The organism is Rhizobium sp. M10, assembly GCF_002531955.1.
Taxonomy (GTDB): Bacteria; Pseudomonadota; Alphaproteobacteria; order Rhizobiales; family Rhizobiaceae; genus Rhizobium; species Rhizobium etli_C.
Genome location: NZ_NWTA01000002.1, coordinates 620,854 through 677,807 on the forward strand (window position 1 = coordinate 620,854; position 56,954 = coordinate 677,807).

A 56,954-nucleotide genomic window follows, 5' to 3' on the forward strand; every position below is an offset into this window, starting at 1 on the left:
CGGCGGCATCACGACGCTCGCTCCTTATTTTCCGCGCATCGCCAAGGCCTATCTGATCGGCGAGGCGGCGGCGGAATTCGCCGCGACCCTCGGCGAGGCCGTGCCCTACGAAATTTCGGGCACGCTGGAGCGTGCAGTCGCGCATGCGGCAGCCGACGCGGATCGCGACGAGGCGGCTGCTTCGGCCGTGATGTTATCCCCGGCTTGCGCAAGCTTCGACCAGTATAAGAACTTCGAAGTCAGGGGCGATGCCTTCGTCGGCCACGTGGCCGCGCTTGACGGAATGACGATGCTGATCGGTCCTGTAGCAGGAGAGAAATGACATGGTAAGCCGCGCGGAACGTGGGCCTCTGGCCGATTGGTTCTGGACCATCGACCGTTTCTTCCTGGCGATGTTCATCTTCCTGATGGGCATCGGCTTCATGCTGTCCTTCGCCGCTTCTCCCGCGGTTGCCGAGCGCATCGGGCTCGAACCCTTCCACTTCGTCAAGCGCCACGCGGCCTTCATGATCCCGTCGATCGCCGTCATGCTCGGGCTGTCGTTCCTGACACCGCGCCAGGTGCGGCGAACCGCGATCCTGCTCTTGATCATCTCGCTGGCGATGATGGTGCTGGTTCTTTTCATCGGTCAGGAGGTCAAGGGCGGCAGGCGCTGGATCTGGATCGCCGGCCTTTCGATCCAGCCTTCGGAATTCATGAAGCCTGCCTTCGTCGTGGTCTGCGCCTGGCTGTTTGCCGAACATGCGCGCCAGCCGGAAATTCCCGGCAATCTCTTCGCCATCATCCTGTTCGGCATCGTCGCGGCCCTGCTCGTCGCACAGCCTGACCTTGGCCAGACCATCCTGACGACGGCGGTCTGGGGCGGGATGTTCTTTATGGCCGGCATGCCCTGGATCTGGATCGTGCTGCTCGGCATCGGCGGCGCCGGCGGCCTGCTCAGCGCCTATTATGTCTTTCCGCACGTCGCCGGCCGAATAGACAAGTTCATGACCGGCGAGGGAGACACGTTCCAGATCGATACGGCGCGCGAGGCGATCATCCGCGGCAGCTGGTTCGGCCAGGGACCGGGCGAGGGCATCGTCAAGCGCATCATTCCCGACGCCCATACCGACTTTATTTTTTCGGTCGCGGCTGAGGAATTCGGCATCGTCTTTTGCATGGCGCTCGTCGCGTTGTTTACCGTGCTGGTGCTGCGCGGCCTGTCGCATGCCTATCGCGAGCGCAATGACTTCAATCGCTTTGCTGTCGCTGGCCTGGTGCTGCAGCTTGGCATCCAGTCGATCATCAACATCGGCGTCAATCTCGAACTGCTGCCGGCCAAGGGCATGACGCTGCCGCTGATTTCCTACGGCGGCTCGTCCATGGTGGCGATCTGCGTCACCGCCGGCTTCATTCTGGCGCTGACGCGCCATCGGCCGGAAAAGCGCGCGCAGGACCGGAGCCTCTTCCGCGTCCCGCACGGCATGCCGGCGGAGTAAAAGATCATGAGCAAAGGCATCGTGCTGCTTGCCGCCGGGGGGACCGGCGGCCACGTGTTCCCGGCGGAGGCGCTGGCCTTCAAGCTGAAGGAGCGTGGCTACGCGGTGCATCTCGTCACCGACAGCCGGGCCGAGCGCTATGCCGGCAAGTTCCCGGCCGAGGAAATTCACGTTGTGCCGTCGGCGACGATCGGTTCGAAGAACCCGGTTGCCGTCGCGCGCTCGCTGTGGACGCTGTGGAGCGGCATGCGGGCGGCCAAGAAGCTGATCCAGCGGCTGAAGCCCGTCATCGTCGTCGGTTTCGGCGGCTATCCCACGGTGCCGCCGCTCCTGGCCGCCACGCGGCTCGGTGTCGCCTCGATGCTGCATGAGCAGAACGCCGTCATGGGGCGCGCCAACAAGGCGTTGGCGCCGCGCGTCAAGGCGATTGCCGGCGGCTTTCTGCCGGAAAGCGGCGATGCTTTTTCCGATAAGACGGTTGCGACCGGCAATCCCGTGCGCCCGGCTATCCTTGCCGCGGCCGAACAGCCCTATCACCCCTCGCATCCCGGCGAACCATTCCATCTCGTCGTCTTCGGCGGCAGCCAGGGTGCGCAGTATTTCTCCAAGGCCATGCCGACGGCAATCAGCCTGCTCGACGACGAGCTGCGGGCGCGGCTCAGGGTGACGCAGCAGGTTCGCCCTGAGGACATGGAGATGGTGCGCGGCTGCGTGGCGCAGCTGCAGATGGGTGCCGATATCGCGCCGTTTTTCAATGATATGGCCGAGCGTCTTGCCAAAGCGCATCTGGTGATCTGCCGCTCCGGCGCGTCCACGGTTTCGGAAATCTCCGTCATCGGACGCCCGGCCATCCTGGTGCCTTATCCGCATGCGCTCGACCACGATCAGGCGGCGAACGCCGCCGCACTGGCTGCGACCGGCGGGGCGAAGGTGATTGCTCAATCCGAGCTTTCGCCTGAACGCATCGCCTCTATACTGAGCCATGTGATGAACGATCCGGAAAAGCTGTCGCACATGGCGGCGGCGGCGAAGCTTGCCGGGAAACCGGATGCGGCAAACTTGCTTGCCGACATGGTTGAGGCTATTGCCGCCGGTAAGACAGTCTCAGAATTCAAGAGGACACGCGCATGAAACTGCCGAAGGCGATCGGTCTCGTCCATTTCATCGGCATTGGCGGCATCGGCATGAGCGGCATCGCCGAGGTGCTGCACAATCTCGGCCACAAGGTGCAAGGGTCCGACCAGGCCGACAGCGCCAATGTCCAGCGCCTGCGTGACAAGGGCATCGAGGTCTCCGTCGGCCACCGGGCGGAAAACCTGGGCGATGCCGAAGTCGTCGTCGTCTCGACGGCGATCAAGAAGAGCAATCCGGAACTTATCGCGGCGCGTGAAAAGCTGCTGCCGGTGGTGCGCCGCGCCGAAATGCTTGCCGAACTGATGCGCTTCCGCAATGCGATTGCCATCGGCGGCACCCACGGCAAAACGACGACCACCTCGCTGGTGGCGACCCTGCTTGAGGCCGGCGGGCTCGACCCGACCGTCATCAACGGCGGCATCATCAATGCCTACGGCACCAATGCCCGGATGGGCGAGGGCGAGTGGATGGTGGTCGAGGCCGACGAATCCGACGGCACCTTCCTGAAGCTTCCGGCCGATGTCGCCGTCATCACCAATATCGATCCGGAGCATCTCGACCACTACGGCAGTTTCGATGCGGTGCGCGCCGCCTTCCGGCAGTTCGTCGAGAACGTGCCGTTTTACGGTTTCGGCGTCATGTGCCTCGACCACCCCGAAGTGCAGTCGCTGGTCGGCCGCATCGAGGACCGCAAGATCATCACCTATGGCGAGAACCCGCAGGCCGACGTGCGCTTCAAGAATGTGCGCATCGACGGCACGCGCTCGATCTTCGATGTCGAGATCCGCCGCCGCCGCACCGGCCAGGTGACCGAGCTCAAGGGGCTGGTCATGCCGATGCCCGGGCGGCACAATATTTCCAACGCGACGGCGGCGATCGCTGTCGCCAACCGGCTCGGCATATCGAGCGCCGATATCGCCAAGGGGCTTGCCTCCTTCGGCGGCGTCAAGCGCCGCTTCACCTTGACGGGCGAATGGAACGGGGTGCAGATCTTCGACGATTACGGCCACCATCCGGTCGAGATCAAGGCGGTGCTGCGCGCTGCCCGCGAAGCCTGCAAGGGCCGCATCATCGCCGTCCACCAGCCGCACCGGTACAGCCGTCTCGCAAGCCTGTTCGAGGAATTCGCGGCCTGCTTCAACGATGCCGACAGCATTTTTCTGGCGCCCGTCTATGCGGCAGGCGAGGATGCGATCGAAGGCGCCGACTCCACGTCGCTCGTCTCGCGCATCAAATCCGGCGGCCATCGCGACGCCCGCTTCCTGTCTTCGGCCGAGCTTCTGCCGCAGATGGTTGCAGAGGTTGCAAAGCCTGGCGATTTCGTGGTTTTGTTGGGGGCTGGGAGCATCACATCCTGGGCAGCCGCACTGCCCAGACAACTGGAAGGCCTATCGGGAAAGTCCGCATGAAACAGGTGAATGGGGAAAAGCTTCTCGCGTCTCTCGGAGACGGTGTAAAGGATATCCGCGGCCGCATCACGCCGGATGCCCCCATGGACCGCGTCACCTGGTTCCGGGCCGGCGGGCTCGCCGAGCTGATGTTCCAGCCGCATGATGTCGACGATCTCATCGCCTTCCTGAAGATCCTGCCGGAAGAGGTGCCGCTGACGGTGATCGGCGTCGGCTCCAACATCCTGGTGCGCGACGGCGGCATTCCCGGCGTCGTGCTGCGCCTGTCGGCCAAGGGCTTCGGCTTCGTCGAGCTGGCCGGTGAAAACCGCATCCTTGCCGGGGCCATCTGCCCGGACAAGCATGTGGCGGCGATGGCGATGGACAACGGCATCGGCGGCTTTCATTTCTACTACGGCATTCCCGGCGCCATCGGCGGCGCGGCGCGGATGAATGCCGGCGCCAACGGGGTGGAGACGCGCGAGCGGCTGATCGAGGTCAACGCGGTCGACCGCAAGGGCAACAAGCATGTGCTCTCCAATGCCGAGATGGGCTATTCCTACAGGCATTCCGCAGCGTCGGCCGACCTGATCTTCACCTCGGTGCTGTTCGAGGGCTATCCGGAGGATCGCGCCCAGATCCGCGCCGAGATGGACGCCGTGCGCAATCACCGCGAGACGGTGCAGCCGGTGCGCGAGAAGACCGGCGGCTCGACCTTCAAGAACCCGCCGGGCCATTCTGCCTGGAAGCTGATCGACGAGGCGGGCTGCCGCGGCCTCGTGATCGGCGGCGCCCAGATGTCGTCGCTTCACTGCAACTTCATGATCAATATGGGGCAGGCGACCGGCTACGATCTCGAATATCTCGGTGAGCAGGTGCGCCGCGAGGTCTTCGAGAAAGAAGGCATCAAGCTCGAATGGGAAATCAAGCGTCTCGGCGTCTTCATGCCCGGCCGCGAAGTGCGCCCGTTCCAGGGTGTCACCAGCGAATAACGGCTACTTCACTGCCAGTTTCAGGCCTTGGCGCGACGTGACGACGGGCGTCCAGCCGAGAACCTTGCGTGCCTGGGATATGTCGACCTGCAGCGAACCGCAAAGGCGTTGATAGACGGCCTCCTTCCCGACAGCCTTCGCCGCCATGTGCAGCAATGCGGAGGGGAAGGGAACCAGCATCGGCTTGACGCCGAGCCCCGCGGCAATTCCCCGGATGAGCTCCGGGGTCGACAGGTCCTCACCATCTCCGGCAAGGAAAATCTCACCGCCGGCGGCGGGATGCGCCGCGCAGGTGATGATCAGATCGACGAGATTTTGCACCGCCACCAATGTGCGGCGGTTCTTCAGCGAAGCGAAAGGGAGCGGTATCCGCTTGCGGACGAGCCCGACGAGAAGAGCGAAGTTGCCTCTGGCGCCGGGGCCATAGACCAGGGGTGGGCGGATGATGACGATTTCCATGCCGGTGCGGGCGGCGATTTCACGCAGGCCGATTTCGCTTTCCAGTTTCGAAATGCCGTAGGGATCGATCGGCTGCGGCGTGTCGTCATGCCGGAACGGCCGATCGTTCTCTTCGCCATTGACCTTGATGGTGCTGACGAAGACGAATCTCTTCACGCCGGCGCGGGCCGCCTGTTCCGCGAGGTTGAGCGTGGCGGCGGTGTTGGTCCGGCGAAATTCCGCCAGCGGATCGGCTGCGCGATCGTTCATGATGTGAACGCGGGCGGCAAGATGGATGATGACGTCGACGCCTGCAAGTGCCGCCGCCCAGTCGGTCCTGTCGGTTATGTCAATCGGAAAATGCCTGACGTCATCAGGAAAGGCAGAGATTGCCGATCTGGTGGTGACCACAAGATCGCAAATCTTCTCTGCGTGCAGCCGCTCGACAAGTGGACTACCGACGAAGCCGGCAGCGCCGGTGACGAGGCATCGCATGATCTTCTCCCTGCTCATCCATGCGCCTTCGCTAGCCGGAAGTCAGATCCGCATCAATAAAAAAGCAGGGCGGACCGAGCGTTGCCGCTCTCCGCATTAATCAATCAAGCCGCCGGCCGCTGTTGAGGGATGACATCTCACTCTTTTGACTGAGGCCGTCGTGCTTCAGCGCGACACGATATCCTTTTGAAAATATATGATCTTTTTCCTCTGCTCGCGTTCATCCCCAGACGGCGGCGGAATGATGGCGAAATGAGCAAAAGGTAAAAGATCGCGAATTTCCGGGGCAGGAGTTAACGAAAGTAAACACTTCATTAACCATAATGATGCTCTAATGCATGCAGATCGGACAAAGGCCCGGAACGGCGCAGACAGCTTCGCGCAAGCGTCGTTTTCAAAAGTGGAAGTTATTTTTGGGGGTGTTGATGAGTCGCAAGCATGTCGCTGTCCTGATGGGCGGATTTTCCTCGGAACGGCCGGTCAGCCTTTCCTCGGGAAAGGCTTGCGCAGCAGCCCTCGAAGCCGAAGGCTTCCAGGTGACGTGCATCGATGTGGCGCGCGACGTTTCCGAAAGGCTCGCGGCGCTGAAGCCTGACGTCGTCTTCAATGCCCTTCATGGGCCCTTCGGCGAGGACGGCACGATCCAGGGCATCCTCGAATATCTCGAAATCCCTTATACGCATTCGGGCGTGCTCGCCTCGGCGCTGGCGATGGACAAGGACAAGGCGAAGCTTGTCGCCGCCGCCGCCGGCATTCCGGTTGCCGAATCGCAGGTTATCAACCGTTTCGCCTTTCCCTCGACGCATCCGATGAAGCCGCCCTATGTGGTGAAGCCGGTTCGCGAGGGCTCGAGCTTCGGCGTCGTCATCGTCACCGAAGATCAGGCGCATCCGCCGCAAATCGTCAGCTCGCCCGAGTGGCGTTATGGCGAGGAAGTGCTCGTCGAGCGCTACGTCTATGGCCGCGAGCTCACCTGCGGCGTCATGGGCGAGACGGCGCTTGGTGTCACCGAGGTGGTGCCGCAGGGACACAATTTCTATGATTACGATTCCAAGTATGCTGCGGGCGGTTCAAAACACGTCATCCCGGCGAAAATTTCACCGAATATTTACCAAAAAATACAAACATTGGCCGTAAGGGCGCATCAGGCAATCGGTTGTCGCGGCGTCAGTCGGTCCGACTTTCGTTACGACGATCGTTTCTCCGAAGACGGCGAAATCATCTGGCTGGAGGTCAATACCCAGCCTGGCATGACTCCAACCTCGCTCGTGCCCGAAATGGCCGGCCATGCCGGCTATTCCTTTGGTGAGTTTCTCCGGTGGATGGTGGAGGACGCGTCTTGTTTGCGTTGACGGTCAAGAAGATAGGGCGCCCCAGCCATCATGCCGTGCTTCCGACCGTGGAAGCCGAAGAGCGATTCGTCCTGCCGCGTCCGCTGCGCCGCGTCACTCGTTTCCTGATCAGCCTCGGCAGCGGCCGCATCTATATCCCGGCCCATACGGGCACGGTTTCGGCGCTGGCTTTCTTGGGCGCGACAGGGCTTTACGGCATGTCGCTCGGCGGTCACACGGAAGCCGTCGCCCAGGCGACGACGACGGCGGCGGGCTTTGCGATCGAGGACGTGAAAGTCTCCGGCAATTCCGAAACCTCCGAAATCGAAATCCTGCAGCTGATCGGCCTCGATGGCACGACCTCGCTGGTCGCGCTCGACGTCGATGCCGCTCGCCGGAAGATCGCCCATCTTCCCTGGGTCGAGAATGTCGAGGTCCGCAAGATCTACCCGAAGACGATCGAGGTGAAGCTCAAGGAGCGCCAAGCCTATGCGATCTGGCAGCACGGGCAGGAGCTTTCGCTGATCGAAAAGAACGGCAGCGTCATTGCGCCGCTGCGCGACAACAAGTTCTCGGCACTGCCGCTCGTCGTCGGCCGCGATGCGGAAACGGCGGCGGCTTCGCTCGACGAGGCCTTCTCGAAGTGGCCCGACGTGAAGGCCCGCGTGAAGGCCTATGTCTGGATATCCGGCCGTCGCTGGGACCTGCACATGGACAATGGCGTCGTCGTCAAGCTGCCGGAAGACGGCATCGACCAGGCGCTGGCCACACTGTCGAAATTCGACAAGCAGCATCAGCTGCTGGAGCGCGACATTGCCGCGGTCGATCTGAGATTGCCGGACAGAACCGCGATCCAGCTGACGCCGGAAGCGGCGGTTCGCCGGCAGGCGGCAGTCACGGAGCGTACCAAAGAATTGAAGAAGGCGGGGCAGAATATATGAGCTTGTTCGGTTCATCCCATTTCGGATTGCCGCGCCTGAAGCCGCTTTCGTCGAAGCGGTCGCATATCGTTTCGGTGCTCGACATCGGCTCGACCAAGGTCGTCTGCATGATCGGCCGGCTGACGCCGCGCGAGGAAAGCCAGATCCTGCCCGGCCGCACGCACAATATCGAGATCATCGGCATCGGCCACCAGCGCTCCCGCGGCATCAAGACCGGCGTCATTGCCGATCTCGACGCGCTGGAAGGCGTCATCCGGCTCGCCGTCGATGCGGCCGAGCGCATGGCCGGGCTGACCGTCGAGAGCCTGATCGTCAACCTGACGGCCGGCCGCCTCGGCAGCGACATTTACACGGCGACCATCGATCTCGGCGGCCAGGAAGTCGAGCTCAACGATCTGAAGAAGGTGCTCTCGGCCGCCTGCCAGCAATCGCTGCGCCAGGACCGTTCAGTGCTGCATTCGCTGGCGACCGGCTTCTCGCTCGACGGCGAGCGCGGCATCCGCGATCCGCTGGCGATGTATGGCGATGCGCTCGGCGTCGACATGCATGTCGTCACCGCGGAGCGCTCGGCGCTGAAGAACCTCGAGCTGAGTGTCAATCGCGCGCATCTGTCGGTCGAGGGCATCGTTGCGACGCCCTATGCATCGGGTCTTGCCGCTCTCGTCGACGACGAGGTCGAGCTCGGCTGCGCGGCGATCGACATGGGCGGCGGCACGACGACGATCTCGGTCTTTGCCGAGGGCAAGCTTGTTCACACCGACGCCGTCGGCCTCGGCGGCCATCACGTCACCACCGACCTGGCGCGCGGCCTTTCGACCCGCATCGAGGATGCGGAACGGCTGAAGGTCGTGCATGCCTCGGCACTTTCGAATTCCTCCGACGAGCGCGAGCTGATCTCGATCCCGCCGATCGGCGAGGATGATCGCGACCAGCCGTCGCAGGTGCCGCGGGCGCTGGTTTCGCGCATCGTTTCGGCGCGAATCGAAGAGACGATGGAACTGATCCGCGACCGCATCCAGCGCTCCGGCTTCAGCCCGATCGTCGGCAAGCGCGTCGTGCTGACGGGCGGCGCAAGTCAACTGACCGGCCTTGCCGAGGTGGCGCGGCGCATCCTTGCCCGCAACGTCCGCATCGGCCGCCCGATGGGCGTGTCGGGGCTGCCGACGGCGGCGAAAGGTCCGGCGTTTTCGACGGCTGTCGGCCTGATGATCTATCCGCAGGTCGCGGACATGGAGACACATGCGTCACAGAGCGGTCTGCTCATGTCGCTTGGGGGAAATAACAGCCGCATAGCCCGGATGGGCCAGTGGCTGAAGGAAAGCTTCTGAAATTTGAGTAATTGGCCGGCGTGGCGATGCGGCCAGAGAGAGAAGGAACAGGTACCATGACCATCAAGCTGCAAAAGCCTGACATCACAGAGCTGAAGCCGCGCATCACCGTGTTCGGCGTGGGCGGCGGCGGCGGCAATGCCGTCAACAACATGATCACCGCCGGTCTCCAGGGCGTCGACTTCGTCGTCGCCAACACGGATGCGCAGGCGCTGACGATGACGAAGGCCGAGCGCATCATCCAGCTCGGCGCCAACGTCACCGAAGGCCTCGGTGCAGGTTCGCAGCCGGAAGTCGGCCGCGCGGCCGCCGAAGAGTGCATCGACGAGATCATCGATCACCTGAACGGCACGCATATGTGCTTCGTCACCGCCGGCATGGGCGGCGGTACCGGCACGGGCGCAGCGCCCGTCGTCGCGCAGGCCGCCCGCAACAAGGGCATCCTGACGGTCGGCGTCGTCACCAAGCCGTTCCATTTCGAAGGCGGCCGCCGCATGCGTCTGGCCGAGATGGGCATCCAGGAACTGCAGAAGTCTGTCGACACGCTGATCGTCATTCCGAACCAGAACCTCTTCCGCATTGCCAACGACAAGACCACCTTCGCCGACGCCTTCGCGATGGCCGACCAGGTTCTCTATTCGGGCGTTGCCTGCATCACCGACCTGATGGTGAAGGAAGGTCTCATCAACCTCGACTTCGCCGACGTTCGCTCGGTCATGCGCGAAATGGGCCGCGCGATGATGGGTACCGGCGAGGCTTCCGGCTCCGGCCGCGCGCTGCAGGCCGCCGAGGCTGCAATCGCCAACCCGCTGCTCGACGAGACCTCGATGAAGGGCGCTCAGGGCCTGCTGATCTCGATCACCGGCGGTCGCGACCTCACGCTCTTCGAAGTCGATGAAGCCGCAACGCGCATCCGCGAGGAAGTCGATCCGGACGCCAACATCATCCTCGGCGCCACCTTCGACGAATCGCTCGAAGGCATCATCCGCGTCTCGGTCGTTGCGACCGGTATCGACCGGGCGATCAGCGAAGCCGCCGAGCGCAACTTCCAGCCGGTTGCCAAGCCTGCTATCCGTTCCTCCGCGGCTGTTGCTCCGGCAGCGGCCGCAGTTCAGCCTGCGCCGGTGATGCAGGCACCAAAGGCCATTGATCCGATCGCCCAGACCATCCGCGAAGCCGAGATGGAACGCGAGCTCGAAATCCCGGCCCCGCGTGCCGCCGCACCGCTTCAGCAGCCTGTTGCGCAGCAGGAAGTCTTCCGTCCGCAGAGCAAGATCTTCGCACCTGCTCCGGAGGCTCCGGCCATGCGTCCTCAGGTGCAGCAGCAGGCTCCGGCACCGGTGATGAGCCAGCCCATCCAGCAGCAACCGATCCAGCCGCAGCCGGTCCGGCAGGAGCCGGTCATCCGTCAGGCGGCTGAACCCGTCCGCATGCCGAAGGTGGAGGATTTCCCGCCGGTCGTTCAGGCCGAACTCGACCACCGCACGCAGGCTGCTTCCGCGCATGGCCAGGAAGAGCGCGGCCCAATGGGCCTGCTCAAGCGAATCACCAATTCGCTGGGGCGTCGCGACGACGATGCGGTTGCCGCCGACATGACCGCCGCACCGCCCGCCGCTTCGCAGCAGCGCCGTCCGCTGTCGCCGGAGGCAAGCCTCTACGCACCGCGCCGCGGCAATCTCGACGATCAGGGTCGTGCGGTTCCGCAGGCCCGTATGATGCAGGAAGACGACCAGCTGGAAATCCCGGCATTCCTGCGTCGCCAGTCGAACTGAGGCTGCGATTCGACACCGTTCATGCCCGGGATCCAGGTCCCGGGCATTTGCGTTTTTCAGCCCGGAATTGCTGAGCGATATCAATCGTGTGACTTCGTAACAAACCGAAAGAAACAGTGATTTGGATTGGAGCGCCGGCGCACGTAAGTATGGTGCAAGGAAACTGCCCTAGGAGACTCCTCAACGAGGCTCCTTCTGCAGAACGAATGAAAACCGCACCGTGGAACAGATCGCTGGAGCGGAAAAATAAAGGCAGATTTTATGGCAATTGGCTTGCTGGGTTTTCAAACGACGGTATCGCGTCCCGTGACGCTCTCGGGCATCGGGGTCCATTCGGGTGCCAATGTCTCGATCACGCTGAACCCGGCCGAATCGGACACCGGCGTCGTTTTCCAGCGCCTGCATGACAATGGCGACATCACCGAACTCAAGGCCGTCTCGTCGCAGGTCGGCAATACCGACCTCTGCACCGTGCTCGGCTTTTCGCCGGCGCATTCGGTCGCGACGATCGAACATGTCATGGCCGCCATCTATGCGCTCGGCCTCGACAATGTGGTGATCGAAGTGCAGGGCGCCGAAATGCCGATCATGGACGGCAGCTCGTTGCCTTTCGTCGAGGCGATCGAGCAGGCCGGTCTCGTCTCGCTCGGCGTCAAGCGCCGCTATATCCGGATCACCAAGCCGGTGCGAATCGAGCATGGCGGTTCCTGGAGCGAATTCCGTCCCTATGACGGCACGCGCTTCGAGGTCGAGATCGATTTCGACTGCCCGCTGATCGGCCGGCAGAAATGGGCCGGCGACATGAGCGCCGCGGTCTTCAAGACCGAGCTTTCCCGCGCCCGCACCTTCGGCTTCATGCGCGATGTCGAGCGGCTCTGGGCTTCGGGACATGCGCTCGGCTCGTCGCTCGAAAATTCCGTCGTCATTTCGGACGATAACACCGTCATCAACGTCGAAGGGCTGCGTTACGCCAAGGACGAGTTCGTCCGCCACAAGACGCTCGATGCCGTCGGCGACCTGTCGCTCGCCGGCGTCCAGTTCATCGGTTGCTACCGCTCCTACCGTGGCGGCCACAAGATGAATGCCAATGCATTGAAGGCGCTGCTCGCCGATCCCACCGCCTATGAAGTGGTCGAGACGTCGACGCCGCGCCAGCGCGTCGCTGCTCGGGAAATGATCGCCGTCAGCGCTTCGGAATTCGCTCCCTGGTCGGCATGACCTCCAGCATATTCTTAAGACCAGGCCGCCTCTTTCCCGGAGGCGGTTTTTTTATGTCGTCCCGAGTCTGCAGAGATTGGCATTTACGGCAGGTGCTTAGTTGCAACAGGTCGGAAAGAAGGTGAAAAGCCGGTCATTCCGGCCGCGGCTGCCACAAAAATGCGTTAATGCCTTATCATTGCGTTGCTCTCGATGCACATTTGTGGCTAGAAACGCCAGCGAGGCGTGGCTGCCGTGGAGCGAGCGGCGGCAGTGGGGTTCTTTCGAATGGCTTATGCAGGATCTGAAGGTATGATGAAGACAGCGCGCGCTTTGTTCGCATCGCTTCTGGTGCTCAGCGCAGGCGCCTCGATATCCGGCTGCCAGTCGGATCCCGACATCGACATCACCAAGCTCGGCCTCGAAACCGACCCGCCTGACGTGCTCTACACCCAGGGCCTTGCCAACATGAAGGCCGGCAACATGGCGGAAGCGGCGCGCAAGTTCGACGCCATCGACCGCGAGAACCCGTTCTCCGAATGGGCGCGCAAGGCGCTCGTGATGAGCACCTTCGTCAAATACCGCCAGGGCCGGCTCGACGATGCGCTGGCTTCGGGCAACCGTTACATGGCGCAATATCCGAAGTCCCAGGATGCCGCCTATGTGCAGTATCTCGTCGGTCTCACCTATTCCAAACAGATCGTCGACGTGACGCAGGACCAACGCGCCTCGGCCAAGACGATCGAAGCGATGCAGGCCGTCGTCGACAATTACCCGAACTCCGAATATGTCGACGACGCGCAGGCGAAGATCCGCTATGCGCGCGACCAACTGGCCGGCAAGGAAATGCAGATCGGCCGCTACTACATGGAGCGGAAGGAATATCTCGCCGCCATCTCGCGCTTCCGCATCGTCGTCGAGAAATATCCGAACACGAACCAGATCGAAGAGGCGCTCGCCCGTCTGGTCGAAGCCTATTACGCGATGGGCATCGTCGACGAGGCGCAGACCGCGGCAGCCGTTCTGGGTCACAATTACCCCGACAGCCAGTGGTACGCCGATTCCTACAAGCTGCTGCAGACCGGTGGCGCCGAGCCGCGTGAAAACAAGGGCTCGTGGATCGCTGCGGCAGGCAAGAAACTCCTGCTCGGTTCCTAAGTCCAATGCTGATCCAGCTTTCGATCCGCGATATCGTCCTGATCGAGCGGCTGGATCTTGCCTTCGAGACCGGCCTTTCCGTGCTGACGGGCGAGACCGGGGCGGGCAAATCCATCCTGCTCGACAGTCTTTCGCTGGCGCTCGGCGGGCGTGGCGACGGCGGCCTGGTGCGCCATGGCGAAGACAAGGGTCAGGTGACGGCGGTGTTCGACGTCGGCATGGATCATGGCGCCCGTGCACTACTGCGTGAAAACGGCATCGACGACGAGGGCGATCTGATCTTCCGCCGCCAGCAATCGGCGGACGGGCGCACCAAGGCCTATGTCAACGACCAGCCGGTCAGCGTGCAACTGATGCGCCAGGCCGGCCAGATGCTGGTCGAGATCCATGGCCAGCACGACGATCGCGCCCTGGTCGATACCAACGCCCATCGTACCCTTCTCGATGCCTTCGGCGGACTGACCGATGAAGTTGCAGAGGTCTCCCGGCTGTATCGTCTGTGGCGCGACAGCGAGCGGACGCTGAAGAAGCACCGCGAGAAGGTGGAAAGCGCGGCGCGCGAGGCCGACTATCTGCGCTCCTCCGTCGAAGAGCTCGAGAAACTCTCGCCGCAGGACGGTGAGGAGGACGAACTCGCCGAAAGCAGGCAGAAGATGATGAAGGCCGAGCGGATCGCCGGCGACATCGCCGAAGCCTCCGAGTTCCTGAACGGCAATGCCTCGCCGGTGCCCCATATCGCCTCGCTGGTACGCCGGCTGGAGCGCAAGAGCCATGAGGCGCCGGGACTGCTCGAAGACACCGTGACGTTGCTCGATGCCGCGCTCGATCAGCTTTCCAACGCCCAGATGGAAGTCGAGGCGGCGCTACGCAAGACCGAATATGATCCGCGCGAGCTGGAGCGGGTGGAGGAGCGGCTTTTCGCGCTCCGGGCCGCTTCGCGCAAATATTCCGTGCCGGTCACCGAGCTGCCGGCGCTGGCCGTCCGCATGATCGCCGATCTTGCCGATCTCGATGCGGGCGAAGAGAAGCTTGCGCGGCTGGAAGCCGAGGTCGGCCTGGCGCGGGAGAATTACGATACCGCGGCGCGCGCGCTCTCCGACAAGCGCCATCATGCCGGCACGGCGCTGGCCGCGGCCGTGATGGCCGAGCTGCCGGCACTGAAGCTCGAACGCGCCCGTTTCATGGTCGAGATCACCACCGATGAGCAGGAGGCGCTGGCCGAAGGCATCGACGTCGTCGAGTTCCACGTGCAGACCAATCCGGGCACGCGGCCAGGCTCGATCATGAAGGTCGCTTCCGGCGGTGAGCTGTCGCGTTTCCTGCTGGCGCTGAAGGTGGCGCTCGCCGATCGCGGATCGGCGCCGACGCTTGTCTTCGACGAAATCGATACCGGCGTCGGCGGTGCGGTCGCCGATGCGATCGGCCAGCGGCTGAAGCGGCTCTCCGATCGTGTCCAGGTGCTGTCGGTCACCCATGCGCCGCAGGTCGCGGCAAGGGCGGCAACGCATCTGTTGATCTCCAAGGGGCCGACGACCGACGGTTCGGAAAAGATCGCCACGCGCGTGGCGACGATGGCGCAGACGGACCGCACCGAGGAGATCGCCCGCATGCTGGCCGGCGCTTCGGTGACCGAAGAGGCGAGGGCGGCCGCCAAGCGGCTGCTTGCCGGCAACGGCTAATCGCCTAACCCGATTTAAGGCTGTGGCGTGACAAGCACCGCGCTTCGCGCTATGCGCATCTTCCCGATCCGACGTGATCCGTTGCCATGCGCCTTTTCCATTTCAGCGACGATCCTGATATCGCGGTGTTCGAGCCGCGCCCTGTTCTCATTCCCTCGGTTCGCCCGGTTGGCCGGGAATGGCTGAATGGCCCGCTCGTCTGGGCGATCGATGGCGATCATGACTTTATGTACCTCTTTCCGCGAGACTGTCCGCGTATCCTACTGTGGGGGACGCCGGATACGCCGGAGGCCGAACGGCGGCGCTGGCTCGGTGATTGGCGCGCCGTTGCCTTCGTCGAGCGTCATTGGCTGGAAAGGCTCGAGGCGGAGACGATCCACCGCTATGAAATGGCGTCCGACGGCTTCGAAGAGCTTAAGGATGCAGGCATGTGGGTGTCCAGCAGACGCGTCGTTCCCGTCAAGCGGACCGCCATGTCGCAGCTCGACCTGGAGTTTACGCCACGCAAGGTGGATCTCCGGGTGGTCGATAACCTGCGGCCGTTGAAGGACCTCTGGAACACCGGCCTGCATGTCAGCGGCATTCGCCTGCGCAATGCGCGAGACTGGGAATAGGCCGGTAAGATCCGCCGGGCCGGAGGCCATGACAAGCGTCCCAGCGGTATGAATTTGGCGCGAACGCTGACCCCAATCTCCCTCATCCCCGTGACGAGCACAGGGATGAGGGCGGAGAGGTGTGCGGCCCGGCGTGCAGCAATATCCGGCCTCTCTTTTCATCCGGAAATTTTGCTCTAAAAACAATGCAGATTTTCTGGCCAGATTCCCTGGAGTGAGGTTGTATGTCCATCGAAGGTTCCGCCGTCGACGCGTTGACGATCGAAGAGGCTGCCGCCGAGCTTGAGCGGCTGGCAAAGGAAATCGCGCATCACGATGCGCTCTATCACGGCAAGGACCGGCCGGAGATATCGGATGCCGATTACGACGCGCTGAAGCGCCGCAACGATGCGCTGGAGGCGCGGTTTCCCGAGCTGATCCGCGAGGACAGCCCGTCGCGGCATGTCGGTGCTGCGCCCTCGGTCACCTTCTCGCCGGTCGTTCATGCGCGGCCGATGCTGTCGCTCGACAACACGTTTTCGCAGGAGGACGTGCAGGATTTCGTCGCCGGCGTCTATCGCTTCCTCGGCCGCCTGCCGGACCAATCGATCGCCTTTACCGCGGAGCCGAAGATCGACGGTCTGTCGATGTCGATTCGCTATGAAAACGGCAGGCTGGTGACGGCCGCCACGCGCGGCGATGGCACGACCGGGGAGAACGTCACCGCCAATATCCGCACCATCGCCGAGATCCCCAACGAGCTGCCGAAGGGCGTTCCCGCCGTGGTGGAGATCCGCGGCGAGGTTTATATGGCCAAGAGCGACTTCCTGGCACTCAACCGGCAGATGGAGGCGGAGGGTAAGCAGACCTACGTCAATCCGCGCAATACGGCCGCCGGATCGCTGCGCCAGCTCGACGCCAAGGTGACGGCCAGCCGCAAGCTGAAGTTTTTTGCCTATGCCTGGGGCGAGATGGCGGAGATGCCCGCCGACACCCAGTTCGGCATGGTGCAGACCTTCAAGGACTGGGGCTTTCCCGTGAACCCGCTGATGAAGCGGCTGAATTCGGTCGCCGACATTCTGACCCATTATGACGAGATCGGCCTCGAGCGGCCGGACCTCGATTACGACATCGATGGCGTCGTCTATAAGGTCGACAGCCTCGAACTGCAGCAGCGCCTCGGCTTCCGCTCGCGTTCGCCGCGCTGGGCGACGGCGCACAAGTTTCCGGCCGAGCAGGCCTTCACCGAGGTCGAGAAGATCGAAATCCAGGTCGGCCGCACCGGCGCGCTGACGCCGGTGGCGCGGCTGAAGCCGATCACGGTCGGCGGTGTGGTCGTCACCAACGCGACGCTGCACAACGAGGATTACATCAAGGGCATCGGCAATAGCGGCGAGCGCATTCGGCCGGAGGAACACGACATCCGCGAGGGCGATACGGTCATCGTCCAGCGTGCCGGCGACGTCATTCCGCAGATTCTCGACGTGGTGATGGAAAAACGCGCCGCCGATGCCCGCTCATACGAGTTTCCGAAGGCCTGCCCGGTCTGCGGCTCGCATGCCGTGCGCGAGGTCAACGAGAAGACCGGCAAGATGGATTCGGTGCGCCGCTGCACCGGCGGCTTCATCTGCCGGGCGCAGGCGACGGAGCATCTGAAGCACTTCGTCTCGCGTAACGCCTTCGATATCGAGGGGCTTGGCTCCAAGCAGGTCGACTTCTTTTTTGAAAACGAGGATACGTCGCTGCAAATCCGTACGGCGCCCGAGATCTTCACGCTGGAGAAACGGCAGCAGGACTCGCTGACCAAGCTGGAGAACATCGACGGCTTCGGTAAAGTCAGTGTCGGCAAGCTCTATGCAGCGATCAACGAACGGCGCAGCATTGCGCTTCACCGCTTCATCTATGCGCTCGGCATCCGTCATGTCGGCGAGACCACGGCGAAGCTGCTGGCGCGCTCCTACGGCACCTACGAAGCCTTTGCGACGGCGATGAAGGAAGCAGCACCGCTTTCCGGCGACGCCTGGAACGATCTCAACGCCATCGAGGGTATCGGCGAGGTCGTGGCGCGCGCCATGGTCGAATTCTATAAGGAGCCGCGCAATGTCGAAGTGATCGGCCGCCTGCTCGACGAAGTGACGCCGCAGGAGGCTGAACAGCCGGTGACGGCCGGAAGCCCCGTCGCCGGCAAGACCGTGGTCTTCACCGGCTCGCTGGAGAAATTCACGCGCGACGAGGCGAAGGCGAGGGCCGAAAGCCTTGGCGCCAAGGTGGCGGGATCGGTTTCGAAGAAAACAGACATCGTTGTCGCCGGTCCCGGCGCCGGCTCCAAGCTCGACAAGGCGCGCGAACTCGGCGTGCAGACCATGGATGAGGACGAGTGGCTGGCGCTGATCAGCGGGTGAGAGGCTGACGGCGGGCCGTCAGCCTCGTTCGTTCAAGGTCTCAACCGCGCCATGGTATAGGCGTCGACATACGCTCCCGATCGAAAGCCGAAGGCCCTCAGCAGGCCTTCCCGCTCGAAGCCGAATTTCTCATAGAGGCCGATGGCGGCGTCGTTGTCGGTATAGACGGTCAGTTCCAGCCGCTTGACGTCAAGCCAGTCGTCGGCGGCCTCGACCATGGCGCCGAGCAGGATGCGTCCGAAACCGCGGCCGGTGAAATCGTCATGCACGCCCATGCCGACGCTGGCGACGTGCTGCCGGCGGCCGCCGAGGCGGTTGAGGCCGCAATTGCCGACGATCTTGCCGTTCAGCGTGACGACGAGATTGAGCGCGCCCGGCGAGGGATTTTCCATGCGCTTGCGAACCTCTTCGATCGTTTGGTACGGCGGCCTCAGCGTGCCGGCCCGGTAGCCCGGCAAATTCATGAGATCGGTTATTTCTTCCGCGTCGGAAAGGCGGACGGCGCGCACGACGACGCCATCCGGCAGGCGCGCTCGGTCGCGGGGCTCATTCTCTTCATTTTCGGACATTGGGTGCTCTCCTTGGGGTTCAGGAGGAGAGCCGGTTTCCGAAAACCCTGCTCGCCTCGGCAGGGTTTCGGGATGATCGGATCGCTGTTAACGCGCCATTGCTCCCGCATACCCTTCAAGGGTCGTGGTGTGATGGATAAGCGCTGCCATGGTCACGGAACCGATCATGGGTAGCAATTTTGGATATCTGTCGCGGAATGTCAACCAACGCGCGTGGGTAATTTGCACGGCCGCAAGCCGAGCGCTATTCCTGTCGTTGGTGAAACGATTCGGATGCGGCATTGAAGACGATCGCAATTGACTTCGAGACGGCCAACGAGCAGCGCGGCAGCGCCTGTTCCGTCGGCCTTGCCTGGATCGAGGAGGGCAGGGTGACGCGCGTCGAGGAGCGGCTGATCCGGCCGCGCGACATGCGCTTTTCCGGGATGAATATCGCGATCCACGGTATCCGGCCGGAAGATGTCGAGGACGCGCCGGAGTTTCCCGAGGTGATGGATGAGTTCCATGACGATTTCAGGGGCGCGACGATGATTGCGCATAATGCCGCCTTCGATTTCAGCGTCTGGCGGGCAAGCCTCGATCTCTACCGGCAATCCTATCCCGAATTGACCTATCTCTGCAGCCTGAAGATGGCGCAGCGGATCTGGCCGCACTTTCTTTCGCACCGGCTGAACCTGATCGCCGAGCATCTCGGCCTGCGCTTCATGCACCACAACGCCGCCGAGGATGCCGCGGTCTGCGCGGCGGCGGCGATCGAGATGGCGAAGGCGGTCAAGGCGAAAGCCGTCGAGGCGATCCCGGCCCTGATCGGCATGACGCCGGGGCGGCTGACGGCGCGCGGCTATGCCCCCTGCACCTGCCGAAAGGCCTGAGCCTTTCTTGCAAAGCATGGGTGCGCACTTATCTAGAATGCGGCAAATCAAGCGATGGAGCGCTTTTGGCACGGCCGTCGGACGCGCGGCGCTCCCAGGGAGCAGCCATGTCCAAGCCGCGTAATCTTTTCCTCGCCACCCTGTCTTTCCTCGCAGTCTCGGCGGGCGCTGCTCCGGCTGAAGTCGTCGGCAAGGTCGGGGTTGACTGGATCGGCAACGACATCATCGTCGAGGCAGTCTCCGATCCCGAGGTCAAGGGGGTTACCTGCCATGTCACCTATTTCGACCGCAGCCTGATCGACAGGTTCAAGAAAGGCAACTGGTTCGAAGATCCGTCCAACAATTCCATCGCCTGCCGGCAGACCGGACCGATCGAGGTCGGCAATATCGACCTGTCCAAAGATGGTAGCGAAGTGTTCCGCCAAGGCATGTCGCTGATCTGGAAGACGCTGGTCGTCAACCGCATCTATGACAAGGCGAACGACACGCTGATCTATCTCGCCCATTCCAGGGAGCTGACGGATGGCTCGGCGAAGATGTCGATTTCGACGATTCCGCTCTATGGGCAGAACGTGACCTGGAAGAATGGGAAGCCGCAATAAGGCGAGGGTAGCGTTCGATTTTGGGCAGGTCGTTGCCTCCTCCTCGCCCTCATTCCTGTGCCCGTCACAGGAATCCAGCGCGCCCAAGTCCTTGGGCGCAAGAGACTCTTTTATCTGCGGCAAGTGAGTCATTCACCGCGCGGACGCGCGGTGGCTGGATCTCTGTGACATCCCCGGGTCGGAGCCCAAGGACAGAGATGAGGCAGGAGAAGGTGTGCTGTGCCGCTCGCACAGATTGGCGGTAACCGGTCTTTTCAACGAAAAAGGCCCGGACGAGCCGGGCCTTCCAACGTCAGTGTGGAGAAATTTCAAGCCGCCTGATTCAGCTCGTCGGCGATGACGGTATCGAGGTTCAGGAAGCAGACCATGGTCTTCTCGAGTGCGACGATGCCGCGGCAGAAGGCGCGCTGGGCTTCCGGGATGATTTCCGGCGGCGGCTGCAGGTCTTCGCTCTTGATGGTCATCATGTCGGAAACCTGCTCGACCAGCAGACCGACCAGCTTGCCGGCGATATCGGTGACGATGATCGCCGAGCGCTCGGAAGGCTCGGTCATCTTCATGCCGAGGCGGCAGGCCATGTCGATGACCGGGATCACCGCGCCGCGCAGGTTGATGAGGCCCAGCACGTAAGGCGGAGTATGCGGCATCGGCGTCACCGGCGCCCAGCCGCGGATTTCGCGGATGGCCATGATGTCGATGCAGAATTCCTGATCACCCAGGTGGAACGAAACGATTTCGAGATAGGCGCCCGACTGCTTGATGGCGTTGTTGTTCATGGTCAGAATTCTTCCCAGTTGTCCCCGGCGGGAGAGGCGATGACTTTGGCGGCAGAGCCGCCGTTGAATGCGCCCGCGACCTTGCCGATCAGGCTGCGCGCGGGAGAAGGTCTCGAATGCGAGGCGGCGGTTGCCTCTCGCGGCGTTTGCCGGGCCGTCATGCCCTCGCCGGTCTTGAACTGCTTGATCAGTTGCGTCAGGTTTTCCGCGTCGACGGCGAGCGTGTGGCTTGCGGCGTTCGTCTCTTCCACCATGGCCGCGTTCTTCTGCGTGACCTGATCCATCTGACTGATCGATGTATTGATTTCGTTCAATCCGACCGATTGTTCGCGCGCAGAGGTTACGATTGATTTAACGTGTTCGTCGATGCGCAGAACATCTTCGCCGATCTGGCGAAGCGCTTCACCGGCGGCCGTCACCAGTTCGCCGCCGATCTTCACTTCCTCGCCGGATTTTCCGATCAAGGTCTTGATATCCTTGGCCGCACCCGCGGCACGGCCGGCGAGTTCGCGCACTTCCTGGGCAACGACGGCGAAGCCTTTGCCGGCCTCGCCGGCACGCGCCGCCTCGACGCCGGCGTTGAGCGCCAGCAGGTTCGTCTGGAAAGCGATTTCGTCGATGACGTTGATGATCTTGCCGATTTCGCGGGAGGCACCTTCTATCCGTTCCATCGCGGCCATCGCATCGCCGACGACGATGTCCGATTTCGCGGTATTCTCACGGGTATGCGAAACCATGTGGCCGACTTCCTCGGCGCGGTTGGTCGCATTGCGGACGGTGGCGGTGATCTGGTCGAGGGCGGCCGAGGTCTCTTCCAGCGAAGCGGCCTGCTGCTCGGTGCGCTTGGCGAGATCGTCGGCTGCGGCGCGCATCTGGCGGCTGTTGGCTTCGATCGAGCTGCTGTTGAGGGCAATATCGCCCATCGCCTTGCGCAGCGTCGCCGTCGTCTGGTTGAAGTCCAGGCGCAGACGCTCCAGCTCTTCGCGGAACGGCTGGTCGATCGTAACGGTCACGTCGCCGCCCGACAGGCGGGTGAGGCCGGCGCCGAGAGCGGCGACGGCGGCGTTCAAGGCCTCTGCGTCGGCAAGCTTGGCGGCTTCGCGGGCGCGGTGCTCGGCATCGCTGCGCTGCCGGTCGGTTTGGTTCTGGGCTTCAAGGTCACGCTTTTCGATGGCGGCGAGGCGGAAGCCGTCAGCGGCGCGAGCCATTTCGCCGATTTCGTCGCCGCGGGTCTTTTCCGGAACCTCGCTGGCAAGATCGCCGCTCATGATGCGCTGCATGCTTTCCCGAACGGCACCGATGCCGCGGCGGATCGAGCCGCCGTGGACATATTGCAGGATGCCCATGGTGAGGATAGCCAAGACACCGAGGCCGACCTGCAGGACGAGAGCCTCCCGCGACACGGCATTGGCGAGCTCGACATGCTGCTTGGCAAAAAGGGTTCCGTCCGCGGCGAGCTTGTCGAGCGTCTTGGTCAGCTCTTCGCCGGCGCCGTCGATCGCATCGTCGATCTTGTCGAACTCCGCGTCGGGCGCTCCCTGTTGAACCAGCGCGATCAGATCGACCTGTATTGCCTTGCCGATTGCGGCGACATCGGCGTCATAGCTCTTCAACAGGCCGTCGTCATGCATTTCATCTGCAAGAAGGCGCATTTCCTTCGAGCCGCTGGAAAGAGCGGTCAGTGAATCGCCGATCAGTTTGATGCGTGCAGGCTCGACGACCTTGCTGTCCTTGTCGACGATGATGTCCATAGCAGCCAAAACCATTGTCAGGTTTGCAAGCCGCATGTCGCCGAGATGATTGACGCTTGCCTGGATCTCTGTGGCGCGGTGCAAAGCCGTGTCGACCCGCGTGTTCTCATACCAGCCGACGCCGAGCATCGTTCCGAAACCGATGAATGCCGCGCCACCGAGCGTCCAGAGCCGCTGGCTGACCGACAGGCTCTTGCGCACTAATGAATTGGTCATGAAATACCCCTCACAAACCGCTCGGATTCGTGTTTCCCTCATTTCATGCGGAGGTCCGGGGTTTTTTCGCCGCTCGGCAGACATCATGTCAGAACGGCAGAAGAGCGCCGCACGCATTACTAAATATAGATATGACGGCTTAAGTCTTTCCTAACGATATCTATCTTGAGATTGCCGGTAGGCTGTTTCGGCAAGTTACTGGAAAGAATGATATTTTTTGTTCCGTCCTCAATGCCGATCGGTGGATCTCCCGTTGCGGACGGCCCCAGTGGGTGGGACAATTAATCACGGGTCAGAAAACATATTGTTGAATTGCGCGCGTCCGATCGAGACTATATCAGGCGGGGCAAGGGCAGGCGGACATATCCGCCTCGGATCGAGGATCGTGCCAATGAAGACATTCCGTATCGCCATCTGGATCGGCGTTCTGATGCTGGCCGGAATTCTCGGCTGGGCCACGCTCAATCTCGACAAATCGAAAGATGTGGTGGCGGAAGCTCCCTTCGGCGTGCCTTTCACGCTCGTTTCCCAAAGCGGACAGCCGATCACCGAGCAGGCGTTGCGCGGCAAGCCGACCGCGCTGTTCTTCGGCTTCACCCATTGCCCCGAAGTCTGCCCGACCACTCTGTTCGAGCTGAACGGCTGGATGGAGAAGGTCGATCCCAAGGGTGACAAACTGCAGGCCTATTTCGTCACCGTCGATCCGGAACGCGACACGCCCGAGATCATGAACGAGTATGTTTCCAACGTTTCCAAGCGGATCACTGGCATTTCGGGTCCGCCTGAAAAGATCGCCGATGTCATCAAGGGTTTCCGCGTCTACGCCAAGAAGGTGCCGGTCGACGAGAAGGATCCGAACGGCGACTATACGATGGATCACACCGCCTCGGTTTTCCTGCTCGATTCGGCCGGGCGGTTTTCCGGAACGATCGCCTATGGCGAAAACCCGGACACGGCGGTAAAGAAGCTGGAGAATCTCGTCCGCAAGGGGTGATAGGGCGCTGGCCCGACCGGTGGCGGGCAACGGAAACGGGAAAGACCGCCTATCGTGAGTGAAATCCGCCTTTACGTATCGACGACCGAGAGCAAGGCCGAACAGATTCTCGACCTTCTAAGCGAGGTCTTCGGCGAAGAAGATTTTGCCATCGGCACCACCGAGGTCGATGAGAAGAGGGATATCTGGGAAGCCTCCGTCTACATGATGGCAGAGGACGAGGCGCAGGTGCGCTCCCGTGTCGAGACGGCGCTGAAAAGCCCCTTTCCTGATGCTGAGCTGCTGCGGGAGGTCATTCCCGACGTCGATTGGGTGGTGAAGTCGCTGGAGGGGCTGAAGCCCGTCAGGGCAGGGCGCTTTCTGGTGCACGGCTCGCATGACCGCGACAAGGTGCGGCCCGGCGACATCGCCATCGAGATCGATGCCGGCCAGGCTTTCGGCACCGGCCATCACGGCACGACGGCCGGCTGCCTGGAGGTGATCGATCGCGTCGTCCGATCGCGCCGCGTCCGCAACGCACTCGACCTCGGTACCGGCAGCGGCGTGCTGGCGATCGCCGTGCGCAAGCTCAAGAACATACCGGTGCTCGCCACCGACATCGACCCGATCGCCACACGGGTCGCCGCCGAAAACGTCCGCCGTAACGGTATTGCCTCGGGCATCGCGACCAGAACCGCACCAGGCTTTCATTCGACTGCTTTTTCCGAGCATGGTCCCTTTGATCTCATCATCGCCAACATTCTCGCCCGGCCGCTGATCCGGATGGCGCCGCAGCTCGCCGCCCACCTTGCGCCCGGCGGGTCGGTGATTCTTTCGGGGATTCTCGCCGCGCAGCGATGGAAGGTGATCGCCGCCTATAGCGGTGCGAGGCTCCGGCACGTTAGGACCATCTGGCGGAACGGCTGGGTGACGATCCATTTGGATCGGCCGTGAGTTCTGCTTAGGTAAGGGGCTCGGCCTGCTGCACGCTTGCTTAGGGCGCTGGCTTTCCTCCTTCTTCCTCATTCCTGTGCCTGTCACAGGAATCCAGCCACCGCGCGTCCGCGCGGTGAATGACTCATCGTATTTTGGAGAGAGTCACCCGCGCCCAAGGACTTGGGCGCACTGGATTCCTGTGACGAGCACAGGAATGAGGGAGGGGAGAGGTTTGCGCTCGAAGCGGAGTCGCTTTTGGGCGTTCAAACAAAAAAGGCGGTGCCGTTGACACCGCCTTGGACCGGTCTATCCGGCCAATGCCCGCGAGCTCGAAGGAGGAGGAGCGCTCGAGCGGGCTCTACTGCATTCCAATAGGCCGGTCCGGGAGGGAGGAGACGGACGGGCTTTCAGGCTTAGAACGCGTAGCTGGGGGCGCCCTGGTGGCGCGTGACGCGCTGGCCGGCGCCGAGCAGCTTGAGGCTGTCTTCGCTCTGCGGGCGGCGGGCGCCGATCACGTGACGCACGGTCTGGCGTTCGCCAGCCTGCACCGGGCTGCTGTATGCGAAGCGCGAGAGAGAGGCGGTCATTTCCAAAAATCCTTTGTTTGCTGGTTCGTCCGAACCGTTCGATGGCGCCTATATAGCCATTCTGAAATGCGGAGGCAGAGGGTTTTGCTCATGGGAGCCATGCGGCCAATGCATAAAGCGTGCCAAATTAACTTTTGGCGTCACAGTTCTGTCAAAATATTGGGCGCCTGCAGCGACTTCGACTCGTTTCGACGCTTTTTCTCCCCATCGATTGAAATTTCGCTAACATGGCCGGCATCCCATTAACCGGATTCGTTTCAATCATTCGGGTTTCCAGCATGTTCCAGTCTTTCGAGGTCACCTCCACGCCGCACTTCGGCAAGGATCGGGTTTCGGCGTTGCGCGCCACTTTCGATTCGCTCGGCATCGACGCCTTCCTCGTGCCGCGCGCCGACGAATTCAACGGCGAATATGTTCCCGCCTGCTCCGAGCGCCTGGCATGGCTGACCGGCTTCACCGGTTCGGCAGGTGTTGCGCTGATTCTGCGCACGCAGGCGATCGTCTTCGTCGATGGGCGCTATGTGACGCAGCTTGCCGAACAGGTCGACGGTTCGGTGTTTTCGGGCGGCGATCTCGTCAACGAGCCGCCGCATGTCTGGCTTGCCGCAAACGGCGGCAAGGGTCTGCGGCTCGGCATCGATCCATGGCTGCATGCGGGTGCCGAAGTGCGCCGTCTGGAAAGGGCGCTTTCGGAGATCGACGGCAGCCTCGTCTTCCTGCCGCACAATCCGCTCGACAGGCTGTGGAACGACCGGCCGGCCGAGCCGCTCGGCGCCGTGACTATCCAGAATGTCGCCCAGGCCGGCGTGCTGGCGAGCGACAAGATCGCGACAATCGCTGCCAATCTTAAGAAGAAGGAGCTCGCGGCGGTGCTGATCGCCGATCCGTCGTCGGTCGCCTGGATCTTCAACATCCGCGGCGCCGACGTGCCGCACACGCCGCATCCGCTGGCACGGGCCATCATCCATGCCGACGGGCGGGCCGAACTTTTTCTCGACAAGCGCAAGACAGGCATCGAACCGGAGGCCTATCTCGGGCAGATCTGCTCCCAGCTGCCGCGTTCGGCGCTGGAAGAGCGGCTCGCCGCTGTTTCCAGGGATGGCGGCCGTGTGCTGATCGATCCCGATATCGCTTCCTATGCGCTTGCCGAGGTCATCCGCAAGGCGGGCGGAGAGGCAGTGGAGGGTATCGACCCCGCCAAGCTGCCGCGCGCAGTGAAGAACGACGTCGAAATCAACGGCTCGGCCGCCGCGCATTTGCAGGACGGCGCGGCGATGGTGGAATTCCTCTATTGGCTGTCGCAGGAAAAACCCGGCACGGTCAGCGAGATTGCCGCCGCCGAGCGGCTCGAAGCGGCGCGCGCGCGCGTCGGCCAGAGCATGCAGAACCCGCTGAAGGACATTTCCTTCGACACGATTTCGGGTGCGGGCGAACATGCGGCGATCATGCATTACCGGGTGACGACCGAGACCAACCGGATGATCGAGGCCGGCGAACTCTTCCTGATCGATTCCGGCGCGCAATATATCAACGGCACGACCGACATCACTCGCACGGTGGGGATCGGTGCGGTTTCGGAGGAGCATCGCCGCTTCTTCACACTGGTGCTGAAGGGCATGATCCAGATCAGCACGGCGCGTTTCCCGAAGGGTACGCGCGGCTGCGATCTCGATCCGCTGGCGCGTATCGCGCTGTGGCGGGCGGGGGCCGATTTCGCCCATGGCACGGGCCACGGCGTCGGCTCCTATCTTTCGGTGCATGAGGGGCCGCAGCGTATCTCGAGGCTTTCGACGCAGGAACTGCTGCCCGGCATGATCCTTTCGAACGAGCCAGGTTATTACCGGCCGGGCAGCTTCGGCATCCGCATCGAAAACCTGATCTATGTGCGCGGGGCCGAGGAAATCGAGGGCGGCGATATGGCCATGCTCGGTTTCGAGACGCTGACCTTCTGCCCGATCGACCGCAGCCTTGTCATCCCCGAGCTGCTGACCCATGACGAGCTGCACTGGTTCAATGACTATCACCGCCGCACGCGCGAGGCGCTGATGCCGCTGATCCACGATCACGACGTCAGGGCGTGGCTCGAAAACGCGACGCTGCCCCTGGAATATTAGCGTAGTGGCGCCATAGCGCCGGCGTTAAACGCCGGCGCTATGGCGCCAGATCATCACGACAATCCAGGCGGCGACCAGCATCCATGTATGGGTGAAACGCAGGCCGACGAAGAGGGCGACGGCGAGCGCCAGCTTCGAATCCCAGCCGCCGATGAAGAAGGCGGGTGCGACCAGCGTCGTCAGCACGGCCGCCGGCACGGCATTCAGCGCCGCCTCCATGCGCGGCGGAATGCTCTTCATCCGGGTGATGAGGATGTAGCCGCCGATACGGGTGGCGAAGGTGGCGGCAGCGGCGGCGAGGATGACGAGCGCCATGTGAAGATCGAATTCCATGGCTCAGACCTCGTGCACTTCGGATTGAAGGGCGTCCGCTTCAAGATCGGGCTCTTGCGGCGCCAATGGCAGCAGGGCGGCGAGCACGATGCCGGCGGCAGCGCCGAGGCTCACATGCCAGGGCGAGCCGACGTAGCGATAGGCGAGCACCGAAGCCACCGCGCTGACGAGTGCGACGGGCAGGAAATTATCGCGCTTGCGGAAGCCGAGGACGATGCCGAGGAAATAGGCCGGCAGCAGGATATCGAGGCCGATCGCCTTCGGATCGCCGATGAAGCCGCCGAGCATGCCGCCGGCGACGCTGATCAGCACCCAGGGAATATAGATGATGATGCCGAAGCCGAAATACCAGGCGAAGGTCAGCGGTTTGCCGGCCTCGCTGCGCTTCACCGCTTCGGCAAATTGCGGATCGACGAGCAGGAAGAAGGTGAAGAATTTCTGCACCGGCGTGAAATGGCCGATATAGCGCGCTAAGGCCGCCGAATAGAGCACGTGGCGAAAATTGACGGCGAGGATCGACAGCACGATCAGCCAGGCGTGGACATTGTGGCCGAAGAGTTCAATGCCGACCATCTGGCTGGCGCCGGCATAGACGGTGGCGCTCATAAAGGCGGCTTCGGAAAGCGACATGCCGTTTTCTACCGCGAGCGCTCCGAACAGCGCACCGAAGGGTGCCGACGCCAGCGCAACGGCGGAGCCGCCCCGCAAACCTTCAACAAAGTCGGCGCGATTCATCTGGGTGATCCTGTTGGAAATTCAGCTTTCCCTTATGGTCTGCGGATTGCCGCGGCAATTGAATTTCGTTGATTGATCAATCGATTTCGCTGAAGCATCAACGTGCTGATCGCAACCGGCGGAGAGGTGCCTATGAAGAAGATCGAATTTACCAAGGAGGCGAAAGCGGCGATCGTCTCGCGCATCCGCCGCTATTTCGAGACGGAACTCGACCAGCCGATCGGCGCGCTGCCAGCGGAGTTCCTACTCGACTTCTTCGCCGAGGAGATCGGCGCTCACTATTACAATCAGGGTCTTCGCGATGCACACGCCGCCCTTTCGAAGAAGATGGAGGATCTCGCCGAGGACATCTATCTGCTCGAGCGTGACGAGAAGAACAAGGCCGCGGGCGCCTGAGCGGCCCGTCTTAGAGCATTTCCTGGTTAGATTGAAGCATTCTGCCGGAGCAGGTTTTCGTCAGGGCAGAGGCGATTGGCGATGGGCATACCCCAAGGTACGTCCGAGCCGATCGCCTCTGATCCTGGCTAGAGATGCCCGGCCCACCGGCCGCACCGCTTCGCTATGGCGAAGCGATCAGCGCGTCCGGCGATTTTCAGTCTTGCAGATTTGCGAGGCAAATCTGCGGGAGGGTTGGCTGAAACGGGCCGGCTGATCGACCGGCCGGCTTGGCCGTAGAGCTGGGCTACGACGCGCGCCGGCCGGTCGACCATCCGACTCCGTTTGAGCCAACAGAATGCTTCAATCTAACCAGGAAAGGCTCTAGCCCTCGCGCTTCATCCGCTCCCGGCGCGCCAGTTCGGCCTGCGAGGGCTCCTGCATCGCGAAGCTGCCGGGTTTGACCTCGCCGGCGCGCTGATAGACGCTCATGACAACGCCCGTCGTCGATACCGAGTTGGCGGTGAGCTTCAGCGCTGCCGGTGTGGCACCCGTGCCGAACAGGCGCTTCCCGGGGCCGAGGATGAGCGGGAAGGTCAGGAGCCGGAGTTCGTCGATCAGGTCGTGCGCCAGCAGCGTTTGCAGCAGTCCGCTGCTGCCCTGCGTCAGCAGGTCGGGGCCGTCCTCCTGCTTCAGCCGGGCGATTTCGGCGACGGCATCGCCGCGCAGCGGAACGGAATTTTCCCAGGTGAGCGGCTCTTGCGATGTCGTCGCGACATATTTGGTCGCGGCATTGAAGGCCTTTCCGATGGGGTCGTCTTGCCCGACAAAGGGCCAGTGCGCGGCGAAGATCTCATAGGTCTTGCGGCCGAGCAGCAGAGCGAAGGGATCGGTAAAGATCCCGTCCATGAACTCCCCCATCGGCTCGTCCCAGTAATTGACGGTCCAGCCGCCAAGTTTGAAGCCGCCGGTCGGATCTTCCTCGGGTGCGCCGGGCGCCTGCATAACGCCGTCGAGACTCACGAAGGCCGCGGTTACAAGCTTTCTCATCTCTCAACTCCCATGTTGGGTTCGTTCAGAAGCAAGGACGGATCGATATAAGCCGAACCGACACCGGACGCCTCAGTCCGGCGAGTATATTTCACCTTAACGTCAAATTATCGGGGCGCCGCTATCGTCACGGCATTTTCGATGACCGGGTTGCTTCCGTTGGCTGTTATTATCTCTAAAATCGATGAACCTCGATCAACAACGCTCGGCAAGACGTTGATCTTTGTGGTGTGGTTTGCGCTGGCATTCGCGCTTTGCTGGTCAGAAACCGTGTGGCGCGATGAGGTTCGCGCTTTGTCGCTCGCCCTTCAGGGGGGGAGTTTCATCGATATGCTTCGCCAGATGCATGGCGAAGGTCATCCGGCACTCTGGTATATCCTGTTGCGCGCCGCTCATCTTGTCGTCGGCTCTGCCGTCGTCCTGAAAATCGTCGCGCTGACGATCGCCGCCGCCTCGGCCTACCTTCTTGTTTTCAGGCTCGAACTGCCGCGCTCGATCATGCTGCTGTCGTTGTTCAGCAGCTTTTCGGTTTTCGACTACGCCGCGATGTCGCGAAATTACGGCATCAGCATGCTTTTGGTCTTCCTTATCGTCCTGAGCTGGGAGAGGGGAATGCGCAACGGCATGGTGCTCGGCCTGTTGTTTGCCTTGCTCGCAAATACCAACGTCCACTCGGTCGTGCTCGTCGGCGGCTTTCTTGCCTATTGGTTTTTCGATCTGGTCCTGGCGCGTCCGAGACCTTCTCTGTCGGCATATCGGGCCTTTGCGACGGCCGCAGCCATCGCCGCGGTCGGCGTTGTTCTGTGCGTGATGACAGTCTATCCCACCTTCAACGATGCCGGGCAGAACGATCTCGCAGGCAAGAATTTCGCCCCGCTGGTCCTTTATGCCTTTGCCGGGGCGAGTTCCTATTTCATGGAGTTCTACCCCGACAGGATCCTTCGGCTGGTCGTGGCCGATCCATTGCTTGCTCGGGTTTTCGCCTCGCTGATGGCGGTGCTCATCTATGGCAGTCTGCTTGGGCTGGCCAATCGGCGGCCGGCGATGTTCGCGGCCGCAGCGGTTCTCCTAGGGTTTTCGCTGCTCTTTACGCTTGTCTACCCAGGTAGCTACAGACATCAGGCCCTATGGCTGGTGTTCATGATCGGCATGATTGCCTTGGTCAGCCGCTCCCGGTCCGCAGCCGCGGGCATTGCCGGTGTCGAGTCAGCCGGTGGCGTCGTCAAGATCGGGCGTCTGTGCTTCATGATTTTGCTGGCGCTGCAGGTCGCCTCCGGTATCGAAAAGGTCCATCAGTACCTCTTCACCGACATTCCGCTGAGCCGAGCCCGGGATCTCGGGTCGTTCATTCAATCGCGCCCGGATCTCAAGGATGCGATCATCATGGCGGATCCCGATTATCTCGTGGAGCCCTTGCCCTATTACATCCCCAATCGCACCTATCTTCTACGGGAGCAACGGTTCGGCGCGATCGTGCGGTATACCCGCAATGCGCGGCTTTCGCTCAGCCTTGCCGATATATTGCAGACGGCGCGGCAATTGCAGCAGAGCGAGCACGCGCCCATCGTCATTCTTCTCTCACAGCGGCTTGACCGAATTGCCGCGCCCGTCTCATTGCGCGAAAGTTACAGCTGGCTGCTGTCTCTGACGCCGGAGGAGATTTCCGCCTTCCGGAGCGAGACGACCCTCGTCAAGCGTTTCGGCCCCGTCGCCGGCAGCGATGAGACATTCGATGCCTATCTGTTGAAATAAAGATCGGCGGTTCATTCGCGCAAGGCATCCGCACTGTTGATCACGGCGATGCCGTGCGCCTGCATCTCGTCGATGGCAGCGGCGACGCCTTCAGGGGTGATGCCGCGGCTTGCGTCTTCGATGAAGCGCACGCGCACGCCCGGCATCATCTCCAGTGCGTCGAGCGCGGAGAATTTGACGCAGTAATCGGTCGCCAGGCCGCAGACGTCGAGATCGGTCACACCCTGGTCTTCGAGGAAATCGGAAAGGCCGGTCGATGCGTCTCGATCATTGTCGCGGAAGGCCGAATAGCTGTCGATCCTGGGATCCTCGCCCTTCTGCTGGATCAGGTCGATTTCTTCGGATTTGAGCTCCGGATGCAGTTCGGCATCGAGCGTGCCCTGAATGCAGTGGTCGGGCCACATCATCTGCGGTTTGCCGGACAATTCGCCCATCTCGAAGGGGGCGGCACCCGGATGGGCGGAGGCGAAGCTGCCGTGGCCGGGCGGGTGCCAGTCCTGGGAGGCGACGATCAGATCGTATTTGCCGCTGTCGATCAGCCTGTTTGCGACGGGAACAACCTTGTCGCCGTCCGGCACCGGCAGGTTTCCACCCGGACAGAAGCCGTTCTGGATATCGACGAGCAGCAGCGCTTTCATCAAGGCCAATCCCTTCGCGTTACGGCAATGCAAATGCCAAATGCACCGAATGCACCGAATGCATCAACTAGTGAATTCCCGGGGGCCCGCATGCAAGTGTTAATTCTGTCACTGATGGTGGTAATCGGCCGAAAAAGAATGCTCTAATTCAATCTATGCGGGAGTTTTCAATGGTGTGACAGCAACCGCAAAACGCCTGGCCTTGCTCAAGGGCGCGAATTCTGCCTTTCTTGCCTCAGCAGCAAGCCGGAACCCAAACCATGTCCGAGCCTCACTCCGAGGAAAAGATCGATGCGACCTTCCGTAACGGATCGCTGACGGCGACCGGCATCATTCTCGGTTTCTCCCTCAATTTCATCAGCCTCTGGGTGTCCAATCCCAATGACTGGAGCCGCGTCGATCTGCTGCCGATGGCATTCCTGACCGTCGGCATCGCCATTCAGGTGAAGGTGTTTGCCGATCTTTTGGCGCGAGACTCGTTGCTCGCCGTCAAATACGACCGGGCGCGCCGGCTGTTCCTGATCGGATTGTCGATCGTCGCCACCGGCATGGGGATCGCCCTGCTGAACGACATCCTCGGGCTCAGCAGTATGCGGATGTTCGGGTGACCGTTCCTGCGGTATCGCCGCGCGCTCAGACGCGATCGACGAAGCCGTCCAGCACCCGCTTCTGCCCCGCACGGTCGAAGTCGATCGTCAGCTTGTTGCCTTCGATGCCGGTAATGTTGCCATTGCCGAATTTCATGTGGAATACGCGATCGCCGAGGGTGAAGCGCGACGGCTCCGACGAGGTCGACTTCGCGACCAGCTCGCCGTCGATCGTGCGCCCCTTCGGGCCGCTTTCGCCATAGCCGATGCGTTCGACGGCGTGGCCGGAGCGGGTGCCCCAGTTGTCGCGCGTGGCGTCGGTCCTGTTGGCCTGGGCGCGTTTCCAGCCGGGCGTGGAATAGGAGTTGGCGAAAGGTTCTGATTTGTCGAAGCGGGACTGGCCGTAGCCGCCGCGGCCGTAACCGCCGTAGCTCTGCTCCATCTCGGCGACCTCGACATGGGTTTCCGGCAGTTCGTCGAGGAAACGCGAGGGCAGGGTCGATTGCCAGAGGCCGTGAATGCGGCGGTTGGAGACGAACCAGATGTGGCAGCGGCGCTTGGCGCGGGTGATGCCGACATAAGCCAGCCGCCGTTCTTCCTCCAGACCGGCGCGGCCGCTCTCATCCAGCGAGCGCTGGTGGGGGAAGAGGCCTTCCTCCCAGCCGGGCAGGAAGACGGTATCGAATTCCAGGCCCTTGGCCGAATGCAGCGTCATGATCGAGACGGCGTCGAGGTTCTCGTTGGTTTCTGCGTCCATGACGAGGGAGACGTGTTCGAGGAAACCGCGCATCGACTCGAAGCTGTCCATCGAGCGGATCAGTTCCTTCAGGTTTTCGAGGCGGCCCGGCGCTTCGGCGCTCTTGTCGTTCTTCCACATGTCGGTATAGCCGGACTCTTCGAGGATCTGCTCGGCAAGTTCGGTATGCGGTGTGTTTTCAAGCAGTTCCTGCCATCGGCGGAAAGATTGAATCACGTCGAAGAGGGCTTTGCGCGCCTTCGGCTTCAACTCGTCGGTCTCGATCATGTCGGCGGCTGCCGCCAGCATCGGGATGTCGCGGGCACGCGCATAGTCGTGCAGGGCGCGCACCGTCGTGTCGCCGAGGCCGCGCTTCGGCGTGTTGATGATGCGCTCGAAGGCGAGGTCGTCGGCCGGCTGTGCGACCAGGCGGAAATAGGCCATGGCATCGCGGATTTCCAGACGCTCGTAGAAGCGCGGGCCGCCGATGACGCGATAGTTGAGGCCGAGGGTGACGAAGCGGTCTTCGAACTCGCGCATCTGGAAGGAAGCGCGCACCAGGATCGCCATGTCGTTCAGCAGATGCTTGCCCCGCTGGAGCTGCTCGATCTCTTCGCCGATGGCGCGGGCTTCCTCCTCCGAATCCCAGGAGGCGTGGACCTGCACCTTGACGTCATCGGGATCGGCGCGTTCGGTGAACAGCGTCTTGCCCAGGCGGCCTTCATTATGGGCGATCAGATGGGCGGCCGCACCGAGGATATGTTCGGTCGAGCGGTAATTGCGCTCGAGCTTGATCACCTTGGCGCCGGGGAAGTCCTTCTCGAAGCGCAGGATATTGTCGACCTCGGCGCCGCGCCAGCCGTAGATCGACTGGTCGTCGTCGCCGACGCAGCAGACATTCTGCGGCTCGCCCTTGCTGCGCTGGGCCAGCAGCCTCAGCCACATATACTGGGCGGTGTTGGTGTCCTGATATTCGTCGACGAGGATATAACGGAAGCGGCCGTGATATTCCTTCAGAAGATCCGGATTCTTGCGGAAGATCGCGATCGGATGCATGAGCAGATCGCCGAAATCGCAGGCGTTGAGCGTCGACAGGCGCGCCTGATAGGCGAAATAGAGATCGCGGCCGCGGCCATTGGCGAAGGCGCGCGCGTCGCCCTCGGGAATATCGGCCGGGCCGAGGCCCTTGTTCTTCCAGGTGTCGATCATGCCGGCGAACTGCTTGGCCGGCCAGCGTTTGTCGTCGAGACCCTCGGCCTGGATCAGCTGCTTGATCAGACGGACGACGTCGTCGGTGTCGAGAATGGTGAAATCGGAGCTGAGGCCGACGAGTTCGGCATGGCGGCGCAGAAGCTTGACGCCGATCGAATGGAAGGTGCCGAGCCAGGGCATGCCTTCGACGGCGCCGCCGACGAGCAGGGCGATGCGCTCCTTCATCTCGCGGGCGGCCTTGTTGGTGAAGGTGACGGCGAGAATCTGCGAAGGGAAGGCGCGGCCGCTATTGAGGATATGGGCGATGCGCGTGGTCAGCACCCGTGTCTTGCCGGTGCCGGCGCCGGCAAGGACGAGAACCGGACCTTCCAGGGTTTCCACGGCTTCCGTCTGTTCGGGATTAAGGCCTGCGAGGTAATCCGGTCGCTTGCCGCCGTCGCGCGCCGCCATGGCGCGGGCGGCGATCCCGCCGGCCGCAGCGGGCGCCCTTCCCAAGGGGGCGTGCCCCCCCCGGGGTGCGGCCGGCGGCTGCGGCTTGCGCGCCATTTCGCCCGGCTCTTCGTCGAAGAAGGGAATATCGTCGAAACTATTGCTCATGGCGCGTAATGTAGTGATTCGGGAGGGAAAGACCAGAAAAGATGTTCTGCTTTCATTCCTGAACCACCGCTATTGCGGACCGATGCGGGCGGCAGGGCCGCCGCTGGGTGTGACTGCGATCGTCGTACGGCCGCGCAGCAAAAAAATCTGAGCCCAGCCTGTCGGAACCGATGCCGGCGAGACGTCCTCGGGGCATCGGACAGGAGTCCGGCAACCCTCGCCAACAGGAGGCTGTTCATGCCGAAGGTCGTTTCAAATCTCTGGTTCGCGGAGCAAGCGCGCGAAGCCGTCGAATTCTACGTATCGGTCATTCCGGATTCCAGGATCGGCCGCACCACCATATTGCCGGCGGAAACGCCGAGCGGGCCTCCGGGCAGCGTCGAACTGATCGAATTCACGCTCGGCGATCAAGCCTTCCTGGCGATGAAGGCCGGCCCGCTCGACAGCTTCAACCATTCTTTTTCGATTGCCATTCTGCTCGACAGCCAGGCCGAGATCGATCGGATCTGGGATGCGTTTCTCGCCAATGGCGGCACGCCTGAAGCCTGCGGCTGGCTGAAGGACCGCTGGGGCCTTTCCTGGCAGATCGTGCCGCGGGTGCTTTCCGAGATGGTCGCCGACAGCGATCGAGAGCGGGCCAAGCGCGTCACCGAGGTGATGCTCGGCATGGTCAAGATTGATCTTGCTGCGCTGGAGAGGGCGTTCAACGGCTGAGGCCGGCGGAGGCACGATTACGAATCGGGGCGCGTGATCGCCACGCGCCATTTTCCCCTGAAATTTACCGAATTTACTGGCGGCGCATCGGCATCCGCCCGATCGAGGCTGCCCTTATCGGCTGCCGATCGCTGTTTTCTCGCATTCTCGAATCACGGGCGCCATTGCACACCTTTTTGACATTCATGTCACGTCGCTAAATGTGCTGATATCGCAATAGGCCTTTTTTCAACTACAATATGAAACAGTTTCGCAGAGTAAAAAATTACCGGTGCATGCAATTTTTTGTGCATTGCTACAAACAGCCGGTGAGCGTCGAATATACCTACGAAACTATTGATTCTTAGGAACGCCGTGGCCATCTCGATGGTTATACGGCTTAGAGCCTGCGGCATAACCTTAATGGAGGTCCCATGCTGAGTGAATCCGTATTCGATGCGTTCACGCGCAGTTATGAAGCGCGCCGCGAGGCCGACATGTCGGTTTCGGAATATCTCGACCTCTGTAAGCAAGAACCGATCGCCTATGCCAATGCGACGGAGCGCCTGCTCGCTGCGATCGGCGAGCCGCAAATGGTCGACACGGCCAGGGATGCGCGCCTCGGCAGGATCTTCATGAACCGGACCATCCGGGTCTATCCAGCCTTTACCGGCTTTCACGGCATGGAAGAGACCATCGAACGCATTGTTTCCTTCTTCCGGCACGCGGCGCAGGGACTCGAGGAGCGCAAGCAAATTCTCTATCTGCTCGGCCCGGTCGGCGGCGGCAAGTCGTCGCTGGCGGAGCGGCTGAAGCAGTTGATGGAGGTTCATCCGATCTACGTGCTGAAGGCGGGCGACGAGATCAGTCCGGTGTTCGAAAGCCCGCTCAACCTCTTCGATCCTGAGACAATGGGCTCGCTCCTCCAGGAGCAGTACGGCATCCCGCTGCGGCGGCTGAACGGGCTGATGAGCCCATGGTGCCTGAAGCGGCTCGACGACTTCGGCGGCGATATTTCCCAATTCCGCGTCGTCAGGATACAACCTTCGCGGCTGCGCCAGATCGCCATTGCCAAGACCGAGCCTGGCGACGAGAACAATCAGGACATCTCGTCGCTGGTCGGCAAGGTCGACATCCGCAAGCTGGAAACCTATTCCCAGAACGATCCCGATGCTTACAGCTATTCGGGCGGGCTCAACCGCGCCAACCAGGGCATTCTCGAATTCGTCGAGATGTTCAAGGCGCCGATCAAGATGCTGCATCCGCTGCTGACGGCGACGCAGGAGGGCAACTATATCGGCTCCGAGAATATCGGCGCCATACCCTTCTCCGGCATCGTCCTTGCGCATTCGAACGAGGCGGAGTGGCAGACCTTCAAGGCCAACAAGAATAACGAGGCCTTTATCGACCGTATCTGCGTCATCAAGGTGCCCTATTGCCTGCGGGTGACGGAAGAACAGAAGATCTACGAAAAGCTGATCGAGGGGTCGGAACTGGCGGATGCACCATGCGCCCCGGCAACGCTCGAAATGCTGGCTCGTTTTTCCGTGCTTTCGCGCCTGCGCAAGCATGAGAACTCGACCTTCTTCTCGAAGATGCGCACCTATGACGGCGAAAGCCTGAAGGAAAGCGATCCGCGCGCCCGCAGCGTTCAGGAATACCGGGACGCTGCCGGCATCGACGAAGGCATGGACGGGATATCGACCCGCTTCGCCTTCAAGGTGCTCGCCTCGACCTTCAATCACGACACCACGGATATCGGCGCCGACCCCGTCCATCTGATGTATGTGCTGGAACAGGCGATCCGTCGCGAGCAATTTTCCGACGATGTCGAGAAGCGCTATCTGGAATTCATCAAGGCCGATCTTGCGCCACGCTACGCAGAGTTCATTGGCAATGAGATTCAGAAGGCCTATCTTGAATCCTATGCAGACTACGGACAGAATTTGTTCGACCGCTACGTAGATTATGCCGATGCCTGGATCGAAGATGTGGACTTCAAGGATCCCGATACCGGCCAGCTTCTCGACCGCGAGCTCCTCAATCAGGAACTGACGAAAATCGAAAAGCCGGCGGGCATTGCCAATCCGAAGGATTTCCGCAACGAAATCGTCAAGTTCTCGCTGAGATCGCGGGCAGCCAACGGCGGAAAAAATCCGTCATGGACGAGCTACGAGAAGATCCGGGAAGTCATCGAGAAACGTATGTTCTCGCAGGTGGAAGATCTTTTGCCGGTCATTTCCTTCGGGTCGAAGAAGGATTCGGAAACCGAAAAGAAACACAGCGAATTCGTCTCGCGCATGGCCGCGCGGGGTTACACCGAGAGGCAGGTTCGACGCCTTGTGGAATGGTACATGCGCGTCAAACAGGCAAGTTAATGCGGAGCCATTATGCACATTGTCGACCGGCGGCTGAATCCGCGCGGTAAAAGTCTGGAAAATCGGCAGCGGTTCCTTCGACGCATGAAGGGCGCCGTGCAGCAGGCGGTCAAACGTTCTCTGCAAAACCGTAACATTCGCGATGTGCTCGACGGCGGGGAAATCAGCCTGCCGATCGATGGGATGGCCGAGCCGAACCTGCGGAGGGGCGACGGCGGCATCCGCGATCATATTCTGCCCGGAAACAGGGCCTTCGTCGAAGGCGACATTCTTCCGCGCCCGCCGGGGAGCAGGGGCGGAAAACCCAAGGATGCGGGCGAAGGCGACGGCGAGGACGGCTTCCGTTTCGTGCTGACGCGCGAGGAATTCCTCGATGTGTTCCTGGACGATCTGGAACTGCCCGATCTCGCCAAGCGGCGTCTGGCCGAAACCGAAGAGGAAACGCCCTTCCGGGCCGGCTATTCCGTGTCAGGATCGCCGTCCAACATTGCCGTCGGTCGCACGACCAGGCTGGCGATGATGCGCCGCGTCGCGCTGGGACGCCCACGCCGCGAAGAGATCGAAGCGCTGCAGCGGCAGATCGAGGAATGCGAAGACGACGAGAGCCGTCTGGCGCTTGAGGCCAAGCTCAAATCGCTGACGGAGAAAAGCCGGCGCATTCCCTATATCGATCCGCTCGACGTTCGGTATCGCCGCTTCGAAAACGAGCCGAAGCCTGTGGCGAAAGCGGTGATGTTCTGCCTGATGGACGTCTCCGGCTCCATGTCGGAGCACATGAAGGACCTGGCGAAGCGGTTCTATCTGCTGCTCTACCTTTTCCTGTCGAAACGCTACAAGAAAGTGGAAATCGTCTTCATCCGTCATACCGACAGGGCCGAAGAGGTCGACGAGGAAACCTTCTTCTACGGTCCGGCGACGGGCGGCACGCTTGTTTCCAGCGCCCTTGCGGCGATGCGGGCGATCATCGCGGCGCGTTTCGATCCGGCCGAATGGAATATTTACGGCGCCCAGGCCTCGGACGGCGACAACGCCCATTCCGACGGCAACCTTACCGGGCAGCTGCTGCGCGATATTTTGCCGTTGTGCCAGTATTTTGCCTATATCGAGGTGGGCGAGGAAGGCGGCGATTCTTCCGTATCCCGGTCACCGCTCTGGATGCTCTATGACGGGATCCGTTCCGAAGCGCTGCCGCTTTCGATGCGCAAGGTCTGCCGGCGAGGCGAGATATTCCCCGTTTTCCACGATCTCTTCCAGAAACGTGACGCACAGTCGAGGGTGACGCCATGACCATGACGGTGAGGCCGAAAGACCGGCTTTTGTTCGAAGGTGCCGACTGGGACTTCGCAACACTGCAGCGCATTCACGACGCCTGCGAGGCGATTGCGCTCGGCGAACTCGGCCTCGATGTCTATCCGAACCAGATCGAGGTCATCACTTCGGAGCAGATGCTGGATGCTTATTCCTCAACCGGCATGCCGCTGTTTTACCGCCATTGGTCCTTCGGAAAACACTTCGCGCATCATGAAACATTCTACCGCCGCGGGATGCGCGACCTTGCCTACGAGATCGTCATCAACAGCTCCCCCTGCATTTCCTATCTGATGGAAGAGAACACGGCGACGATGCAGACGCTCGTCACCGCCCATGCGGCCTTCGGCCATAATCACTTCTTCAAGAACAATTATCTCTTCAAGCTCTGGACCGATGCGGAAGGAATTCTCGATTACCTCGATTTCGCAAAGGGTTATATCACGCGCTGCGAAGAACGGTATGGCGAGACGGCGGTTGAACGGACGCTCGATGCAGCGCATGCGCTAATGTCGCACGGGGTGCATCGATACGCGGGCAAGACTGCGACCGACCTTCGCCAGGAGGAGAAGCGGCAGCAGGAGCGCCGCGCCCACGAAGAGCAGATGTTCAACGACCTGTGGCGCACGGTTCCCGTCGGCAAGGCGAAAAAGGCGGGTGACATCGGCTTGGAAAAGCGCCGTGCCGCGCTCGGCCTGCCGCAAGACAACATCCTGTATTTTCTTGAGAAGTCTGCGCCGCGGCTGCAGCCGTGGCAGCGCGAGATTCTTCGCATCGTCCGCCATGTCGCGCAATATTTCCATCCGCAGCGGCAGACCAAGGTCATGAATGAAGGAACTGCCACCTTCGTCCATTACCAGATCATGAACCGGCTTCACGAGCGGGGGCAGATCAGCGATGGGAACTTCCTCGAATTCCTGAAGTCGCACGCCAATGTCGTCTTCCAGCCAAGCTATGACGACCGGCGGTTCTCGGGTTTCAATCCCTATGCGCTCGGCTTTGCGATGATGCAGGATATCGAGAGGATCGTCACGAAGCCGACGGAGGAGGATCGCGCATGGTTCCCCGACATCGCCGGCCGCGGCGATGCGATGGCGGTCCTGCGCGACGTCTGGGCCAATTACCGCGACGAGAGTTTCATCAGCCAGTTCCTGAGCCCGAACCTCATCCGGCAGCTGCGCCTGTTCCATCTTTATGACGATCCGGAACAGACCGAGGGTGTGCTGGTTTCGGCGATCCACAATGAGCGCGGGTACTTGCGCATCCGCCGCCAGCTCTCCCGCGAATATGATATCGGCTGGACCGATCCGGCCATCGACATCGTCGATGTCGACCTCGCCGGCGACCGCCGTCTGCTGCTGCAGCATATCGTCATGAACGGCTGCTATCTTCAGGAAAACGACACGAAACTCGTCCTGCAGCATCTTGCCGATCTCTGGGGCTACGATGTCTTGCTCCAGGAGATCGACGGTTCCAATACGGTGGCGAGGGAGCACACGGCGAGCCCGCGCAAGATCGTTCAATAATCGCCGGCACCGGTGACATGCTTGTCTGCTGCCAGTCGATGGTATATACCATGATAGCTATCGCAATGGGGAGGCTGTCATGGCAACGAAAACGGCTAAGATTTTTACGACCGGCCGCAGCCAGGCGGTGAGGCTCCCTGCGGAGTTTCGCTTTGAGGAGAGCGAAGTGTTCGTTCGTCGTGATCCGAAGACCGGTGATGTCATATTATCGCGCAAGCCGGATTCATGGGATGGCCTTTTCGAACTCCATCGGAAGGATCCGATTCCCGACGATTTCCTTGGGCCGGCCGATCGTAGCCAGCCTTCGCAAGATCGTGATCCGTTCGAAGGTTGGAAGGGATGACGGCATGGATGCTCGACACCAATATCGCCAGTCATGTCATCAAAGGCGATCGGCCGGAGATACTTAAAAGACTGGCGGCGCTTCCAATGGACGAGATCGCCATCTCATCGATCACGGAAGGGGAATTGTTCTACGGTCTTGCCAAGCGAGGCTATCCGAAGGCGCTATCCGAGCGGGTAAGGCAATTCCTTCTCAGGGTCGATGTTCTCCCCTGGAATCACGACGTCACGCGGGCCTATGGTGACCTGCGCGCCGCCTGTGAAGCCAAAGGCACGATTCTGGCGCCCCTGGACATGATGATTGCCGCTCATGCCGTTGCGACCGCGGCAACCCTCGTCACGCGTGACAAGGCTTTTGCTCGCATTTCTGAGCCTTTAAAGGTCGACGACTGGACGGGCGAAAGAAGCTGAACTGCTTACATCAGGAGTGATGGATGATCGATCGGCAATTACCGGTGGCAACAAAGGCAAAGCCTTCGTAATCTGCTGTCGTTGCGATCCCTCCGGGTCGGACAGCGCGGAGACGAAGGGCCATGGGTGAAACGCGGCGCAAGCTGACGACGATCTTCTGTGCTGACGTGCAGGACTATACGCGGCTGATGGGAGCCGACGAGGAGGGGACGCTTGCAACGCTGAAGCGCTGCCGGGAGGCGATGGGGCGGCTGATCGAAAGCCATGGCGGCCGTGTCGTCAACACCTGGGGCGATGGGCTGATCGCCGATTTCCCGAGCGTGGTCGAGGCCGTGCGTGCAGCCGTCGACACGCAGAACGAACTTGCCGGCTTCAACGCCCGCCGCCCGGACGACGGGCGCATGCTGTTCCGTATCGGCCTCAATCTCGGCGATGTGATCGTCGAGGGCGACGACATCTATGGCGACGGCGTCAACATCGCCGCGCGGCTGCAGGCCTCGGCCGCGCCGGGCGGAATTGTCATATCGAGCACCGTCTACGACCAGGTTCGCAACAAGGTGGCGGTCGGTTTCGAGTTTCTCGGGCCGCTGATGGTCAAGAATGTCGAAGAAGGCGTGCCGAGCTATGCGGTGAGGATCGGCGACGGAAGCGACGAGGCGCCGTCTGCCGAGCGACCTGCCGCTGCCCGGTCATCACCCGCACTTGCGATCACGGAGGAGGCAAGGCCGGCTCCCGGCGGACGAAGGCTGTTTGCCGTGCTCGGCGTCATTGCCGCCGTGCTGATCGGTATCAATCTTTTGTCGTGGCAGGGCGTATTCTGGGCGCGCTTTCCCGTCCTTGCGCTCGCCGTCGTTGCGGCGCTGGCCTGGAACCGTGGCCAGACCCTCTTCGATCGCAAGCTCGCGGCGCTGGCGATTGTGGCGCTCGGCATCATCGGCATCAACCTCTTCACCTGGGAAGGACGCTTCTGGGCGGTGTGGCCGGTGCTGGGGCTGGCGGCGGTGCTCGGCCTGCGGTGGTCAATGCGTCGGTAGACATTCACGGGCACCGGTTTTGCCGAGCAATCTTGCCTCGAAGCCGGCTTCGTCAAGACGTTTGCGAGCTTCGTTCAAGCAAAAGTGAGCGTCCGGGTTATTTCCATTCTTTGCTGATATTACAAATCGGTAATGCCGGGTGCTTATGCTTGCCGTTAAGCTGTAAACGCGCGATATTGTCGCATCAACAGGGGTTCTTGATCCCTGGGGGACTTCGTTCCCACAGCGCCTCTTTCGACCGACCCTGGTCCAACCTCGAGTCCCTCCGGAGACGTGAATGGCCTTTTGGAAGCAGTTTATACTTTCGCTCATCGTCATTATTGCCGGCTTTGCCGCATGGGTTTTCTTTGTGCCGGGTGCCGGCGATATGATGCGCGATGCAGGCATTCCGGAGAGCCTCGTTTCCAAGATCGCACCGAAGGCAGAAGAGACGGTCGATGCCGGGGCTCCGGCTGGGGCGCAAGGCCAGCGGCGTGGCCAGGGCGAGGGCGAGGGGCAGAACCGCCGCAATGGCGGCGGGCGCAACAGCGCGATACTCGTCGCGACCGAGGCTGTCGTCCAGGGCGTCGTCAACGATCGGCTCAACGCCATCGGCACAGGTGACGCGATCCGTTCGGTCGCCGTGACGCCGCAGGCATCCGGGACTATTCGCGAGATTCTCATCAAGTCGGGCGACAGGGTGAAGGCCGGCCAGGTGCTGGCCAAGCTCGACAGCGAGGAGCAGGTGATCGCCCGCGGCCAGGCGGATGTGGCGGTTAGGGCCGCCGTCGAAAAATCCAATCTCTATCACAACATCAAGTCCAGCGTGTCGCGCATGGACGTCTTCGATTCCGAGATCGCCGAGCAGGGCGCCCGCCTGCAGCTCCAGGCCGCCGAGCTCAACCTCGCCCGGCGCAATATCATCGCGCCGATCGACGGCATCGTCGGCATCGTGCCGGTCAATATCGGCGACAACGTCACGACGACGACGCCGATCGTCACCCTCGACGACCGTTCGGAAATCCTCGTCGATTTCTGGGTGCCGGAGCGCTTCTCCAATACGGTTGCGGTCGGCCAGCCGGTCGAGGCGATGTCGGTCGCAAAGCCGGGGCAGATGTTCTCAGGCGTGATAGAGGCCGTCGACAACCGCATCGATGCTGCAAGCCGCACGCTGCGCCTGCGCGCCCGGATCGACAACTCGTCGGACGAGTTGCGCGCCGGCATGTCCTTCAGCGTCAGCATGAAATTCCCCGGCGACAAATATCCGGCGGTCGATCCGCAGTCCGTGCAGTGGGATTCGCAAGGATCCTTCGTCTGGCAAGTGGCCGACGACAAGTCGCATAAGGTGCGGGTGAGCATCGTGCAGCGCAATCCCGATTTCATTCTCGTCAAGGCCGACCTCAAGGATGGCGACAAGATCGTGACGCAGGGCCTGCAGCGGGTGCGTGAGGGCGGGGCGGTGCGTGTTTCCGCCGATGTCGCCGCGAACGGGGAGGTCGCGACCCAATGAACGTGACCGAGATTCATCAGGGCGGATCGTCGGGCAAGCAGAGCTTCACCGCGCTTTTCGTTCGCCGGCCGATCCTGGCGCTGGTGTTCAACACGCTGATGGTCGTCGCCGGCCTTGCCGCCTATGTCGGCGTCGAGGTCCGCGAGCTGCCGGATGTCGATCGTCCCGTCGTCACCGTGCGCACCACCTTCGACGGCGCATCGCCGCAGACGATCGACCAGGAATTGACCAAGGTGATCGAGGGCGCGGTTGCCCGCGTCAGCGGCCTGAAATCGATCTCGTCCACCTCTTCCTTTGGCCAGAGCCGGGTGACGCTCGAATTTTCCGATGCGATCGATCTCGCAGTCGCCGCCAACGACGTGCGCGACGCGATCGGCCGCATCACCCAGAACCTGCCCGACGAGGCGGATGCGCCGCAGATCGTCAAGGCGGATTCGGACTCCTCGGCGATCATGCGCCTTGCCGTCACCTCCACCAACCTCAACATGGACGACCTGACGCTGCTCGTCGAGAACGAGGTGATCGATCGGCTGGCCTCCGTCGACGGCGTGGCCGATGTCGAAGAATATGGTGACCAGGAGAAGGTTTTCCGTGTCGATGTCGACCAGGGCGCGCTGGCAAGCCGCGGACTGACGATCGGCGACCTGACGAAGGCGCTCGACAATGCCGCGCTCGATGTGCCGGCCGGCTCGCTGAAGAGCACGACGCAGGATATTGTCGTGCGCGCCACCGCCAACCTGCAGACGCCGGCCGATTTTTCCAACGTCATGCTGCAGGACCGTGTCCGCCTCGGCGACGTCGCGACGGTGACGCTTGGGCCTCGCGACGGGGATACTGCGCTGCGTTCCAACGGCAAGCCCGGCATCGGCCTCGGCATCATCCGCCAGGCGCAGTCGAACACGCTGAACATCTCGACCGGCATCAAGGCCGCCGTCGAGCAATTGTCGAAAACGCTGCCCGCGGGAACGACGATCGCCATCACCAGCGACGACGCCGTCTTCATCGAGGGCGCGATCCATGAGGTGGTGCTGGCATTGGTGCTTGCCGCCGTCATCGTCACCGCCGTCATCTATCTCTTCCTGCGCGACTGGCGGGCTACGCTGATCCCGGCGGTCAGCATGCCGGTGGCGCTGATCGGGACGCTGGCGGCGATCTACATGGTCGGCTTCTCGATCAACATCCTGACGTTGCTCGCCATCGTTCTGGCGACCGGCCTCGTCGTCGACGACGCGATCGTGGTGCTCGAAAACATCGTGCGCCGGCGCGCCGAGGGCATGGGGCCGCGGGCGGCGGCCGTGCTCGGCACGCGTGAGGTGTTCTTCGCCGTCGTCGCCACGACCGCGACGCTGGCGGCGGTGTTCATTCCGCTCTCCTTCCTGCCCGGTCAGGTCGGCGGCCTGTTCCGCGAATTCGGCTTCGTGCTCGCCTTCTCGGTCGGGCTGTCGTCGATCGTGGCGCTGACGCTCTGCCCGATGCTCGCCTCGCGCATGCTGACGAAGCCGATGATCGAGGATCACGGTGTGCTCGGCCGTTTCGGGGGCGCGCTCGCCCGTCTCTATAAATGGGCGCTGCATGGCTGTCTCAACGCGCCCCTGGTCGTCATCCTGTTCTCGGTGATCTTTGCCGGTGCAGCGGTCATCGCCTTTTCCACGGTCAAGAGCGAGCTGACGCCGGAAGAAGACCGGTCGATGGTGATGATGCGGCTGACGACGCCGCAGGGATCGAGCCTCGAATATACCCGCGACAAGATGCAGCTCGTCGAGGAATATCTGCAGCCGCTGGTCGACAGCGGCGACATCCGCAACGTCTTCTCGATTTCCGGCCAGGGCGGCTCGCTGAACAGCGGTTTCATGGTGCTGACACTTGCCCCCTGGGGTGAACGCCACCGGACTCAGGCCGAGATCGTCGCCGACATCAACCAGGCGGCGGCGAAGGTGCCGGCGCTGCGCGGCAACGCGATCTCCTCCAACAGCCTGCGTATCCGCGGTGCCGGCAGCGGCGTGCAGATGGCGCTGGTCGGCAATGATCACCAGGCGCTGACGGCGGCGGCCGCCAAGCTGGTTCAGGCGCTCGAAGCCACCGGCCAATATGATACGCCGCGCCTGACCAACGAACCGAGCCAGGCGCAGGTGTCGGTGGCGATCGACCGTGAACGTGCCTCGGATCTCGGCATCGACATTACGGGGCTTTCGACGGCGATCCAGTCGCTGCTCGAAGGGCGCTCGGTGGTCGACGTCTTCGTCGACGGCGAATCCTATCCTGTGCTTCTGACTTCGACGACGCGGCCGATCGACGATCCGACCGACCTAGAAAACGTGTTCCTGAAGACCGGCGACGGCAAGATCGTGCCAATGTCGGTCATCGCCACGATGAAGGAGGGCTCGGTCGCGCCGCAGCTGAACCGCGAGCAGCAGCTCGCCTCCGTCGCGATCACCGCCGGGCTTAAGAACAACGTGTCGCTCGGCGATGCCGTCAAGCAGGTGACCGAACTCGCCGAGCCGCTGCTGCCGCCGGGCGCGCGCCTGCTGCCGCTTGCCGAAGCTGCGACGCTGGAAGAGAACTCGAACGGCATGGCGCTGACCTTCGGCTTCGCCATCGTCATCATCTTCCTGGTGCTGGCGGCGCAGTTCGAAAGCGTGCTGTCGTCGCTGATCATCATGTCGACGGTGCCGCTCGGCCTTGCCTGCGCCGTCTTCGCGCTTGTTATCACCGGCTCCAGCCTCAACATCTACAGCCAGATCGGCCTGGTGCTGCTCGTCGGCGTTATGGCGAAGAACGGCATTCTGATCGTCGAATTCGCCAACCAGCTGCGCGACCGGGGCGAGGACGTGCGCGCGTCGATCGAGAAAGCCTGCGCGCTACGCCTTCGCCCTGTCATGATGACGATGATCGCCACCATTCTTGGCGGCGTGCCACTGGTCTTTGCTCATGGCGCCGGTGCGGAAGCGCGCGTGGCGCTCGGCTGGGTGATCGTCGGCGGCCTCGGCTTCGCGACGCTGGTGACGCTGTTTATCACCCCGGTCGCCTATCTGCTGCTCGCTCGTTTTGCCAAGCCGCACGCCCACGAAGAAGCGCGCCTGCACGAGGAGATGGCGATCGCCACCCGGCCTCGCGCCGCACCAGACGAAGAGCAGCTGCAAGCCGCAGAATGAGGCTTGCATCGGACTGAATCCCCCCGCCGGATTTTCATTCGGCGGGGTTTCTTATGGTATATCAAGCCTTGCCAAATACGATAAATTTCGTCTGAAGATTAGCCGTTTGTTAAGCATAAGCGGCAATGATCGTGACCAGGAACCAACTGGTCTTCTCCGTTTCTCGAAGGCCGCAACGCGCTGGATTCAGCGACCCCGGACATGAGTGTCCGCGCGGATGGTTCATTCCTGGTTCAGTTGCGTTCTGTTGTGTTTTTGGAGTTTAGTTCCCGTGAGTATTTATCAGCGCGTCTCCATCGATGCGGCGCTCCATATGCTGCGCGATATCAACCGCAATATGACGGTCACGCAGAATCACATCACGACGGGCATGCGTGTCGCGAAAGCGGCCGACAATGCGGTTTACTGGTCGATCGCCACCACCGCACGGACCGACAACAAGGCGATTTCGGCGGTCCAGGATGCGCTCGGCATGGCGGCGGCGACGATGGGTACCGCCTATACCGGCGTCCAGAACGTCGTCGACGTCGTGTCGGAGATCAAGGCGAAGCTGGTCGCCGCGACCGAGGACGGGGTCGACAAAACGAAGATCAACGAAGAGCTCAAGCAACTGCAGGAGCAGCTGCGTAGCGTCTCTGAATCGGCGACCTTCAACAGCGATAACTGGGTCGTCCTCAACAACGACGCCACGCCGACGCAACCGCGGCAAATTCCGGCCTCCTTTATCCGCAATGCCGACGGCACGATTTCAGTCGGCATGCTGAGCTACCATATCGACAATACGCCGGTTGGCGCCACGAGCTCCAAGGATGCGCGCTATCTCATCGATGACCGGGCGACCGGCGCCGGCGAATACGGCGTACTGACCTCGGCCCATTTCGCCAGCGAGCTCGGGACCTCGCAGAATTACGTGCTGATGACCAGCAAGAACGGCACCACCACCGGTCAGGTCGTCATTTCGCTATCGGCCGCGACGACGCAGGGGCAGATCGGCGAGATGATCAGTGTCGTCGATGCGGCGCTGACGCAGCTGACGACGGTGGGCTCGGCCTTCGGCGCGCTGGAAAAACGCATCGAGCTGCAAAGCGATTTCGCCGCCAAACTGCACGACAACATCACCGCCGGCATCGGCCGGCTGGTCGATGCCGACATGGAGGAGGAGGCCAGCAAGCTCAAGGCATTACAGACGCAGCAGCAGCTCGGCTTGCAATCGCTGAACATCGCCAACGCGACCTACGATACGGTGCGGCAGCTGTTCCAGAATTTCTAAAGGTGCGATCACCCAGCCACCCGCCCTCGTGGTTCGAGACGGCCCTGCGGGCCTCCTCACCATGAGGGCTAGTTGTTGTGCCCTGCCGCGAGGCTATCGGCGGCAAGGCACTGCATTCTCCGTTGGGCAAGCGGTAACCTCTCTCCGGCCTCATCCTGAGGTGCCCCGCAGGGCCTCGAAGGACGGGGCCGGGCCACCGGCGCTCATGCGGTATCGGCACCCGCCCTCGTTGCTAAAACTGGTGATATCAGCGCATTCAAGCAACATGGCCGCTGTTTCGGCGCCTGAAATTCCCCTATCAAGGGAACATCTTCATTTTCTTGCCGTAATCCTTGCCATTTGCTCGCATCAGCTTTGAACGGAGACTGTCCTGTCCATGATCAAGAAATTCATACTTCTGGCTGTCGCAGCAAGCTATCTCAGCGCCTGCACGACGACCGATCCCTATACCGGTGAACAGAAGGTTTCCAATACGGCGGGGGGCGCGGCGCTCGGCGCGCTTGGCGGCGCTCTCGTCGGTGTCGCCGTCGGCGGCGGCGGGCACGGCAAGCGCAATGCGGCGCTGATCGGCGCCGGCATCGGCGCTCTCGCCGGCGGTGCGATCGGCAACTATATGGATCAGCAGGAAGCAGAGCTTCGCGCCCAGCTCGAAGGTACCGGCATTTCGGTGACCCGCAACGGCGACAACATCATTCTCAACATGCCTTCGAACATCACCTTCGACGTCGACCAGGATGCGGTGAAGCCGGGCTTCTATCCGACGCTGAATTCGGTCGCGATCGTGCTGCGCAAGTTCAACCGCACGCTGATCGACGTCAACGGCCACACGGATTCGACAGGCAGCCTGCAGCACAATCAGGATCTGTCGCAGCGCCGTGCGCTTTCGGTTGCCGATTATCTCGGCGGCCAGGGCATCGACCAGCGCCGCGTCTCCGCCGTCGGCTTCGGCCCGTCCCAGCCGGTCGCCTCCAATGCGTCCGAAGCGGGCCGCGCCCAGAACCGTCGCGTCGAAATTCAGATCGCGCCGATCACCCAGGGCTGAGCTCATTTGTGTCAGGAGCGGCCGGTCACGTATCCGACCGTTCATCGCCATGGTTCGAGCGCCCCCTAGGCGCTCGAACTGACTGCGGCGTTCAGACAATGAGGCTGATGATAATGGCGGCGATCGCGCTCGCCAGGATCGCACCGATGATCACGATAGAGATCTGACGCGGCGACATTTTCAGGATGGCGCCGACGATCCCTGCGATGATGATACTGCCGAGGGACGTCAGAATCTCGTTGTCGACGTTCAACAATGTAAATATGACCACCGTCGCGATGGCCGAGACGGCGATAATGACGAAGCCTTTCCAGGCTTGAGCCTTGGCATTCATCGCGCCAAGCGCCCCGCCCGCCGAACTCGCCAGGACCATTGCAACAGCCAGCTCCACTTCCGTCATCGATTCCTCCATGGCCATGGACGAACTTTTGACTGCTTCCGAAAAAGACTTCAACTCAGGATAGTTGATAAATCGATTACTCTCTTCGGTGGCGGTTCGCTGAAGAGACGTACCCGGCGTCCATCAATGCTGCATCGCCGCACCCTTGGTGATCTTGTCGACGATCTTCTTTTCGGCGCGCAGCGCGATGCCGACGACCTTGGCATCGTCGGGCGCATATTCGGAAAAGACGGCGCGATTGGCGGCGTCGTGACCGGTCGTGAACATCTCCTCGATAAACAGCGAGGCGGTGACATCCCGTTCCAGCGCGCGGCGGTGGATTGCCGACATCGTCGCCTCGTCGGCGGAAAGCACGATGATCGGCTGGATCGACAAGGGGTTGTAGATGTTGCCGGCACGGTCGCGGTAGGGCTCGCCGATGATCTCGGGATGCCCGCCGGCGACGCCGGTCATCAGGAAGGCGGTGACATTCAGCTTCTGCCAGGCAGCAAGATTGTTTCGCAGGACGACGGCGATTTTGGTATCAAACATCAGACAGTCTTTCACCTCTGCATGGAATAGGAGTATCGAGGGCATTGAGCCAGGATCTATATCCGCAGGTCTTCGAAGGTCTTGAACGTTTGTGCACCGGGCCATCCGGCAACGGCATTCTGACCGCGCCCGCCTTTCCCGGCATCGAGCGCATCGGCGCGCAATTCTCCGGCAATGCCTTCGAGCCGCACCGGCACGACACCTACGCGCTCGGCGTCACCGTGAAAGGCGTGCAGACTTTTCGCTATCGCGGCGAACGGCGCTTCAGCCTGCCGGGGCAGGTTATCGTGCTGCACCCCGACGAGGAACACGACGGCGGGGCAGGAACGGAGGACGGGCTGCAATACCGCATGCTTTATTTGGAGCCGGCGCTGCTGCTCGAATGCCTGGAGGCGGAAGGCCTTGGGCTGCCGTTCGTCGATGAACCGGTCATCGGCGATCCGGCGATGGCCGGCGTGCTGCTTGCCGCCCTCGGCGAACTCGACCGCGAACTGGATGAGCTCTTCGTCGACGATTTCGTGTCGCGGGTGACGGGCGGCTTGTCACGGCACGCGCGGTTGCCGCGCCGGCCGCTCGGGGCGATCGCCTGGCGGCAAACACGGGCGGCGCGCGATTATCTTGAAGCGCATGCCACACGGCCGGTTCATTCCGGCGAACTGGAAGCGGTTACCGGGCTCGATCGTTTCGCGCTGTCGCGGCATTTCCGGGCGGCCTTCGCCACCAGTCCGCACCGCTACCTCCTGATGCGGCGGCTGCAGCAGGCCCGGGCGATGATCGGCGCGGGTGAGGGCATTTCGGATACGGCAGCGGCGACCGGCTTTGCCGACCAGAGCCATCTCAACCGCCACTTCAAGAAGGCCTACGGCATGACGCCCGGGCAGTGGGCGGCGCTGGCGCGCAGTCCCGGCAGCTAGGCACAGGTGTATGCGTTGAGGGCGCTTCAAACGGGATTTTCCGCAAGACCGGAGCGGCGGGCGATGAAGCGGGCGAGCATCGGGCCGATCAGCAGGATGACAAGGAAGCGGCCGGTTTGCATCGCCATCACAAAGGGCACGTCGACATTGCTGGAGGCGGCGATGATGGCGACGGAATCGGCGCCGCCGGGGCTGGTGGCGAGATAGGCGGTCAGCGGATCGATGCCGGCGAAGACGTGAAGGGCGGCTGCCATGCAGCCGCAAAGCGCCATCAGCAGCACGATGCAGGCCGACACTCGCGGCAGGGCGCGCGCCACATGCGAAAGGATCGAGCGGGTGAAGCGCAGGCCGATGCTCCAGCCGACGAGCGCATAGGCGATGGCGAGCAGCCACATCGGCAGCTCGATCTTCATCAGGCCGATCCCTTGCAGGAAGGCGCCGAGAAAGAGCGGCACGATGATCATCCCGCCCTGGATGCGCAGGCGCCGCACGGTGTAGGCACAGAGGGCGGCAAAGGCCATCGTCGCTGCAAGGGCAGGCCAGTCGACTTCGGGAAAGAGGATGAGCGGCGGCGGCTCGGCGCCGTCGGCGGCCACCCACAGGCGTGAAATCACCGAGGCGCCGACGGCGACGAAGACGACACGCAGATATTGCATGAAGGCGACGAGCCGGGCATCGGCGCCATAGGCTTCCGACATGATGACCATCGCCGAGGCGCCGCCCGGCGAGGAGCCCCAGACGGCGGTCGTTCCGGGCAGCACCTGCCAGCGCGTCAGGAGCCAGCCGAGGCCGGTGGCAATAGCGATGACGGAGAAGATGAACAGCAGGAAGAGCGGCGCATCCTTCGCCATGGTGCCGAGAATGTCGGGGGTGATGGTGCGCGCCATCATCAGGCCAACGAGCACCTGGCCGAGTTGCAGCGGCCAGAGCGGGACGCGAAGCTTTCCCTTGCCGACGGTCAGCGCCAGCGCGATGGCGGCGACCATCGGTCCGATCAGCAGCGAAGCGGGCAAGGCAAAGAGTTCGAGGAAGACGGTGAAGGCGGTCGAGAGCGCCAGCAACAGCGCCCATTTCGGCAGGCCGGCATCGCGCAGCAGGCGGCTGAATGGCATGTGTCCCGTATCTTTCCTAGCCGGCGCCAAGCCCTGAGGCTGAAGGTGGGAGGAAGCTCCGGCGTGACGAAGAGAGGCCGACAGCAACGGCCGGCTGGCGCAGGCCCGGTATAGAGGCGTGCTCCGGACGCGGTCAATCGCGAAATCTGGCTTCTCGGTGCTTTGGGATGCGAGTTTGATTTAAGTGGCCGGCTTAAGTCGCTGTTTTCATAAGGCACCGTGTTCGATGCCTCAGAGCCGCACATGGCCGGCGAGAAAGTCGAGCAAGGCGCGGACCCGCGCCGGCAGTGGACCGCCCTGGCCGATATAGAGGGCGTAGAACTCCTCGAGATCGCCGGGGTTTGCGTCTTCGAGCACCGGTGCCAGGCGACCGGCCTCGATATCGGCACGCACGGTGAAGGCGGCCAGTCGGGCAAGGCCGGCGCCCGACAGAGCGAGATGCCGCATGGCTTCGCCGTCTGCGACCTGAATGCCCGGAGTGATCGGGATCGTCACCGTCTCGCCGCTCTCCCGCATCGGCCAGCCCTCGATGGCGCGGGCATAGGAAAAGCCGATGCGGCAATGACGACGGAGATCGGCGACCGTGCGCGGTTCACCGTGACGGCCGAGGTAATCAGGTGAGGCAACGATAATCTTGCCGGTGGCGCCGAGCTTGCGGGCGATCAGGCTGGAGCTCTTCAAGGGCCCGGCGCGGATCGCGACGTCGGCGCGCTCCTCCATCAGGTCGATCACCTTGTCGGTATGGGCAATATCCAGCGTCACAGCGGGATGAAGCGCCATGAAGGCCGGCACGAGCGGCGCCAGCACATGATTGCCGAAGGAGCCGCTGGTGTTGATGCGGATGCGGCCTGCCGCTTCTTCGCCTGATGAGGCCTGGCGTTCGGCCTCGGCGATATCGGCAAGGATGGCGATACTGCGCTCGTAGAAGGCACAGCCCTCCGGCGTCAGTTGCAGTCTGCGGGTGGAGCGGTTGACGAGGCGGACGCCGAGGCGCGCCTCCAACCGGGCGACGAGCTTGCTGACGGCGGACGGCGTCATGCGCCGCACCGTGGCGGCCGCGGAAAAGCCACCGCGCTCGACGACGCTGACGAAGACTTCCATCTCGCCGGAGCGGTTGATGTCCTGGCGGCCCATGATGAATTCAAATCACAAATGCTTTGCTGAAAGGCAATCTATATCACCACAGGGGCCGGGTCTATCTCAGGAGAAACACAGGAGACAGAGCCATGGAATATAGAAATCTCGGTGCGTCCGGCCTCAGGGTGCCGGTCTTGAGCTTCGGCGCCGGCACTTTCGGCGGCAGCGGGCCGCTGTTTGGCGCATGGGGCAATACTGATGCCGAGGAGGCGCGACGGCTCGTCGACATCTGTCTCGAAGCCGGCGTCAATCTTTTCGACACGGCGGACGTCTATTCGGCCGGCGCCTCCGAGGAAGTGCTCGGCCAGGCGATCCGCGGCCGGCGCGATGCCGTGCTGATCTCGACGAAGACGGCGTTGCCGACCGGCGAAGGACCGCAGGACTGGGGAACGTCGCGGGCGCGGCTGATCCGCGCGACCGAGAAGGCGTTGCGCCGGCTTGGGACCGACTATATCGACCTTCTGCAGCTTCACGCTTTCGACGCCTCGACGCCGGTCGAGGAGGTGCTGTCGACGCTCGACGGGCTCGTCGCCTCCGGCAAGATCCGCTATATCGGCGTTTCCAATTTTGCCGGCTGGGAACTGATGAAGTCGCTCGCGACTGCCGAGCGCCACGGCCATCCGCGTTATGTCGCCCATCAGGTCTATTATTCGCTGGCGGGACGGGATTACGAATGGGAGCTGATGCCGCTCGGCGCCGACCAGGGCGTCGGCGCTCTCGTCTGGAGCCCGCTCGCCTGGGGGCGGCTGACCGGCAAGATCCGCCGCGGTGAGGCGCTGCCGGCGGCAAGCCGCCTGCACGAGACGGCGCAATACGGCCCGCCTGTCGACGACGAGAAGCTCTACGACATCGTCGAGGTGCTGGACGCCGTCGCAACGGAGGCGGGCAGGACGGTGCCGCAGATCGCCATCAATTGGCTGCTCGGCCGGCCGACGGTGTCGAGCGTCATCATCGGCGCCCGCAACGAAGAGCAACTCAGGCAGAACCTCGGTGCCGTCGGCTGGAGCCTGTCGAAGGAGCAGATCGAAAGGCTCGACGCAGTCAGCGCCGAGACGGCGCCCTATCCCTATTTCCCATATCGACGGCAGGAGGGCTTCGCCCGGCTCAATCCGCCGATCGTCTGAGGTGTCGGACAAAGCGGACCGTCCTATGACAAAAGGGGAATGAAATCTTCTCCCAATCTTAACTGGACAGCCGCTTTGACTTGCCGCATACCCTGCCTGGTCCCACGAAACACGACGTGGTTTCTTGGAATGGCAGGGAGATCAAAGAGATGGCGCTGAAGGACGCAAAGGCCGGTACACGCAACGAGGCGGGCATTGCCGCTGTGCTCGGCATTCTCAAGCAGAGCTTCGGCGAGCACTTCCAGACCGGCCAATCCTTCCGTGAGCAGCATGCCCATACGACCACGTATATCCCGTCGCAGCTGCCAGACGGCGTGCTCTTTGCCGAGAGCGCCGAGGATGTGAAGATGGTGGTCAGGGTCTGCGCGATCCACAAGGTGCCGGTGATCGGCTTCGGTACCGGCTCCTCGCTCGAGGGACAGGTCAATGCCGCCAATGGCGGTATTTCGATCGATTTCAGCCGCATGAACCGCGTGCTCGAGGTCAATCCCGAGGATCTCGACTGCACGGTCGAGCCGGGGATCACTCGCGAGGCCCTGAATATCCACCTGCGCGATACCGGCCTGTTCTTCCCGATCGATCCCGGTGCCAATGCGTCGATCGGCGGCATGGCCTCGACACGGGCGTCGGGCACCAATGCCGTGCGCTACGGGACGATGAAGGACAATGTGCTCGCCGTCACCGCGGTCACCGCCAATGGCGAGGAAATCCGTACTGCCCGGCGTGCCCGCAAGTCCTCGGCCGGCTACGACCTGACGCGGCTCTTTGTCGGCGCCGAAGGCACGCTCGGAATATTGACATCGGTGACGCTGCGCCTGCAGGCGATCCCGCAGAAAATCGCCGGCGGCGTCTGCACCTTCCCGAGCATCAAGGCGGCCTGCGATGCCGTCATCATGACGATCCAGATGGGCATTCCGGTGGCGCGCATCGAGTTGCTCGATGCTGTGCAGATGCGGGCGTGCAACGCCTATTCCGGGCTTTCCTATGCCGAAAGCCCGACGCTGTTCCTCGAATTCCACGGCACCGACGAAACCGTGCCGCTGCAATCGGCAGCCTTTGCCGAGATTGCCGCTGAATGCGGTGGGGGCGAATTCCTCTGGACCGCCAATGCCGAGGAGCGGACCAAGCTCTGGAAGGCGCGCCACGATGCCTATTGGTCGGCCAGGGCGCTGGCTCCAGGGCTTGCCGCACTTTCGACCGATGTTTGTGTTCCGATATCGCGGCTTGCCGATTGCGTTTCGCAAACGCAGGCGGATATCGAGGAACACGGGCTGCTCGGCCCGATCGTCGGCCATGCCGGCGACGGGAACTTCCACGTGCTGCTGCTGTTCGATGACAAAAGCGCCGACGACAT

At 62.3% G+C, this 56,954-nt stretch carries 50 protein-coding genes (2 of these 50 only partly in view); 36 read left to right on the forward strand and 14 right to left on the reverse strand.

Translation table 11 applies throughout. The features are described 5' to 3' along the window. The 5 genes in view from murD to murB are tightly spaced (at most 6 nt apart) and all read left to right on the forward strand, a layout consistent with a single transcriptional unit that may run on beyond the window. On the forward strand, window positions 1-322 hold the final stretch of the coding sequence (gene murD, locus CO671_RS04790; protein ID WP_097604909.1) for a UDP-N-acetylmuramoyl-L-alanine--D-glutamate ligase. Its footprint begins 1,091 nt before the window's first position; the window shows 322 of its 1,413 coding nt (coding positions 1,092-1,413); its start codon lies off the left edge, out of view; the stop codon is at window positions 320-322. A 1-nt stretch (window position 323) separates the two neighbouring features. Next, complete coding sequence (ftsW, locus tag CO671_RS04795; RefSeq protein WP_064682720.1) at window positions 324-1,478, forward strand: putative lipid II flippase FtsW; 1,155 nt, start codon at window positions 324-326, stop codon at window positions 1,476-1,478. Between the two features lie 6 nt (window positions 1,479-1,484). Continuing rightward, entirely contained in the window at window positions 1,485-2,609 is a 1,125-nt protein-coding gene (murG, locus tag CO671_RS04800; protein WP_097604911.1) for an undecaprenyldiphospho-muramoylpentapeptide beta-N-acetylglucosaminyltransferase, read from the forward strand. Beyond that, window positions 2,606-4,021 carry a UDP-N-acetylmuramate--L-alanine ligase gene (gene murC / locus CO671_RS04805; RefSeq protein WP_010032662.1) on the forward strand — a complete coding sequence of 472 codons (1,416 nt, stop codon included), beginning with the start codon at window positions 2,606-2,608 and terminating at the stop codon, window positions 4,019-4,021. Before murG ends, murC begins: the two co-directional genes overlap by 4 nt. Further along, window positions 4,018-4,992 carry a UDP-N-acetylmuramate dehydrogenase gene (gene murB, locus CO671_RS04810; RefSeq protein ID WP_097578802.1) on the forward strand — a complete coding sequence of 325 codons (975 nt, stop codon included), beginning with the start codon at window positions 4,018-4,020 and terminating at the stop codon, window positions 4,990-4,992. Before murC ends, murB begins: the two co-directional genes overlap by 4 nt. Before the next feature lie 3 nt (window positions 4,993-4,995). Here the strand turns inward: murB and CO671_RS04815 are convergent, their stop codons facing one another. Next, window positions 4,996-5,925, reverse strand: coding sequence for an SDR family oxidoreductase (locus tag CO671_RS04815; protein WP_097604913.1), 930 nt, complete (start codon window positions 5,923-5,925; stop codon window positions 4,996-4,998). Between the two features lie 425 nt (window positions 5,926-6,350). Between CO671_RS04815 and CO671_RS04820 the strand changes: the two genes are divergently transcribed. The 9 genes from CO671_RS04820 (at window position 6,351) to ligA (ending at window position 18,326) form a co-directional block, all read left to right on the forward strand. After that, window positions 6,351-7,277: a D-alanine--D-alanine ligase gene (locus tag CO671_RS04820; protein WP_010032665.1), complete on the forward strand. Its 927-nt coding sequence runs from the start codon at window positions 6,351-6,353 to the stop codon at window positions 7,275-7,277. Beyond that, a complete protein-coding gene (locus tag CO671_RS04825; protein WP_097604916.1) occupies window positions 7,265-8,197 on the forward strand; it encodes a cell division protein FtsQ/DivIB in 933 nt (310 codons plus the stop codon). Before CO671_RS04820 ends, CO671_RS04825 begins: the two co-directional genes overlap by 13 nt. Beyond that, window positions 8,194-9,525, forward strand: coding sequence for a cell division protein FtsA (gene ftsA, locus CO671_RS04830; RefSeq protein ID WP_004668807.1), 1,332 nt, complete (start codon window positions 8,194-8,196; stop codon window positions 9,523-9,525). Before CO671_RS04825 ends, ftsA begins: the two co-directional genes overlap by 4 nt. Before the next feature lie 56 nt (window positions 9,526-9,581). Next, complete coding sequence (gene ftsZ / locus CO671_RS04835) at window positions 9,582-11,297, forward strand: cell division protein FtsZ (RefSeq protein WP_097604918.1); 1,716 nt, start codon at window positions 9,582-9,584, stop codon at window positions 11,295-11,297. A 261-nt stretch (window positions 11,298-11,558) separates the two neighbouring features. Further along, window positions 11,559-12,515 carry a UDP-3-O-acyl-N-acetylglucosamine deacetylase gene (gene lpxC / locus CO671_RS04840; RefSeq protein WP_010030289.1) on the forward strand — a complete coding sequence of 319 codons (957 nt, stop codon included), beginning with the start codon at window positions 11,559-11,561 and terminating at the stop codon, window positions 12,513-12,515. Between the two features lie 267 nt (window positions 12,516-12,782). Continuing rightward, entirely contained in the window at window positions 12,783-13,652 is an 870-nt protein-coding gene (locus tag CO671_RS04845) for an outer membrane protein assembly factor BamD (protein WP_170964711.1), read from the forward strand. A 5-nt stretch (window positions 13,653-13,657) separates the two neighbouring features. After that, window positions 13,658-15,331, forward strand: a complete 1,674-nt coding sequence (gene recN / locus CO671_RS04850) for a DNA repair protein RecN (RefSeq protein ID WP_097604921.1) — start codon at window positions 13,658-13,660, stop codon at window positions 15,329-15,331. 86 nt (window positions 15,332-15,417) lie between these two features. After that, on the forward strand, window positions 15,418-15,945 hold the full coding sequence (locus CO671_RS04855) for a DUF6886 family protein (protein ID WP_097604923.1): 528 nt from the start codon (window positions 15,418-15,420) through the stop codon (window positions 15,943-15,945). A 224-nt stretch (window positions 15,946-16,169) separates the two neighbouring features. Continuing rightward, window positions 16,170-18,326, forward strand: a complete 2,157-nt coding sequence (gene ligA / locus CO671_RS04860; RefSeq protein WP_097604926.1) for an NAD-dependent DNA ligase LigA — start codon at window positions 16,170-16,172, stop codon at window positions 18,324-18,326. 32 nt (window positions 18,327-18,358) lie between these two features. Here ligA and CO671_RS04865 read toward each other — a convergent pair whose 3' ends face one another. Next, window positions 18,359-18,895, reverse strand: coding sequence for a GNAT family N-acetyltransferase (locus tag CO671_RS04865; protein WP_097604929.1), 537 nt, complete (start codon window positions 18,893-18,895; stop codon window positions 18,359-18,361). Between the two features lie 281 nt (window positions 18,896-19,176). Here CO671_RS04865 and CO671_RS04870 point away from each other — a divergent pair, with 281 nt between their 5' ends. Together CO671_RS04870 and CO671_RS04875 are read left to right on the forward strand one after the other, a co-directional pair. Next, window positions 19,177-19,767: a 3'-5' exonuclease gene (locus CO671_RS04870; protein WP_097604932.1), complete on the forward strand. Its 591-nt coding sequence runs from the start codon at window positions 19,177-19,179 to the stop codon at window positions 19,765-19,767. Between the two features lie 107 nt (window positions 19,768-19,874). Continuing rightward, on the forward strand, window positions 19,875-20,369 hold the full coding sequence (locus tag CO671_RS04875) for a CreA family protein (RefSeq protein ID WP_097604935.1): 495 nt from the start codon (window positions 19,875-19,877) through the stop codon (window positions 20,367-20,369). 308 nt (window positions 20,370-20,677) lie between these two features. Here CO671_RS04875 and CO671_RS04880 read toward each other — a convergent pair whose 3' ends face one another. Both CO671_RS04880 and CO671_RS04885 read right to left on the reverse strand, forming a co-directional pair. Beyond that, on the reverse strand, window positions 20,678-21,145 hold the full coding sequence (locus CO671_RS04880) for a chemotaxis protein CheW (RefSeq protein ID WP_004668786.1): 468 nt from the start codon (window positions 21,143-21,145) through the stop codon (window positions 20,678-20,680). Window positions 21,146-21,147: 2 nt separating this feature from the next. Further along, window positions 21,148-23,112: a HAMP domain-containing methyl-accepting chemotaxis protein gene (locus CO671_RS04885; protein ID WP_097604937.1), complete on the reverse strand. Its 1,965-nt coding sequence runs from the start codon at window positions 23,110-23,112 to the stop codon at window positions 21,148-21,150. 391 nt (window positions 23,113-23,503) lie between these two features. Here CO671_RS04885 and CO671_RS04890 point away from each other — a divergent pair, with 391 nt between their 5' ends. Together CO671_RS04890 and CO671_RS04895 are read left to right on the forward strand one after the other, a co-directional pair. Further along, on the forward strand, window positions 23,504-24,106 hold the full coding sequence (locus tag CO671_RS04890) for an SCO family protein (RefSeq protein WP_097604939.1): 603 nt from the start codon (window positions 23,504-23,506) through the stop codon (window positions 24,104-24,106). A gap of 54 nt (window positions 24,107-24,160) precedes the next feature. Continuing rightward, a complete protein-coding gene (locus CO671_RS04895) occupies window positions 24,161-25,039 on the forward strand; it encodes a 50S ribosomal protein L11 methyltransferase (RefSeq protein ID WP_097604943.1) in 879 nt (292 codons plus the stop codon). Window positions 25,040-25,434: 395 nt separating this feature from the next. Here the strand turns inward: CO671_RS04895 and CO671_RS33650 are convergent, their stop codons facing one another. Beyond that, window positions 25,435-25,608 carry a hypothetical protein gene (locus tag CO671_RS33650; RefSeq protein ID WP_010031974.1) on the reverse strand — a complete coding sequence of 58 codons (174 nt, stop codon included), beginning with the start codon at window positions 25,606-25,608 and terminating at the stop codon, window positions 25,435-25,437. 278 nt (window positions 25,609-25,886) lie between these two features. Between CO671_RS33650 and CO671_RS04900 the strand changes: the two genes are divergently transcribed. Beyond that, on the forward strand, window positions 25,887-27,722 hold the full coding sequence (locus tag CO671_RS04900; protein ID WP_097605076.1) for an aminopeptidase P family protein: 1,836 nt from the start codon (window positions 25,887-25,889) through the stop codon (window positions 27,720-27,722). Window positions 27,723-27,746: 24 nt separating this feature from the next. Here CO671_RS04900 and CO671_RS04905 read toward each other — a convergent pair whose 3' ends face one another. Together CO671_RS04905 and CO671_RS04910 are read right to left on the reverse strand one after the other, a co-directional pair. Then, window positions 27,747-28,055: an AzlD family protein gene (locus CO671_RS04905; RefSeq protein WP_004668772.1), complete on the reverse strand. Its 309-nt coding sequence runs from the start codon at window positions 28,053-28,055 to the stop codon at window positions 27,747-27,749. A gap of 3 nt (window positions 28,056-28,058) precedes the next feature. Next, entirely contained in the window at window positions 28,059-28,790 is a 732-nt protein-coding gene (locus tag CO671_RS04910) for an AzlC family ABC transporter permease (RefSeq protein ID WP_097604945.1), read from the reverse strand. A 132-nt stretch (window positions 28,791-28,922) separates the two neighbouring features. Between CO671_RS04910 and CO671_RS04915 the strand changes: the two genes are divergently transcribed. Beyond that, complete coding sequence (locus CO671_RS04915; protein WP_064682700.1) at window positions 28,923-29,186, forward strand: DUF2164 domain-containing protein; 264 nt, start codon at window positions 28,923-28,925, stop codon at window positions 29,184-29,186. A gap of 363 nt (window positions 29,187-29,549) precedes the next feature. Here the strand turns inward: CO671_RS04915 and CO671_RS04930 are convergent, their stop codons facing one another. Next, window positions 29,550-30,215, reverse strand: coding sequence for a dihydrofolate reductase family protein (locus CO671_RS04930; RefSeq protein WP_097604948.1), 666 nt, complete (start codon window positions 30,213-30,215; stop codon window positions 29,550-29,552). A 159-nt stretch (window positions 30,216-30,374) separates the two neighbouring features. Between CO671_RS04930 and CO671_RS04935 the strand changes: the two genes are divergently transcribed. Further along, window positions 30,375-31,967: a hypothetical protein gene (locus CO671_RS04935; RefSeq protein WP_097605077.1), complete on the forward strand. Its 1,593-nt coding sequence runs from the start codon at window positions 30,375-30,377 to the stop codon at window positions 31,965-31,967. 11 nt (window positions 31,968-31,978) lie between these two features. Here the strand turns inward: CO671_RS04935 and pncA are convergent, their stop codons facing one another. Continuing rightward, on the reverse strand, window positions 31,979-32,605 hold the full coding sequence (pncA, locus tag CO671_RS04940) for a bifunctional nicotinamidase/pyrazinamidase (protein WP_097605078.1): 627 nt from the start codon (window positions 32,603-32,605) through the stop codon (window positions 31,979-31,981). 260 nt (window positions 32,606-32,865) lie between these two features. Here pncA and CO671_RS04945 point away from each other — a divergent pair, with 260 nt between their 5' ends. Further along, window positions 32,866-33,213: a hypothetical protein gene (locus CO671_RS04945; protein ID WP_097604951.1), complete on the forward strand. Its 348-nt coding sequence runs from the start codon at window positions 32,866-32,868 to the stop codon at window positions 33,211-33,213. Between the two features lie 25 nt (window positions 33,214-33,238). Here the strand turns inward: CO671_RS04945 and CO671_RS04950 are convergent, their stop codons facing one another. Continuing rightward, a complete protein-coding gene (locus CO671_RS04950) occupies window positions 33,239-35,737 on the reverse strand; it encodes a UvrD-helicase domain-containing protein (protein WP_097604953.1) in 2,499 nt (832 codons plus the stop codon). 237 nt (window positions 35,738-35,974) lie between these two features. Between CO671_RS04950 and CO671_RS04955 the strand changes: the two genes are divergently transcribed. The 11 genes from CO671_RS04955 (at window position 35,975) to CO671_RS05010 (ending at window position 50,382) form a co-directional block, all read left to right on the forward strand. Then, window positions 35,975-36,451, forward strand: coding sequence for a VOC family protein (locus CO671_RS04955; protein ID WP_097604955.1), 477 nt, complete (start codon window positions 35,975-35,977; stop codon window positions 36,449-36,451). Window positions 36,452-36,864: 413 nt separating this feature from the next. Then, window positions 36,865-38,808 (forward strand): PrkA family serine protein kinase, encoded by a 1,944-nt coding sequence (locus tag CO671_RS04965; RefSeq protein ID WP_097604958.1) that lies wholly within the window; start codon window positions 36,865-36,867, stop codon window positions 38,806-38,808. A gap of 12 nt (window positions 38,809-38,820) precedes the next feature. Continuing rightward, window positions 38,821-40,095 (forward strand): YeaH/YhbH family protein, encoded by a 1,275-nt coding sequence (locus CO671_RS04970; RefSeq protein ID WP_097604960.1) that lies wholly within the window; start codon window positions 38,821-38,823, stop codon window positions 40,093-40,095. Beyond that, window positions 40,092-41,642 carry a SpoVR family protein gene (locus tag CO671_RS04975; RefSeq protein ID WP_097604963.1) on the forward strand — a complete coding sequence of 517 codons (1,551 nt, stop codon included), beginning with the start codon at window positions 40,092-40,094 and terminating at the stop codon, window positions 41,640-41,642. Before CO671_RS04970 ends, CO671_RS04975 begins: the two co-directional genes overlap by 4 nt. A gap of 79 nt (window positions 41,643-41,721) precedes the next feature. Further along, window positions 41,722-41,985, forward strand: a complete 264-nt coding sequence (vapB, locus tag CO671_RS04980) for a type II toxin-antitoxin system VapB family antitoxin (RefSeq protein ID WP_097604965.1) — start codon at window positions 41,722-41,724, stop codon at window positions 41,983-41,985. Continuing rightward, window positions 41,982-42,395, forward strand: a complete 414-nt coding sequence (locus CO671_RS04985; RefSeq protein ID WP_097604967.1) for a type II toxin-antitoxin system VapC family toxin — start codon at window positions 41,982-41,984, stop codon at window positions 42,393-42,395. Before vapB ends, CO671_RS04985 begins: the two co-directional genes overlap by 4 nt. Window positions 42,396-42,517: 122 nt before the next feature. Then, window positions 42,518-43,429 (forward strand): adenylate/guanylate cyclase domain-containing protein, encoded by a 912-nt coding sequence (locus tag CO671_RS04990; RefSeq protein ID WP_097604970.1) that lies wholly within the window; start codon window positions 42,518-42,520, stop codon window positions 43,427-43,429. A gap of 277 nt (window positions 43,430-43,706) precedes the next feature. Then, complete coding sequence (locus CO671_RS04995) at window positions 43,707-44,918, forward strand: efflux RND transporter periplasmic adaptor subunit (RefSeq protein ID WP_097604973.1); 1,212 nt, start codon at window positions 43,707-43,709, stop codon at window positions 44,916-44,918. Continuing rightward, window positions 44,915-48,070, forward strand: coding sequence for an efflux RND transporter permease subunit (locus CO671_RS05000; protein ID WP_097604975.1), 3,156 nt, complete (start codon window positions 44,915-44,917; stop codon window positions 48,068-48,070). The genes CO671_RS04995 and CO671_RS05000 overlap by 4 nt, the downstream gene beginning before the upstream one ends. A 271-nt stretch (window positions 48,071-48,341) precedes the next feature. Further along, window positions 48,342-49,340, forward strand: a complete 999-nt coding sequence (locus CO671_RS05005; protein ID WP_097604977.1) for a flagellin — start codon at window positions 48,342-48,344, stop codon at window positions 49,338-49,340. Window positions 49,341-49,716: 376 nt separating this feature from the next. Next, on the forward strand, window positions 49,717-50,382 hold the full coding sequence (locus tag CO671_RS05010; RefSeq protein ID WP_004673336.1) for an OmpA family protein: 666 nt from the start codon (window positions 49,717-49,719) through the stop codon (window positions 50,380-50,382). A gap of 91 nt (window positions 50,383-50,473) precedes the next feature. Here CO671_RS05010 and CO671_RS05015 read toward each other — a convergent pair whose 3' ends face one another. Both CO671_RS05015 and CO671_RS05020 read right to left on the reverse strand, forming a co-directional pair. Then, entirely contained in the window at window positions 50,474-50,800 is a 327-nt protein-coding gene (locus tag CO671_RS05015) for a hypothetical protein (protein ID WP_245424945.1), read from the reverse strand. Window positions 50,801-50,905: 105 nt separating this feature from the next. After that, window positions 50,906-51,313 (reverse strand): DUF2000 family protein, encoded by a 408-nt coding sequence (locus tag CO671_RS05020; protein WP_010030492.1) that lies wholly within the window; start codon window positions 51,311-51,313, stop codon window positions 50,906-50,908. Window positions 51,314-51,357: 44 nt separating this feature from the next. Between CO671_RS05020 and CO671_RS05025 the strand changes: the two genes are divergently transcribed. Further along, a complete protein-coding gene (locus CO671_RS05025) occupies window positions 51,358-52,227 on the forward strand; it encodes an AraC family transcriptional regulator (protein ID WP_097604980.1) in 870 nt (289 codons plus the stop codon). A 26-nt stretch (window positions 52,228-52,253) separates the two neighbouring features. Here CO671_RS05025 and CO671_RS05030 read toward each other — a convergent pair whose 3' ends face one another. Beyond that, window positions 52,254-53,339: an AbrB family transcriptional regulator gene (locus tag CO671_RS05030; RefSeq protein ID WP_097604983.1), complete on the reverse strand. Its 1,086-nt coding sequence runs from the start codon at window positions 53,337-53,339 to the stop codon at window positions 52,254-52,256. Between the two features lie 231 nt (window positions 53,340-53,570). Beyond that, window positions 53,571-54,473: a LysR family transcriptional regulator gene (locus CO671_RS05035; protein WP_097604985.1), complete on the reverse strand. Its 903-nt coding sequence runs from the start codon at window positions 54,471-54,473 to the stop codon at window positions 53,571-53,573. 92 nt (window positions 54,474-54,565) lie between these two features. Between CO671_RS05035 and CO671_RS05040 the strand changes: the two genes are divergently transcribed. Together CO671_RS05040 and CO671_RS05045 are read left to right on the forward strand one after the other, a co-directional pair. Further along, a complete protein-coding gene (locus CO671_RS05040) occupies window positions 54,566-55,600 on the forward strand; it encodes an aldo/keto reductase (protein ID WP_097604987.1) in 1,035 nt (344 codons plus the stop codon). Window positions 55,601-55,749: 149 nt separating this feature from the next. Next, window positions 55,750-56,954 carry the 5' portion of an FAD-linked oxidase C-terminal domain-containing protein gene (locus CO671_RS05045; RefSeq protein ID WP_097604990.1) on the forward strand. The gene runs 208 nt beyond the window's last position, so the window shows 1,205 of its 1,413 coding nt (coding positions 1-1,205); the start codon lies at window positions 55,750-55,752; the stop codon falls past the right edge of the window.

What these genes read in the sequence shown, in the direction of transcription:
- CO671_RS05040 (WP_097604987.1), top strand. Translation starts at nt 54,566, where the DNA reads ATGGAATATAGAAATCTCGGTGCGTCCGGCCTCAGGGTGCCGGTCTTG.
- pncA (WP_097605078.1), bottom strand. Translation starts at nt 32,605, where the DNA reads ATGAAAGCGCTGCTGCTCGTCGATATCCAGAACGGCTTCTGTCCGGGT.
- CO671_RS04845 (WP_170964711.1), top strand. Translation starts at nt 12,783, where the DNA reads ATGGCTTATGCAGGATCTGAAGGTATGATGAAGACAGCGCGCGCTTTG.
- murC (WP_010032662.1), top strand. Translation starts at nt 2,606, where the DNA reads ATGAAACTGCCGAAGGCGATCGGTCTCGTCCATTTCATCGGCATTGGC.
- CO671_RS04820 (WP_010032665.1), top strand. Translation starts at nt 6,351, where the DNA reads ATGAGTCGCAAGCATGTCGCTGTCCTGATGGGCGGATTTTCCTCGGAA.
- CO671_RS04885 (WP_097604937.1), bottom strand. Translation starts at nt 23,112, where the DNA reads ATGACCAATTCATTAGTGCGCAAGAGCCTGTCGGTCAGCCAGCGGCTC.
- CO671_RS04865 (WP_097604929.1), bottom strand. Translation starts at nt 18,895, where the DNA reads ATGTCCGAAAATGAAGAGAATGAGCCCCGCGACCGAGCGCGCCTGCCG.
- CO671_RS04855 (WP_097604923.1), top strand. Translation starts at nt 15,418, where the DNA reads ATGCGCCTTTTCCATTTCAGCGACGATCCTGATATCGCGGTGTTCGAG.
- CO671_RS04950 (WP_097604953.1), bottom strand. Translation starts at nt 35,737, where the DNA reads ATGAGCAATAGTTTCGACGATATTCCCTTCTTCGACGAAGAGCCGGGC.
- CO671_RS05035 (WP_097604985.1), bottom strand. Translation starts at nt 54,473, where the DNA reads ATGGGCCGCCAGGACATCAACCGCTCCGGCGAGATGGAAGTCTTCGTC.
- CO671_RS04815 (WP_097604913.1), bottom strand. Translation starts at nt 5,925, where the DNA reads ATGCGATGCCTCGTCACCGGCGCTGCCGGCTTCGTCGGTAGTCCACTT.
- CO671_RS05020 (WP_010030492.1), bottom strand. Translation starts at nt 51,313, where the DNA reads ATGTTTGATACCAAAATCGCCGTCGTCCTGCGAAACAATCTTGCTGCC.
- ftsW (WP_064682720.1), top strand. Translation starts at nt 324, where the DNA reads ATGGTAAGCCGCGCGGAACGTGGGCCTCTGGCCGATTGGTTCTGGACC.
- CO671_RS05010 (WP_004673336.1), top strand. Translation starts at nt 49,717, where the DNA reads ATGATCAAGAAATTCATACTTCTGGCTGTCGCAGCAAGCTATCTCAGC.
- CO671_RS05030 (WP_097604983.1), bottom strand. Translation starts at nt 53,339, where the DNA reads ATGCCATTCAGCCGCCTGCTGCGCGATGCCGGCCTGCCGAAATGGGCG.
- CO671_RS04915 (WP_064682700.1), top strand. Translation starts at nt 28,923, where the DNA reads ATGAAGAAGATCGAATTTACCAAGGAGGCGAAAGCGGCGATCGTCTCG.
- CO671_RS04875 (WP_097604935.1), top strand. Translation starts at nt 19,875, where the DNA reads ATGTCCAAGCCGCGTAATCTTTTCCTCGCCACCCTGTCTTTCCTCGCA.
- murB (WP_097578802.1), top strand. Translation starts at nt 4,018, where the DNA reads ATGAAACAGGTGAATGGGGAAAAGCTTCTCGCGTCTCTCGGAGACGGT.
- CO671_RS04890 (WP_097604939.1), top strand. Translation starts at nt 23,504, where the DNA reads ATGAAGACATTCCGTATCGCCATCTGGATCGGCGTTCTGATGCTGGCC.
- vapB (WP_097604965.1), top strand. Translation starts at nt 41,722, where the DNA reads ATGGCAACGAAAACGGCTAAGATTTTTACGACCGGCCGCAGCCAGGCG.
- CO671_RS04970 (WP_097604960.1), top strand. Translation starts at nt 38,821, where the DNA reads ATGCACATTGTCGACCGGCGGCTGAATCCGCGCGGTAAAAGTCTGGAA.
- CO671_RS04955 (WP_097604955.1), top strand. Translation starts at nt 35,975, where the DNA reads ATGCCGAAGGTCGTTTCAAATCTCTGGTTCGCGGAGCAAGCGCGCGAA.
- CO671_RS04905 (WP_004668772.1), bottom strand. Translation starts at nt 28,055, where the DNA reads ATGGAATTCGATCTTCACATGGCGCTCGTCATCCTCGCCGCCGCTGCC.
- ligA (WP_097604926.1), top strand. Translation starts at nt 16,170, where the DNA reads ATGTCCATCGAAGGTTCCGCCGTCGACGCGTTGACGATCGAAGAGGCT.
- CO671_RS04910 (WP_097604945.1), bottom strand. Translation starts at nt 28,790, where the DNA reads ATGAATCGCGCCGACTTTGTTGAAGGTTTGCGGGGCGGCTCCGCCGTT.
- CO671_RS04990 (WP_097604970.1), top strand. Translation starts at nt 42,518, where the DNA reads ATGGGTGAAACGCGGCGCAAGCTGACGACGATCTTCTGTGCTGACGTG.
- CO671_RS04900 (WP_097605076.1), top strand. Translation starts at nt 25,887, where the DNA reads ATGTTCCAGTCTTTCGAGGTCACCTCCACGCCGCACTTCGGCAAGGAT.
- CO671_RS04945 (WP_097604951.1), top strand. Translation starts at nt 32,866, where the DNA reads ATGTCCGAGCCTCACTCCGAGGAAAAGATCGATGCGACCTTCCGTAAC.
- lpxC (WP_010030289.1), top strand. Translation starts at nt 11,559, where the DNA reads ATGGCAATTGGCTTGCTGGGTTTTCAAACGACGGTATCGCGTCCCGTG.
- CO671_RS04880 (WP_004668786.1), bottom strand. Translation starts at nt 21,145, where the DNA reads ATGAACAACAACGCCATCAAGCAGTCGGGCGCCTATCTCGAAATCGTT.
- ftsA (WP_004668807.1), top strand. Translation starts at nt 8,194, where the DNA reads ATGAGCTTGTTCGGTTCATCCCATTTCGGATTGCCGCGCCTGAAGCCG.
- recN (WP_097604921.1), top strand. Translation starts at nt 13,658, where the DNA reads ATGCTGATCCAGCTTTCGATCCGCGATATCGTCCTGATCGAGCGGCTG.
- CO671_RS04965 (WP_097604958.1), top strand. Translation starts at nt 36,865, where the DNA reads ATGCTGAGTGAATCCGTATTCGATGCGTTCACGCGCAGTTATGAAGCG.
- CO671_RS33650 (WP_010031974.1), bottom strand. Translation starts at nt 25,608, where the DNA reads ATGACCGCCTCTCTCTCGCGCTTCGCATACAGCAGCCCGGTGCAGGCT.
- CO671_RS05015 (WP_245424945.1), bottom strand. Translation starts at nt 50,800, where the DNA reads ATGGCCATGGAGGAATCGATGACGGAAGTGGAGCTGGCTGTTGCAATG.
- CO671_RS04995 (WP_097604973.1), top strand. Translation starts at nt 43,707, where the DNA reads ATGGCCTTTTGGAAGCAGTTTATACTTTCGCTCATCGTCATTATTGCC.
- CO671_RS04975 (WP_097604963.1), top strand. Translation starts at nt 40,092, where the DNA reads ATGACCATGACGGTGAGGCCGAAAGACCGGCTTTTGTTCGAAGGTGCC.
- CO671_RS04985 (WP_097604967.1), top strand. Translation starts at nt 41,982, where the DNA reads ATGACGGCATGGATGCTCGACACCAATATCGCCAGTCATGTCATCAAA.
- ftsZ (WP_097604918.1), top strand. Translation starts at nt 9,582, where the DNA reads ATGACCATCAAGCTGCAAAAGCCTGACATCACAGAGCTGAAGCCGCGC.
- CO671_RS04930 (WP_097604948.1), bottom strand. Translation starts at nt 30,215, where the DNA reads ATGAGAAAGCTTGTAACCGCGGCCTTCGTGAGTCTCGACGGCGTTATG.
- murG (WP_097604911.1), top strand. Translation starts at nt 1,485, where the DNA reads ATGAGCAAAGGCATCGTGCTGCTTGCCGCCGGGGGGACCGGCGGCCAC.
- CO671_RS05000 (WP_097604975.1), top strand. Translation starts at nt 44,915, where the DNA reads ATGAACGTGACCGAGATTCATCAGGGCGGATCGTCGGGCAAGCAGAGC.